The sequence below is a fragment of the Paraburkholderia phenoliruptrix genome (assembly GCF_902859825.1).
Classification (GTDB): Bacteria; Pseudomonadota; Gammaproteobacteria; order Burkholderiales; family Burkholderiaceae; genus Paraburkholderia; species Paraburkholderia phenoliruptrix.
In genome coordinates this window covers 1-56,172 of sequence record NZ_CADIKB010000009.1, presented here as the reverse complement: position 1 = coordinate 56,172, position 56,172 = coordinate 1, and the positions used below count along the sequence as shown (strand labels likewise).

Below are 56,172 nucleotides of genomic sequence, written 5' to 3'. Positions count from 1 at the left end.
GAAAAATGGCACGCGCAGCTCACGTCGCCGGAATGGAAGAAGGCCATCACGTTCTACGTCGATCTGCTGAAGAAAGACGGGCCGCCGGGAGCGAGCTCGAACGGTTTCAACGAAAACCTCACGCTGATGTCCTCGGGCAAGTGCGCGATGTGGATCGACGCGACCGTGGCAGCCGGCATGCTGTACAACAAGCAGCAGTCGCAGATCGCGGACAAGGTGGGTTTCGCGGCCGCGCCGGTGCAGGTCACGCCCAAGGGCTCGCATTGGCTGTGGGCGTGGGCGCTGGCGATTCCGAAGTCGTCGAAACAGACGGATGCGGCGAAGAAGTTCATTACGTGGGCCACGTCGAAGCAGTACATCGAACTGGTGGCGAAGGACGAAGGCTGGGCCTCGGTGCCGCCGGGCACGCGTCAGTCCACTTACGCGCGCGCCGAGTACAAGCAGGCCGCACCGTTCAGCGACTTCGTGCTGAAGGCGATCGAAACCGCCGACCCGGACCATCCGACCTTGAAGCCGGTGCCGTACACGGGCGTGCAGTTCGTCGGGATTCCTGAGTTTCAGTCGTTTGGTACGGTGGTCGGTCAGAGCATCTCCGGTGCGATTGCCGGTCAGATGAGCGTCGACCAGGCTCTCGCGGCAGGCCAGGCTACCGCGGACCGCGCGGTGAAGCAGGCCGGCTACCAGAAGTGATCCGGAAGTGATCCGGAAATAAGGCAGAACCTCGTCACTTGAAGCACGTGGCACGCGCCGGCTGACGCCCGTCAGCCGGCTCACGCAGCACAGCGGGCCGTTATCGCCGCGCCTATGCCGCAATGCCGTTTTGTCGCCGCATGCAAGCGGCACGGCAGTCCGCGCGGTTCGTGCGGCCCGCGCATTACCGAACAGGTGGTCAATCATGCGTCCTCTGCGCCTGCCTCTCATGCATGCCCATCCCCAGACTGAAAAAGAACGCGAAGTCCGCAAAGCCAATTCGGCGCGCTGGCTCGTGTCGCCGTCGGTCGCCGTCCTTTTGCTGTGGATGACAATCCCGCTCGCGATGACGATCTGGTTCTCGTTCTCGCGTTACAACCTGCTGAATCCGGACCTGAAGGGCTTCGCCGGTTTCGACAACTATCAGTTCCTGGCCGGCGACCCGTCGTTCGGTCCATCGATCGTTCATACGCTGCAGCTGATCGTCTCTGTGCTCGTCATTACGGTGGTAGGCGGCGTGCTGATGGCGATTCTGTTCGACCGCAAGTTCTACGGCCAGGGCGTCGCGCGGCTGCTTGCCATCGCGCCGTTCTTCGTGATGCCCACGGTGAGCGCGCTCATCTGGAAGAACATGATTCTGCATCCGGTCTACGGTCTGATCGCGCAAGGCATGCGCGCGCTGGGCATGCAGCCGATCGACTGGTTCGCCGAGTATCCGCTGACGGCGGTCATCATGATCGTCGCGTGGCAATGGCTGCCGTTCGCATTCCTGATTCTCTTCACGGCGATCCAGTCGCTCGACCAGGAGCAGAAGGAAGCCGCGCGCATTGACGGCGCGGGCCCGTTCGCGATGTTCTTCTACATCACGCTGCCGCACCTGAAACGCGCGATTGCCGTGGTGGTGATGATGGAAACAATCTTTCTGCTCTCCATCTTCGCCGAAATCTATACGACGACGGGCGGCGGCCCGGGCACCGCGACGACGAACCTGTCGTACCTCATCTATTCGCTCGGCCTGCAACAGTTCGACGTCGGTCTTGCGTCGGCGGGCGGCATTCTCGCTGTCGTGCTGGCCAATATCGTGTCGTTCTTCCTCGTGCGGATGCTCGCGAAGAACCTCAAAGGGGAGTACGAAAAATGAGCCACGTTGCTTCTACTGCCGCGTCGAGCGCGACGCTCGTTACAGTGCCGGCGAAATCGCCGTTCGACGCGGTTCGCCGCGCGGTTCCCGGCGTCATTGCGTGGCTCGTCGCGCTGCTGCTGTTTTTCCCGATCTTCTGGATGACGATCACCGCATTCAAGACCGAACAGCAGGCGTATTCGTCGTCGCTCTTCTTCACGCCGACGTTCGACAGCTTTCGCGAGGTATTTGCGCGCAGCAATTACTTCGCGTTCGCGTGGAATTCGATTCTGATCTCGGTGGGTGTCACGGTGCTGTGCCTGATTCTGGCCGTTCCAGCCGCCTACGCGATGGCGTTTTTTCCCACGCGCCGCACGCAGAAAGTGCTGCTCTGGATGCTGTCGACCAAGATGATGCCGTCCGTCGGCGTACTGGTGCCGATCTATCTGCTGTGGAAAAACAGCGGCCTGCTCGATACGGTGTCTGGTCTGGTGATCGTCTACACGCTGATCAATCTGCCGATCGCGGTATGGATGTCGTTCACCTATTTCGCTGAAATTCCGCGCGATATTCTGGAGGCGGGAAGAATCGACGGCGCGGCGACCTGGCAGGAAATCGTCTATCTGCTGATGCCGATGGCGCTGCCGGGGCTCGCTTCCACTGCGCTCCTGCTCGTCATTCTTTCGTGGAACGAAGCATTCTGGAGCATCAATCTGTCCAGTTCGAATGCGGCGCCGCTGACCGTGTTCATTGCTTCGTATTCGAGTCCTGAGGGCCTTTTCTGGGCCAAGCTGTCGGCCGCTTCGCTGCTTGCGGTGGCGCCTATCCTGATCGTCGGCTGGTTGTCGCAGAAGCAGCTCGTGCGCGGCCTCACGTTCGGGGCGGTCAAATGACGGCAGGCATGAGTGCAGGCAATCTCGCGCTGATCTGCGACTGCGACGGTGTGTTGATCGACAGCGAGGCGGTGGCGGCGCGCATGCTCGTGCAGGAATTGCAGGCGCGCTGGCCCGGCGCGGACGTCGAACCGGTGGTGTTGCCGCTTCTTGGCCTGCGTATAGAAAGCGTGCTGGAAGGCACGGCCATGCAGCTCGGCAAGAGCCTCGGGCTCGACGACATCCGTGCGATTCGCCGGTCGGTCGAAGCCGCCGCCGTGCAGGCATCGGCAGTGCAAGGCATCGAACATGCGCTGGCGCAGGTGCCGCTTCTGAAGGGTTGCGCGAGCAATAGTTTTCGGCCCTACGTAGAGACGGTTCTGGCGCGCACCGGACTCGTGAGGTTCTTCGGCGACCGGCTCTTTTGCGCCGACAGCGTGGCTAATCCCAAGCCCGCGCCCGACGTCTATCTGGCGGCCGCGCGGGGTTTGCGCCTCGCGCCGTCCGCGTGCCTCGTCGTCGAGGACAGCGTCACCGGCGTCACGGCGGCGAGCGCGGCGGGCATGACGGTGCTCGGTTTTATCGGCGGAGGTCATGCGAGCGACGCGCAGATCGACAAGCTGCATGCAGCCGGCGCGCGGCATGTCTTCGACGACATGCTTCAGTTGCCGGAGCTCGTCGCGCAGTGGACGCTGAGCGCGACCGCCGCGGCGCCCTGAGCACACAGCGATGCGCCGCGCCGGGCATCGGCAACACAATGGCAACAAACAGGCATCGGACAGGCAACAGCCAGGCAACAGACAAAGCAACACGCAGCATTACACGGAGACACATCATGGCAAGCGTCACTCTGCGCAACATCCGGAAGGCCTACGACGACACTGAGGTGATGCGCGACATCAACCTCGATATTGCCGACGGCGAATTCGTCGTGTTCGTGGGCCCGAGCGGCTGCGGCAAATCCACCCTGATGCGGATGATCGCCGGCCTCGAGGACATCAGCGGCGGCGATCTGACCATCGACGGCACGCGCATGAACGACGTGCCGCCCGCCAAGCGCGGCATTGCGATGGTGTTTCAGTCCTACGCGCTGTATCCGCACATGACGCTCTACGACAACATGGCTTTCGGCCTGAAACTCGCCGGCACGAAAAAGCCGGAGATCGACGCGGCGGTGCGCAACGCGGCAAAGATCCTGCATATCGATCATCTGCTCGATCGCAAGCCGAAGCAGCTTTCGGGCGGCCAGCGTCAGCGCGTCGCGATTGGTCGCGCGATCACGCGCAAGCCGAAGGTGTTTCTATTCGACGAACCGCTGTCGAACCTCGACGCCGCATTGCGCGTGAAAATGCGCCTCGAATTTGCGCGCCTGCACGACGAGCTGAAGACCACGATGATCTACGTGACGCACGATCAGGTCGAAGCGATGACGCTGGCGGACAAGATCGTCGTGCTGTCTGCGGGCAACCTCGAACAGGTGGGCAGTCCGACGATGCTGTATCACGCGCCGGCCAACCGGTTTGTGGCGGGCTTCATCGGTTCGCCGAAAATGAACTTCATGGAAGGCGTCGTGCAGTCGGTCACGCACGACGGCGTGACCGTGCGCTATGAAACCGGCGAGACGCAGCGTGTCGCGGTGGAGCCCGGCTCGGTCAAGCAGGGCGACAAGGTGACGGTGGGCATCCGGCCGGAGCATCTGCATGTGGGCATGACGGAGGACGGCGTGTCGGCGCGGACGATGGCCGTGGAATCGCTCGGCGACGCAGCCTACCTGTATGCCGAGTCGAGCGTTGCGCCCGATGGTTTGATCGCGCGCATTCCGCCGCTCGAACGTCACGCGAAAGGCGATACGCAGAAGCTCGGCGCGACGCCCGAGCATTGTCATCTGTTCGATAGCGACGGCAAGGCGTTCCAGCGCAAGATCGTCGAAGTGCTGGCGGCTTGAGCTTATGGCGCGAGGAAGGCGCGCTGCGCCTTCCTGCTTTTTCGGCCTGGATCGCAGGCGGCGAGCGCCATGCTTAAGCCTCTAACGCCGCGCGCGCGCACAGTTCGTCGGTCACGAGCCCCGACAGCCAGCCGCCCTTGAGCACGGCGATTAGCGCTTCGCGTTTGCGCTTGCCGCCTGCGAAACCAATGGTCGGCCGTCGCGGCGGCGAGTCGATCGAGATGCTGGTCACGCGCCGGCCCGTAGGCGATTCCACGCGCGCGCCGGCGGCATCGATTGGCAGTCCTAGCATTTCGGCCACTGCGCCGTTCTGCACCAGTTCCTTCACTTCCGCCGACGTGATGAAGCCATCCTCGTGCAGCGGACACTTCGGCCCGATATTGCCGATGCCGACAAACGCCACGTCCGCCTCTGCCGACAACGATTCGACAATGCGATACAGCCGGTGATTGCACCACTGCGCGCGTTCGGCCTCGCTGTCCGCGATCAGCGGTGCGGGGAGCAGAAAATGCTTGCCGCCGGTCTTCTCCGAAATGTGCAGCGCGACGTCATAGCGGTTCGATGAGCCGTCCTGAGCGATGGCGCCGACCATCGACACGAGCCGGTGCTGCGGACGGTCCAGCTGCGCGATTTGATCGACCGCGGCTTTGAGCGTCCGGCCGCTGCTGACGGCCACCACCATCGGCTTTTCTTCGGCGAGGTAGCGCTCCATGACCTGCGCGCCCGCCACCGCGAGCTTGCGGTCGACCTCCTCCGGCGTGTCGCTGTCGATCGGCACGACTTCGCACATCGAAAGGCCGTAGCGTTTGGACAACTGATCGGCGAGCGACAGACAGTCGGCGAGCTGATGATCGACGCGCACGCGAATCAGGTTCTTTTCCACCGCGAAAGCGACGAGCCGCTGCGCGACCGGCCGGGACACCTGCAGCTTCTCGGCGATCTCGTTCTGGGTGTTGCCCGCGACGTAGTAGAGCCACGCGGCGCGAGTAGCAAGGTCGAGTTTTTCTGTGGACTTGGGCACGGTGACGATCCGCTTGAAGGGCGCCGATGATAGCAGCCGGCGCAGCGGGGTCGACGCGCGACCCGGCCGGCTGCGGTTTGCGCGGTGCTCTCGCGCTCAGGCGAGCCGTTCGCGCGCGGGGTCGAAAAGCGGCCGCACGTGACGGTACAGCGCGCGGTAAGCCTCGAGCCGCGCGCGCAATTCGACGTGGCGGCGCGGATTCGGCGTGAACTCCTTCTCGATGGGCGGCTTGCTGAGTACGGTCGCCGGATCGCCGCCCGCCGCGAGCCAGCCGAGGCGCGCCGCGCCGAGTGCCGCGCCTGTTTCGCCGCCGCCGTGCTTGCGCGTCGCGGTGTCGAGCGCGTCGGCGAGCAGTTGCGCCCAGTAATCGCTGCGTGCGCCGCCGCCGAGCAGCGACAGTGCCTTCGCTTCGGTGCCGGCTGCGCGCAGTGCGTCGAGCCCGTCCGTGAGCGCGAGCGTGACGCCTTCCAGCACCGCATAGCCGAGCAGCGCGCGATCCGTCGCGTGATTCATGCCGAAGAACACGCCCTGTGCATACGGGTCGTTGTGCGGCGTGCGTTCACCGGACAGGTACGGCAAGAAGAGCGGCGCGGTGTTGAGCGCGTCCGCGGGCAGTGCTTCGATTTCGGCGAGCAGCGTGGGCTCGTCGGTGGACGTGAGCTTGCAGACCCAGCGCAAACAGCTCGCCGCCGAAAGCACCACGCTCATTTGATGCCAGCGGTCCGGAATCGCGTGACAGAACGCATGCACGGCGGAAGCCGGGTTCGGCCGGAAGCTGTCGCCGACCACGCACAGCACGCCGGACGTGCCGAGCGACACGAAGCCGTCGCCCGGCTGCGTCGCGCCGATGCCGATTGCGCTCGTCGCGTTGTCGCCCCCGCCGGCCGCGACGATCACGCCGTCGCTCAAACCCAGCTCACGCGCGACCTCCGGCAGCAACGTGCCGGAGGGCGCGCTGCCTTCGGCGAGGCTCGGCATCTGCGCGCGCGTCATGTTGCAGGCGGCGAGCAGCGAATCCGACCAGTCGCGTTTGGCGACGTCGAGCCATAGCGTGCCGGCCGCATCCGATGGATCGGACACCTTGCCGCCCGTCAGTTGCAGACGCAAGTAGTCTTTCGGCAGCAATACGCACGCCGTCCGCGCGAAGATGTCGGGTTCGTGACGCGCGACCCACAGCAGCTTAGGCGCGGTGAAACCCGGCATTGCCAGATTGCCGGCCACGCTGTGCAGGTCCGGTGCGCGCTCGGTGAGTTCGGCGCATTCCTTGTCGCTGCGCATGTCGTTCCACAGGATCGCGGGCCGCAGCACGCGGTCCTCGGCATCCAGCAGCACGGCGCCGTGCATCTGGCCGGACAGGCCGATGCCGCGAATCTGCGCAAACTCGTCGGGATGCTTCGCGCGCAATGCGGCGAGCGCGCTGCGCGTGCCGGTCCACCAATCTTCGGGATTCTGCTCGGCCCAGCGCTGATGCGGGCGCGAAACGGTGAACGGAGAGCCAGCGGTGCCGATCACGCGTCCGGTGGAGGCGAGCAGCAGGACTTTCACTTCGGACGTGCCGAGGTCGATGCCGAGATACATGGGCGCGAAACCTTCGTCGTTGGAGATGCGCTACTTTAGCCGCACACGGCGCGCGGTGCCATGCGCATTAAGCCTGGCACCGCGCGCCGTGTGCGCCGTGAACTGGCCATGAAGATGCCGTGCTGCGTTACACCTGCCCGCGTTTCGCAAGCCACACGTCGACGCGCGCCAACGCGCCGGCCAACGCGGACTCGAGCTCCTGCGTGCCTGCCATGCTGCCCCACAGCAGCCGGTCCGCCGCAAACGCCTGCAACGGATCGGGCGCCGCGAAGAAACCTCGCGCGACGCGCTCGTCCATCACGCCGTCCTGGTAGGTGTAGGGCAGCGTGCCCGCCTGCCAGCGTTCGAGGAAACGGAAGAACAGCGCGGGCAGCATCGCGGTCGCCGCCGGGGTGACGCCGCGCTCGAAGCATTCGGCGAGCGTCGGCGCAATGAAGCCGGGCAGTTTCGAAAAGCCGTCAGCCGCAACCCGCTGGTTCGTGTCCTGGATATAAGGATTGCCGAAGCGTTCCAGCACGACGTCGCGATAGCGTTCGAGGTCGAGCGGGCTCGGCGTGAGACACGGAATCACGTCTTCGGTCACGTAGTCGAAAGCGAACTGGCGGATGTCCGCGTCGTGCGTGCCTTCGTGAATGTAATTCAGACCGACGAGCGTGCCGGCCCACGCAATACAGCTGTGCGTCGCGTTCAGAATGCGGATCTTCGCTTCTTCGTAGGGCAGAACCGAATCGACCAGTTCCGCGCCGACCTTCTCCCACGCCGGCCGGCCCGCGATGAAGCGCTCCTCGATCACCCACTGGATAAACGCTTCGCCCATCACGGGGCAGGCGTCGTCGACCCCCGTCGCGGCCTTCACGCGCTCGCGCACGTCCGGCGTCGGGCGCGGCGTGATGCGGTCGACCATCGAACTCGGACACGCCGTGTTGTCGTCGAACCATCGTGCGAGTTCGCCCGCGCCGCGCAGTTCGAGAAACGCGCTCATGCCCGCATGAAAACGCTCGCCGTTGCGCCGGAGGTTGTCGCAGGTCTGCAGCGTGACGGGACCGGCGCCGGCTTTCATGCGCGCGTCGAGAATCGCCGCCAGCGCGCCGTAGATCGTGGTGTGTCCGCCCTGGAGGTCGGTCGAAAGATCGGGATTAGCGGTGTCCAGTCGATCGTGTTCGTCAAGGTAGTAGCCGCCTTCCGTCACCGTGAACGAAATGATCTTGCAAGCCGGATCGGCGCCGGCTTCGATCAGCGCATCGAGGCTTTCGGTCCAAGGTAGGACGCGTTCAATTGAGCGGATCGTCTCGTATGCGCGCTCGCCCTGTGGCGTAACCGTCTCGAGCGTATAGACGCCGTTTTGCGCAGCCAGTGCTTCGAGCACCGCGTTCATGTCGCTGCGAATATTGCCGACGGTGAGCGACCAGCGCGGCTCGTCCGGCCGCCTCGCTTCATTCAGCTTGTGGAGATACCACGCCTGATGCGCGCGATGAAACGATCCCGCGCCGATATGCAGAATCACCTGTGCGGCCGCGCCGCTGCCTTGCTCGCTGCTCATTGTGCGTCTCCATCTGTCTCAGCTGCTGCGCGGCTTGTCGCGCGCATTTATGGGTCGATAGAGCATTTGCTCTGTATGTGAGCGAATGATCGTACCCGCTGAAACGAAAGTCAAGGCGAGGACGCGCTGTTTTCGTGGCGCGGCGCGGCGGGCAGGGTCCGCCGCGCTTGGTTGAGCGCGTGAAGGGACGCGGTGGAGCGCGCTTTATCGGGCCTTTTGCATTGCATCATTCTTGACCTCCCACGCGCCAGGACTTACCCGAATGCAAAAAAGTATCGGTCCGCGGTCTCATTTTTAGTGGTGGCCGGCGCGTTTGAAGGCTACTTTTCGCTCTACAAGACGAAGACGAGCGGCCGCTCTCCCGCGCCGCATCATGGAGGCAGACAGTGCAACCCGATCTCGAGATTGTGGAAGTACGCCGCGACGAGTCGTTCAAGGTGTGGTCGCACGGCTATCCGTACCGCACGGTACGCTGGCATTTTCATCCGGAATACGAAATCCATCTGATCGTGGCGACGACGGGCAAGATGTTCGTCGGCGATCACATCAGCAGCTTCGCGCCGGGCAATCTCGTGTTGATGGGCCCAAACCTGCCGCATAACTGGGTGAGCGACGTGCCCGAAGGCGAGAGCATTGCGCAGCGCAATCTCGTCGTGCAGTTCGGCCAGGAATTCGTGTCGAGCTGTCTCGAGAGCTTTCCGGAATGGCGTCAGGTCGAGGCGCTGCTCGCCGATTCGCGCCGCGGCGTGTCGTTCGGCGCGCGCACGAGCGCTGCCATCCAGCCGCTCTTCCTCGAATTGCTCGCGGCGCGCGGGCTGCGTCGTCTGGTGCTGTTCATGTCGATGCTTGAAATCCTGATGAACGCCGACGACCGCGAGACGCTCGCGAGCCCCGCTTATCAGGCGGACCCGACGGGCTTCGCGTCGACGCGCATCAATCATGTGCTTTCGTATATCGGCAAAAACCTCGCGAACGAGCTGCGCGAATCGGATCTCGCGCAACTGGCTGGCCAGAGCGTGAGCGCGTTTTCGCGCTATTTCCGCCGCCATACGGGCTTGCCGTTTGTGCAGTACGTGAACCGCATGCGCATCAATCTCGCGTGTCAGTTGCTGACCGATAGTGAACTGAGCGTGACGGATATCTGTTTCAAGGCAGGCTTTAACAACCTGTCGAACTTCAACCGGCAGTTTCTCGCGGCGAAGGGCATGGCGCCTTCGAAGTTTCGCCGCTATCAGCAACTGAACGACGCGAGCCGCGATGCGTCGGAAGAAGCCGCCGCGCGCGGCAAGGGTATCGACGACGCGCCCCCGATCGTGGTCGCGCCCGGTTTGCCGCGTGCTGCTGCGGCGGCCGCCTATCCGCCAACGTAGCGCCCGCTTGATCCACCGCCGCGCCGTTTCCGGCAAGGCGCCTTGCATGACCCGCGTACCAACACGTATCGCGCTGTCCGACGACAGCGTGACGGACGTGCTCACTTCAAAAACGGAGACAACCATGACGCAAACCACCCTGAAACAGGCCTCGTCGACTCCATTCGCGCGCAGCCGCCTTCTCTTTGCGAGCCTCGCATTGAGTCTTTCATGCATCGCCGCACCCGCCGCACAGGCGGCGCCGCTGAAGATCGGCATGACCTTCCAGGAACTGAACAACCCGTATTTCGTGACCATGCAGAAGGCGTTGAACGAGGCCGCTGCATCGACGGGTGCAACGGTTGTCGTGACCGACGCCCATCACGACGTGAGCAAGCAGGTGAGCGACGTGGAGGACATGCTGCAGAAGAAGATCGACATTCTGCTCGTGAATCCGACCGACTCGACGGGCATTCAATCCGCGGTGACGTCGGCGAAAAAAGCGGGCGTCGTCGTGGTCGCGGTGGATGCGAACGCGAACGGTCCGGTCGACTCGTTCGTCGGCTCGAAGAACTTCGACGCGGGACAGATGGCCTGCGAGTACCTCGCGAAGTCGATTGGCGGCAGCGGCGAAGTGGCGATTCTCGACGGCATTCCGGTCGTGCCGATTCTGGAGCGCGTGCGCGGCTGCAAGGCGGCGCTCGCCAAGGCGCCGGGCGTGAAGCTCGTGGATACGCAAAACGGCAAGCAGGAGCGTGCGACCGCGCTCTCCGTCACCGAGAACATGATCCAGGCGCATCCGAACCTGAAGGGCATCTTCAGCGTGAACGACGGCGGGTCGATGGGCGCGCTGTCCGCGATCGAGTCTTCGGGCAAGGACATCAAGCTGACGAGCGTCGACGGCGCGCCGGAAGCGATTGCCGCGATCCAGAAGCCGAATTCGAAGTTCGTCGAAACGTCCGCGCAGTTTCCCGCCGACCAGGTGCGCATTGCGCTCGGCATCGCGTACGCGAAGAAATGGGGCGCCAATGTGCCGAAAGCCATTCCCGTCGATGTGAAGATGATCGACCGCAGCAACGCGAAGGGTTTCAGCTGGTAAGCCGAATGCCCGCCGTCGCCGCCGCGCGCGGAAGACATGGCTGCCCGACAGGGCGGCGGGCAGCAATGGAGCACCGATGGACACGATACTCAAGCTCGAGAACATCAGCAAAAGTTTTCCCGGCGTGAAGGCGCTGCAGGGCATTCACCTGGAGATTGCACGCGGCGAGATTCACGCGCTGCTTGGCGAAAACGGCGCGGGCAAGTCGACGCTGATGAAGATCCTGTGCGGCATCTATCAGCCCGACGAAGGCACGATCACGATAGAAGGCGAGCCGCGTCACTTCGCGAACTACCACGACGCGGTGGCGGCGGGCGTCGGCATTGTGTTTCAGGAGTTCAGTCTGATCCCGTATCTGAATGCGGTGGAGAACATCTTTCTCGGCCGCGAGATGAGGACCGGTCTGGGCCTCCTCGAACGCGGCAAGATGCGGCGCGCGGCGGCGGACATTTTCGCGCGGCTCGGCGTGTCGATCGATCTGTCCGTGCCGATTCGCGAACTGTCGGTTGCCCAGCAGCAGTTTGTGGAAATCGGTAAGGCGCTCTCGCTCGAAGCGCGCATTCTGATTCTCGATGAACCCACCGCGACGCTCACGCCCGCCGAAGCCGAGCACCTGTTTGCGATCATGCGCGACCTGAAAAAGCAGGGCGTCGCGATGATTTTCATCTCGCATCATCTGGAAGAAATCTTCGAGGTGTGCGACCGCATTACGGTGCTGCGCGATGGTCAGTATGTCGGCATGACGGAGGTCGCGCAGTCCGATGTGAACCGTCTTGTCGAGATGATGGTGGGGCGCCGCATCGAAAGCAGCTTTCCCCCGAAGCCGCCGCTCTCCGCCGACGCGAAAATCGTGCTCGACGTGCGGAAGCTGCAGTTGCTGAAAGACGGCCCCGTGCTGCAATTCACGCTGCGCGAAGGCGAGATTCTGGGCTTCGCGGGACTCGTCGGCTCGGGCCGCACCGAGACCGCGCTCGCCGTGATCGGCGCGGACCCGGCTCATGCGAAGGAGATTCGCATCAACGGCGAGGCCGCGAAATTGTCCGATCCCGCCGATGCATTGCGCGCGGGCGTGGGCATTCTTCCCGAAAGCCGCAAGACGGAAGGGCTCATTACGGACTTCTCGATCAAGCAGAACATTTCGATCAATAACCTCGGCAAGTATCGGTCGCTGCGCTTCTTCATCGATCAGCGCAGCGAAGCGCGCGCCACCGCCGACATCATGAAGCGCGTGGGCGTGAAGGCGCCGACCATGCACACAGAAGTGGCCACGCTGTCGGGCGGCAACCAGCAGAAGGTGGTGATCGCGCGCTGGCTGAACCATCACACCAACATTCTGATCTTCGACGAACCGACGCGCGGCATCGACGTCGGCGCGAAGGCGGAAATCTATCTGCTGATGCGCGAACTCACCGCACGCGGCTATTCGATCATCATGATTTCGTCGGAACTGCCGGAGATTGTCGGCATGTGCGATCGCGTCGCCGTATTCCGGCAAGGCCGTATCGAGGCGCTGCTCGAAGGCGATGAGATCGACTCGAACGCCGTCATGACTTATGCAACCGCCGGCACTCGTGGAGCCCTGCATGAACACGCCTAATTCCTCTTCGTCGCCGAAAACCTCGAGCGTGAGCAGCAATACGCCGGGCGCGCCGGTTCGCTTCACGTGGGCCGCGTTGAAGCGCTCGACATTGTTCTACCCGTTCATCGGCCTGGTCGTGGTGTGCATCGTGATGGTGTTCGCGAGCGACAGCTTTCTCTCAGCGGCGAACATCGAAAACGTGCTGCGTCAGGTATCGATCAACGCGATCATCGCGGTCGGCATGACCTGCGTGATTCTGACGGGCGGCATCGACCTCTCGGTCGGCTCGGTGATGGCGCTGTCGGGCACGCTCGCCGCCGGGCTGATGGTGGCCGGCATGAATGCGCTCGCTGCGTTGGCAATCGGCGTTGCAGTGGGCCTCGGTTTCGGCGCGGCCAATGGGTTCTTCGTCGCGTTCGCCGGCATGCCGCCGATCATCGTCACGCTCGCGACGATGGGCATCGCGCGCGGCCTCGCGCTTATCTATACCGGCGGCTATCCGATTGACGGCTTGCCCGACTGGGTCAGCTTTTTCGGCAGCGGCAAGATTCTCGGCATTCAGGCGCCCGTGGTGATCATGGCCGTGATCTATGTGATCGCATGGGTGCTGCTCGAACGCATGCCGTTTGGCCGCTACGTGTATGCGATCGGCGGCAACGAACAGGCGACGCGGCTATCGGGCGTGCGCGTCGCGCGCGTGAAGCTGATCGTCTACACGATAGCGGGGCTCACGTCTTCGTTTGCCGCGATCGTATTGACCGCGCGTTTGATGAGCGGCCAGCCGAACGCGGGCGTGGGCTTCGAACTCGACGCCATCGCCGCCGTGGTGATGGGCGGCACGTCGATCTCCGGCGGGCGCGGTTCGATTATCGGCACCTTGATCGGCGCGCTGCTGCTCGGCGTGCTGAACAACGGATTGAACATGGTCGGCGTGAATCCGTATGTGCAGAACGTGATCAAGGGCGGAATCATTCTGCTTGCGATCTATATCAGCCGCGACCGCAGAAAGTGACGCTCTCTTTTTCATCGATTTCCACCTGGCAGGATATGCAATGACGAATCCATTCACACCATCCGACAAGCAGAACATGACGGCGATTGTCTGCCACGCGCCGAAAGATTACCGCGTCGAACAGGTCACGCGGCCGCGCCCGCGAGCGCACGAACTGGTAATCCGCATTGCGGCTTGCGGAATCTGCGCGAGCGATTGCAAATGCCATTCGGGCGCAAAAATGTTTTGGGGCGGCCCGAGTCCGTGGGTCAAAGCGCCGGTGATTCCGGGGCACGAGTTCTTCGGCTACGTAGCGGAGCTGGGTGAAGGCGCAGCCGAGCATTTCGGCGTGAAGATGGGCGACCGCGTGATTGCGGAGCAGATCGTGCCGTGCGGCAAATGCCGCTATTGCAAGTCGGGCCAATACTGGATGTGCGAGGTGCACAACATCTTTGGCTTTCAACGGGAAGTCGCGGACGGCGGCATGGCCGAGTACATGCGCATTCCGCCGACCGCGATCGTCCACAAGATCCCGGATGGCATCTCTCTTGAAGACGCCGCTATCATTGAACCGCTCGCGTGCGCAATTCACACCGTGAATCGCGGCGATCTGCAGCTGGACGACGTCGTCGTGATTGCCGGCGCGGGTCCACTCGGCTTGATGATGACGCAGGTCGCGCACCTGAAAACGCCGAAGAAGCTGGTCGTGATCGATCTGGTGGAAGAGCGCCTTGGGCTCGCCCGCGAGTACGGCGCCGACGTGACGATCAACCCGAAGAAGGACGACGCGCTTGCGATCGTCCATTCGCTGACTGACGGCTACGGCTGCGATGTCTATATTGAAACGACCGGCGCGCCGATCGGCGTCAACCAGGGGATGGACCTGATTCGCAAGCTCGGGCGTTTCGTGGAATTTTCGGTGTTCGGCGCGGATACCACGCTCGACTGGTCCGTGATCGGCGACCGCAAGGAGCTCGATGTGCGCGGCGCGCATCTCGGGCCTTATTGCTATCCGATCGCCATCGATCTGCTCGCGCGCGGACTCGTGACATCGAAAGGCATTGTCACACACGGGTTTTCGCTGGAAGAATGGGACGAAGCGATCAAGGTCGCCAATTCGCTCGATTCGATCAAGGTGCTGATGAAGCCGCGCGCGTGAGTTTGCGTCTGATCTTGCGCTTCTACCGGATCGGCGTGACATAACAACGGAGACTGTATGGAATACGTCATCGGCGTGGATATCGGGACGCAGAGCACGAAGGCGCTGCTGGTCGACCGGCATGGCGCTATCGTGGCGCAGCATGCGTCGAGTTATCAGCCGGATACGCCGAGGCCGCTGTGGGCCGAGCAATGGCCGGCGGTATGGTTCAAAGCCGTCACCGAAAGCATTGCTGCTTGCGTGCGACAGGCGAAGGAGGCGGGCGTGGCGGCGGATTCCATCCAGGCCGTGTGCGTGAGCAGCCTGTACGGTGGTTCCGGCATTCCCGTCGATAGCGAGATGCGGCCGCTGTATCCGTGTCTGATATGGATGGACCGGCGCGCGACCGATCAGGTCGAGTGGGTGCGGGGCAACGTCGATCTCGATCGGCTTTACTCGATCACCGGCAACGGCGTGGACAGCTATTACGGCTACACGAAGATGCTGTGGCTGCGCGATCACGAGCCGGAGGTGTGGGCGCAAACGCGCTACTTCCTGCCGCCGAACGCATACGTGATCTATATGTTGACGGGCGAAATCGCCGTGGATCACAGCTCCGCGGGCAACATTGGCGGCATCTACGATATCGCGAAGCGCGACTGGTCCGACGAGGCGCTCGATATGCTCGGCATTCCTGCGACGATGATGCCCGAGCGTCTCGTGGAATCGTCGGAAGTGGTGGGCGGTCTGCTTTCGCAATGGACCGAGCAGCTCGGTCTCGCAGCAGGCACGGCGATTGTGGCAGGCGGCGTGGATGCCGCGGTCGCGACGTTCGCCGCCGGCGTGAGCCGCGCCGGCCAGCATGTGGCGATGATCGGCACGAGCATGTGTTGGGGCTACATCAATCAGACCGTGGATGCACGTCACGGGTTGATTAGCATGCCTCACGTTTTCAACGGCCAGCGCGACATCTATGTGTTCGGCGGGGCGATTACCGCGGGGGCTTCGGTAACCTGGTATCGCGATCAGTTCTGCCAGGCGGAGATTGAAGCCGCACGCGCCACGCCGCATGGCGATCCGCATCGCCTGCTTGAAGAAAGCGCGGCCAAAGTGCCGGCCGGGTCGGATGGCGTGATGTTTCTGCCGTATCTGATGGGCGAACGCAGCCCCGTGTGGGACGCGAAGGCGAGCGGCGCGTTCGTCGGGCTGAGTCTTTTTCATACCCGGGCGCATCTGTATCGCGCGGTGCTGGAGGGCGTGTCCTTCGCGTTGAAGCACAACATCGAGGCGGGGCGGCAGGGTGCTCAGTCGCTGGAGGACAAGCTGATTGTCGTGGGTGGCGCCGCGCATTCGGACCTGTGGATGCAGATCATTGCCGACGTCGCCGGCTATCCGGTCTATACGATCGAGCAGGAAGTGGAAGCGGCGATGGGCGCCGCGTTGCTCGCCGCGCTCGGCGTGGGACTGGTTTCGCGCGAGGCGGCGCAAGGCGGATGGATCACGCTGATCGAACGAGCGCAGCCCGACGCCGCGCGCATGGCGCGCTACGACGAGCGGTTCGGCATCTATAAGGACCTGTATCCGGCACTGAAGCCGGTCATGCATCGCTTGCAAACATCATGAATGCTACTTTTGATTTCTCGGGCCGCTCGATTCTCGTGACGGGCGCTTCGAGCGGAATAGGGCGGGCAACCGTGGAGATGCTGTGCGCTTGCGGTGCGGACGTCGTGGCCGCGGCGCGCAATGCGAACGACCTTGCGCGCCTTGCTGAAGAGACCGGCTGTGAGCCGTTGAAGCTCGACGTCAGCGACGAGGCCGCGATTGACGAGGCGCTTCTCTCGCTCGGTGCTTTCGACGGTCTGGTCAATTGCGCCGGCATTGCGTTGCTTGAGCGAGCGGTGGACACCACGGCCGCGAGTTTCGACCGCGTGATGGCGGTGAACGCGCGGGGCGCGGTGCTGGTCGCGAAGCATGTCGCGCGAGGAATGATCGAGGCGAAACGCGCCGGCAGTATCGTGAATGTTTCCAGCCAGGCGGCGCTTGTTGCGCTTGACGATCACTTGAGCTATTCGGCTTCGAAAGCCGCGCTCGATGCAGTGACGCGGGCGTTGTGCATCGAGCTCGGCCCGTTCGGAATCCGGGCGAACAGCGTGAATCCGACTGTAACGTTGACGCCCATGGCGGTTCAGGCGTGGAGCGACCCCGCGAAGCGGGAGCCTGCTTTGAAGGCCATTCCGCTGGGACGCTTTGCAGAGCCTGCGGAAGTGGCTTCGGTTGTGATGTTTTTGTTGAGCGATGCGGCTTCTATGGTGAGTGGGGTTTGTTTGGCGGTGGATGGGGGGTATGTGGTTAGGTGAGCGAAGCAAGAACGAACGTGGCAGCGAAGCGTTCGGGACCGACTTCGGCGTGCACTCGCCGGCCCGCTTGTCGACTGCTCGTGGACTTACAACATCGTCCTAACCTGCCAAAGCTCAGGAAACAAAACCACATCGAGCATCTTGCGCAAATAAGGCGCGCCGCTCGTCCCGCCGGTCCCCTGCTTGAACCCGATAATCCGCTCAACCGTCGTCACGTGTCTGAAGCGCCACTGCCGGAAAGCGTCCTCGAGATCGACCAGCTCTTCGGCCATCTCATACAACTCCCAATGCTGCGAGGGATTGCGATAGACCTCCAGCCAGGCGGCTTCGACGGAAGCATCATGAACCGTGGGCTGCGTCCAGTCGCGCGCGAGCCGCGCAGGTGAAATCGCAAAGCCGCGGCGCGCCAGCAGCTTGACCACTTCGTCGTAGAAAGACGGTGCTTCGAGAGAAGCCTTCACGTCGGCGAGCACATCGGAGCGATGGGCATGCGGCTTGAGCATCTGCTCATTCTTGTTGCCGAGCAGAAACTCGATCTGCCGGTATTGATAAGACTGGAATCCCGACGAGCTGCCGAGATAGGGGCGCATTGACGTGTATTCGGACGGCGTCATCGTCGCGAGGACGTTCCAGGCCTGCACGAGCTGCTCCATGATCCGCGAGACGCGCGCGAGCATTTTGAACGCCGGCGGCAGCTCGTCGCGATGCACCGCGGCGAGCGCGGCGCGCAATTCGTACAGCGCGAGCTTCATCCACAATTCGCTCGTTTGATGCTGAATGATGAACAGCATCTCGTTGTGATCGGGCGACAACGGATGCTGCGCGTTCAGCACTGTGCCGAGCGACAGATAATCGCCGTAGCTCATCGACTCGGAAAAATCGAGCTGCGCGTCGTGCCAGCCGTCGGCGGCGGTCGCCTTTGCGGCGGGCGCATTGGCGGACGCAGCGCGTCCATGACCGAACGGGCAACCCTGCGCGGGCACTTCTTCGGGCAAGTCCGGCGTTTGCATGTGATCGTTCATTCGTGCGCTCCTCAGGTCACGGCGCCGCGTGCGGCAAATTCGGGCGCGCGCCAGGTCTCGCGCGCGAGCACGTCGCGCAAGGTTTCGACGGCGTCCCAGACATCGACGAAGCGCGTATAGAGCGGCGTAAAGCCGAAGCGCAGCACATGCGGCTCGCGATAATCGCCGATCACGCCGCGCGCAATCAACGCCTGCATCACCTCATAGCCATGCGGATGTTCAAAGCTCGCATGCGAGCCGCGCTGCGAATGCGCGCGCGGCGTGACGAGCTTCAGCGGAAACTCGCTGCAACGCTTTTCCACCAGCTCGATAAAGAGATCGGTCAGCGCGAGCGACTTGCGGCGGATCGCCTGCATGTCGGTCTGCAGGAACACGTCGAGCCCGCATTCGACGAGCGCCATCGACACCATCGGCTGCGTGCCGCACAGATAGCGGCCTACGCCCGGGTCCGGACGATACGTCGGGTCCATCTCGAACGGCGCGGCATGTCCCCACCAGCCGGAAAGCGGCTGCGCAAAATCGTTCTGATGCCGCTTCGGCACCCACACGAACGCGGGCGAGCCGGGGCCGCCGTTCAGATATTTGTAGGTGCAACCGACGGCATAGTCCGCGCCGACGCCATTCAGGTCGACCGGCACCGCGCCGGCGGAATGCGCGAGGTCCCATAGCGCGAGCGCGCCGTTGTCGTGAATCAGCTTGGTCAGCGCGGCCATGTCGTGCATGTAGCCGGTGCGGTAGTTCACGTGCGTGATCATCGCGATGGCGGTGTCGTCGCCGATCGCCTCGGGAAGTTCTGACGGATCGTCGACGAGACGCAGTTCATAGCCGCGGTCCAGTTGCTCGATCAGCCCCTGCGCGATGTACAGATCCGACGGAAAATTCGAACGCTCGGAGACGATCACGCGGCGCCTCGGGTCGCGCGCATGGGCGAGCCGCAGCGCGGCGGACAGCACTTTGAACAGGTTGATCGAAATGGTATCGGTGACGACCACTTCGTTGTCCGCCGCGCCGATCAGCGGCGCGAGCTTGTTGCCGAGACGGCGGGGCAGCGCAAACCAGCCCGCGGCATTCCAGCTGCGGATCAGTCCTTCGCCCCACTCGGCGGCGATCACGGTCTGCGCGCGCTGCGCGGCGGCGGCCGGCGGCACGCCGAGCGAATTGCCGTCCAGATAGATGGTGGTCGGCGACAGCGCGAACTGGTCGCGCAATGTCGCGAGCGGGTCGGCGCCGTCCAGCGCCAGGGCTTCTTCGCGGTGATTCATGGTGGGTCTCGTTCGTTCGCGGATTACGGATTACGGATTGCCGATGGGGGCGGATGGAAAATCAGTGCGTGTCGGGCAGCGCGCGCAGGACCGCGCGCACCGGGCTCGCGTCGAGCGTGGTCAGCTTGAGCGGCAGCGCGATCAGTTCGTAGTCGCCGGGCGCGACCTCGTCGAGGACGATGCCTTCGAGAATTGCCATGCCGTGCGCGCGAATGCGATGGTGCGCGTCCATCGTCTTCGACTCCTGAGGATCGAGCGACGGCGTGTCGATGCCGATCAGCTTCACCCCGCGCGCCGCGAGCAGGTCGATGGTTTCCGGCGCGACCGCGCAAAAGCCGCTGTCCCACGTCGCGTTCGGTGCGTTTTTGTAAGTGCGTAGTAAGAGTCGCGGCGGCACATCGGCCAGCGCGTCCTGCAGGTGTTGTGGCGTCACAACAGGTGACGCGCCGATGCAATGAACGACGCGGCATCGTCCGAGATACGCGTCGAGCGGCACGTGGCCGATCGCGGCACCTGCGGCGTCGTAGTGCAACGGCGCGTCGGTATGCGCGCCGGTGTGCGGCGAGAGCGTGAGCCGCGCGACGTTGACGGGCGAGCCGGCCTCGATTCGCCAGACGCGCTCGATGCCCACCGGCGTGTCGCCCGGCCAGACGGGCGTCGCCGTATCGACGGCGGGCGTGATGTCCCAGAGTGTTTGCATGTCCGCACTGAAGTGGATGTCTATACGGAATGATAGGTGGCCGGCCGCGAAATGTGATTGCGAAAAAATCTCCTTCTTGCCCCGCTCTTGGAACATAATTTGAGTCAAATGGGAAAGGGAGACCGAATATGAACGCAATCTCGCTCGACGCCACCGATTGCCGTATCTTGACGGTGCTTCAGCAGGAAGGACGAATCAGCAATCTCGATCTCGCGGAACGCATTTCGCTGTCGCCGTCGGCGTGTCTGCGGCGCTTGCGTCTATTGGAGGAGCAGGGCGTGATCGAGCACTATCGCGCCTGTCTGAACCGCGAGGTGCTGGGCTTCGAACTGGAGGCGTTCGTGCAGGTCTCCATGCGCAACGAACAGCAGAACTGGCACGAGCGCTTTGCCGAGGCGCTGCGCGACTGGCCGGAAGTGGTGGGCGCTTTTGTGGTGACGGGCGAGACGCATTATCTGCTGCGCATTCTCGCGCACAACCTCAAGCATTATTCGGATTTTGTGCTGCAGCGTCTTTACAAGGCGCCGGGCGTTCTGGATATCCGCTCGAATATCGTGCTGCAGACCTTGAAGGAAGATTCCGGCGTGCCCGTTTCGCTGGTCACGCGCACGGGCACGCACGGCGCGCCGCACAACGATCGCTGAGGCGCCGCGGCGCTGGCCGGGCGGCCCTCCTGGCGCAGAGCGCCTTCCTGCGCTTTCCCGGCGGGCCGTGGCTGCGGCCGCCGAGACAGCGGCTCAGACCGGGCGGCGCGTGCCGCCTACAGCGGCTTTAATCCGTGAAACTGGCCGTTCTGGAAAACCAGCGGCGCAATCTGAGCGGCATTCTCGTGCACGCCGCAACGCTCCACCTCGCCGACAAAAATCACGTGATCGCCTTCTTCATAACGGCTACGGTTATGACATTCGAACCACGCGAGCGCGCCGTCGAGCACCGGCATGCCGCTGTCGCCCGCCGCGTGCGACACGCCTTCGAAGCGGTCGCCTTTCAACGTGGCAAAGCGCTTGCATAAATCGAGCTGCGACGCGGCCAGCACATTCACGACATAGTGGCTGTTCGCGCGAAACACCGACATGGACGCCGAGCGCGTCGCGAGACTCCACAGCACGAGCGGCGGGTCGAGCGAAACCGAGTTGAACGAGCTGGCGGTGATGCCGATCAATTGTCCCGACGGCGCTCGCGTTGTAATCACGGTGACGCCGGTGGCGAATTGGCTGAGCGCCTGCCGGAAGGCGGGCTGGTCGAAGTTGGGCGGACTGGCTTGCTTCATTACGCGCAAGCCGCCGGTGCGTGGTGGCCGAAAGCCGCGCTGGAGCGCTCGCGCGCACGGCGGAAAACAGATGATTCGAAAGTCATAGTGAAAATCGTCGATTTGTCCCAATTTTAACTGCAATTGCGGCGCACGGGCCGCGACGCAACCGGCGCATCGCAAAACCGGCTAAGCTGGAACGCTACGCCGATGGCACGGGCGTTGCGGCAAAGCGGAAGCGGCATCGGCCGATCACGAGTTTGAAGGAGCGAGCAGCATGAGTCAGACAGGCGAAATCGCCACTTTGGGTGGTGGGTGTTTCTGGTGCCTCGAAGCGGTCTATCTGGGCGTCGACGGTGTGAACTCGGTGGAATCGGGCTATGCGGGCGGTCACACGCAGCATCCGAGCTATGAACAGGTGTGCGACGGCGACACGGGCCATGCCGAAGTGGTCAAGGTCGACTTCGATCCGTCAAAAATCAGCTACCGCGAGATTCTGGAGATTTTTTTCGCCATCCACGATCCGACGCAGCTGAACCGGCAAGGTAACGACGTCGGCACGCAATATCGCTCGGTCATCTTCACGCACTCCGACGCGCAGCGGGAGGCGGCCTTGCAGGCGATCCGCGAAATCGGCGCGGAAGGCATCTACGACGGGCAGATTGTCACGCAGGTCTTGCCGCTCGACGGCAATTACTGGCCGGCCGAAGCCTATCATCAGAACTATTTCGCGCAGCACCCGAATCAGGGCTATTGCTCGTTCGTGGTCGCACCGAAGGTCGCGAAGTTCCGTCAGAAGTTCGCGCAGCGGATCAAGGCGGGCTGAGCGGCCTACGGCACTTTCATGCAGGCGCGTGCGCCTGCTCGTGCGCGAGCCGCGCGTACGCTTCTACGATCTCGCGCGCCAGTTCGATACAGCTGAGCGGCGCCGAGCCTTCCGCCTTGTTGTTGACCGCGATCACCACCGGCTGGCCGGCAAGCGCATAGCGCGCGGCCAGTTCGGCGAGCGACGCGCGGGTGGCCGGATCGCGGTCGACGAGCTTGTCGAACGGCTCATACTTCGCCTTGGCCTGCTCGTATTTGAAACCGCCGTGCAGACTCCAGCGCACGATGAGCGGACCCGCCGGCTCGCCGTCCAGCAGCGCGAGGGCGGCCGCCTGCCGCAGCGGATCCGGCATCCGCGCATGAATGCCCACGCAATAGCGCACGCCAGCCGCTTTCAGCGTACGAATGAAGCGCGGCGTCAGCAAACTCGCGTCACGGATTTCAACGGCGTAGCAGGTTCCGTCAGGCAGCTTCGGTAGCGCCGTCAGAAAATCGCCCAGCCGTTCGATGAACGCCGCGGGCCGCGCCAGCATCTGGTCGGCCAGCGGCGAAAGCTGGAACACCAGCGCGCCGGCCTTCGCACCGAGACCTTCGAGACACGGCGTGACGAACTCGTCGATCGCCATTTGCGCGTTCAGAAAGCACGGATTCAGCGATACCGGCTCGCCGCGTTCGGCACGCACGGTGGCGTCGGTGATGGTCATCGGCGCCTTGACGATGAAGCGAAAATGCTCCGGCACCTGCTGCGCGTAGCGCAGGTATTCGGTGACAGTCAGCGCCTGATAGAACGACCGGTCGATGCTCACCGTTTTGAGCAGCGGATGCGCGCCGTAGGCCGTGAGGCCGTCGCGCGAGAGCTTGCTGTTGCTGTAGTCGTCGCCGTAGACGATGCCGTTCCAGCCGGGAAACGACCAGGTGGAGGTCCCGAGGTGCACTTGCGACGGCAGTTGCGTGGCGAGCGTGAGCACGTCCGGCGAGGGTGGTGCGGGAAGAACGTCGCGCGTGCGGCGTTTTTGGGGCGCTTCCACGGCGACGGCGGCGGGCGCGCCGCTTTGCGCAGCGGACTGCGGCGGTTCGTCTTCCTGCCAGAGGGACGTGGCCCCAGCCGCTTTCGAGCGGGCAGCGCGCCGGCTTCCAGCTTGGGGCGGCTCCGCCGAAGACGGCGCGGTGCTTTTTTCTCGCGGCGGTGCATCGGCCCGGGGGGCGGTCCGGGTGTCGGCCCGGGTGTCGCTCCCAATGCCAGCCCGGGAAGGCTTCGCACGGGCCTCGGCTTGCGGCAGAGCGGCCGGCGGCGCTTGCACCGGCGTCCCGAAGAGATCGAACTGTATCGCTTCGCTCGAAGCTGCCGCTTGCACTTCTCGTGCCTCTTGCGCCTCTGCTCGACATGGCGCATCGGCCTTGCCGGGCGTCTCGGTAACTTCGCTTGTCCTGCTCTGGCCCATCGAGATTCGACCTGCTGTTCAGTGGTGCGCACCGCGGCGGCACGCTCGTGCACGACGCCGCGTCGCTTGCCTCACAGCGGCTTTTCGTACATGTAGCGGCGCGACCACGGCAAGGTTTTCGCGCTGCGGCCGGCCTTGCGGCAGACGACCTGATAGATGGAGACGTCGTCGTTTTCGAATGCGTACGCGCAGCCGGCGAGATACACGCGCCAGATGCGGAATTTTTCGTCGTCGACGAGCTTGCGGGCTTCTTCCGCGTGCGCCTCGAAATTTTCCGCCCAGATGTCGAGCGTGTGCGCATAGTGACGGCGCAGGCTTTCCACGTCAACCGCTTCGAGGCCGCCGCGCTGCATGGACTCGAGCGCGAGGCTGATATGCGGCAGTTCGCCGTCCGGGAACACATAACGGTCGATAAACTCGCCGCCGCCGAGCGCCGTCTCGCCGCTGTCGGCGTCACTCGACGTAATGCCGTGATTCATGGCGATGCCGTCGTCGGCGAGCAGATCGTGCATTTTCCTGAAGTAGCCGGGCAGATTCTTGCGGCCGACGTGCTCGAACATGCCCACGCTCGTGATGCGGTCGAACTGACCCTCGACGTCGCGATAATCCTGCAGACGAATCTCGATCTGATTCTCGAGACCGGCGGCTTTCACGCGCGCGGTGGCGAGATCGAACTGGTTTTGCGACAGCGTCACGCCCACGCATTGCGCGCCGAATTTCTGCGCCGCGCGCAGCACGAGCGCGCCCCACCCGCAGCCGATGTCGAGCAGGCGCTGCCCCGGCTGCAACTGGATCTTGGTGAGGATGTGGTCGATTTTCTTGAGCTGCGCGGTGGCGAGGTCTTCGTCGCCGTTCTCGAAGTAAGCGCACGAGTACACCATGTTATCGTCGAGCCAAAGCTTGTAGAACTCGTTCGAGACGTCGTAGTGGTACTGGATCGCTTTTCTATCGGACGCCTTGGAGTGCTGGAAATAGCGCCGCACCCGCGCGAGCTTGCTCGCACTGTTGACCGTGTTGCGCGCGAGCTGATAACCGACGTTGATGATGTCCGAGAGCTTGCCCTCGATGTCGATCTTGCCCTTGACGTACGCCTCGCCCAGATTGTCGAGGCTCGGTTCGAGCAGATAAGGCAGCGCCGTTGCGCTCTTGACGTGCAGCGTGACCTGAGGCGCGGCGAAGCGCCCGAAATCGTGCTGCTGGCCGTCCCACAGCACGAGACGTGCCGGTAAGTCAGCCTTGGTTTTGACTTCTTCCACCCACTGCGCCAGCTTTTTCTCCCAGAACATGCGATTTCTCCGTGTCCGTTGAATTAAAGCAAAGCTTGTGCAGACCGCAGCCCGGTGCGGCGCAACTCGGATGCCGCCAGATGCAATCCATGCCGCGCGCTGCTGCGTCGCCAACGCGCCGGCGATGCTGCTGTTTCTGATTCAGGGCGACAGACGGCAGATCTGCCAGTCGCTGGTTTCGCTCGCGCGCGTGTAGAGCAGGCGGTCATGGAGACGCGACGGCCGCCCTTGCCAGAATTCGATTGCTTCGGGCACCAAACGATAGCCGCCCCAATGCGGCGGACGCGGCGGTTCTTCGCCGTATTGCAGGCGCATTTCGCGTTCGCGGGTTTCGAGCTGCGAACGGCTTTCAATCACCTGACTCTGGTTGGACGCCCACGCGCCGATGCGCGAGCCGAGCGGACGCGACGCAAAATAGGCGTCGCTTTCCTCCGCGCTCGCTTTGACGACGCGCCCTTCGATGCGCACCTGGCGCTCCAGCTCGATCCAGTAGAACAGCAGGCTTGCGTACGGATTCGCTGCCAGCTCGCGGCCCTTGCGGCTTTCGTAGTTGGTGAAGAACACAAAGCCGCGCTCGTCCACACCCTTGATCAACACAATGCGCGCCGACGGACGGCCGCGCGAGTCGACGGTGGCGAGCGTCATGGTGTTCGGCTCGGGCAGTTTCGCCTCGACAGCCTGTTGAAACCAGACATCGAATTGTCGGAACGGATTGCGGTCCACATCGCCGATGTCCAGAGAACCCAGCGAATAGTTTTTTCGAAGTTCGGCGAGTGAGGTCATGTTCTTATGCGCACGCTACAGTCAGGCCAGTATAGCTAAGGCGCCAATTTTTTGCGCGCAGGCAGATCAAGCGCCAAGGCTTCTGCGCGCGCTTCGCGGTCAATGTCCCGGCCGGTTTCAGGGGAATTGTCCCTGCCATGCGAATCGATACGTTCAGGCAAAATACGGACTGCGCGCGCTCGACGCGCGCTCTGTTTTCCGCCCGTTCAACGAGTTCCATCATGTCGACCACCGCGCAATCCGATCTTACTACCAGCCTCCACGGCGGCGAAACCGCCGACCACGCGCGGCGCTTCGGCGGCATTGCACGTCTGTACGGCGCGCCGGCGCTCGCCGCTTTCGAAGGCGCGCATGTAGCGGTGATCGGCATCGGCGGAGTCGGCTCGTGGGTCGCGGAGGCGCTGGCGCGCAGCGCCGTCGGCACGCTGACGCTGATCGATCTCGACAACGTGGCGGAGAGCAACACGAACCGGCAGATTCAAGCGCTCGACGGCAACTACGGAAAACCGAAGGTCGAAGCGATGGCCGAGCGCATCGCCGCCATCAATCCGGCTTGCGACGTGCGGCTCATCGAAGACTTCGTCGAGCCCGATAATTTCGCGGCGACGCTCGGCGGCGGCTTCGACTATGTGATCGATGCGATCGACAGCGTGCGCACCAAGACTGCGCTGATTGCGTGGTGCGTCGAGCGCAAGCAGCCGTTGATCACGATTGGCGGCGCGGGCGGCCAGCTCGATCCGACGCGCATTCGCATCGACGATCTGGCGTTGACGATTCAGGACCCGTTACTCTCCAAGGTGCGCGGTCAGTTGCGCAAGCAGCACGGTTTCCCGCGCGGGCCGAAAGCAAAGTTCAAGGTGAGCGCGGTGTATTCGGACGAGCCGCTCATTTATCCGGAAGCCGCTGTCTGCGATATGGATGAGGAAGCGGAGCACGTCACGACGTCGCCCGGACATACCGGGCCGGTGGGCCTGAACTGCGCGGGCTTCGGTTCGAGCGTGTGCGTGACGGCGAGCTTCGGATTCGCCGCGGCCGCGCATGTACTGCGGGCCTTGGCGAAAGAGGCGCGGTAGCGCGCGTCTGGCGTGCGCCTCGCATGCGCGACCCGCGCGAGAGAGGCTAGGCGGCTCAGTACAGCGCGGCGCTCAGCTTACGCCGCCATTGCGAAACCAGCTCCGGCTGATGCGCGGCGAGATCGAACACTGAAAGCATCGTCTTACGGCCGATATCGTCGCGGAACGTGCGGTCGCGCTGCACGATCGCAAGCAGGTGCTCCAGCGCGCCTGCGTATTTGCGGTGAGCGATCAGCGCGCTCGCCAGATCGAAGCGCGCTTCCAGGTCGTCCGGATGACTGGCCACGCGGGCTTCCAGTGCGTCGGTCGGCGGGAGGTCGGCGGCGGCGTCCACCGCGTCGAGGCGCGTCTTGATCGCGTTGAAGCGCGCGTCGATGCCTTGCGTCGTCTTCGGCGACAGCAGATCCACTTCGTTGCGGGCTTCGTCGATGCGGTTGTCGTCGAGGAGCATTTCGATGCGGTCGAGGCGCGCTTCGTCGAAACCCGGGTCGAATGCAAGCGCGGCTTGCAACGCCTCGTACGCGTCTTGGCGCCGGCCCTCGGCAAGCGCGGCCTGCGCCTCGACGCGCGCCGCGTCCGCGCCTTGCGGCACGAGCCGTTCGATGAATTCGCGCAGTTGCCCTTCAGGCAGCACGCCGACGAACTGGTCGACGGGCCGGCCGTCCGCGAACGCCATGACGTGCGGAATGCTGCGCACCTGGAAGTGCGCGGCGAGTTCCTGATTCTCGTCGACGTTCACCTTGACGAGCTTCCATTTGCCGCCGGCTTCTGCTTCGAGTTTTTCCAGCATTGGGCCGAGCGTCTTGCAGGGGCCGCACCAGGGCGCCCAGAAATCGACCAGCACAGGGGCCAGTGTCGACGCCGCGATGACGTCCTTTTCGAATGTGGCCAGAGTGGTGTCCATTGCATCCTCGTCGATAAAACGGTTGGTCTGTTACATGGGGCCGAACGGCGCGGATTCAATGCGCGTCGCGCCGCCTGCCGCCACCGCCGTCATTTCCGCCGTCATTTCTTTTGCGGCAGCGGAATCCATTCGGTTTCGCCCGGCACCTGGCCCATTTCCTGATTCGTCCACGCCAGTTTCGCGGCTTCGATTTTCTCGCGGGAACTCGCGACAAAATTCCATTCGATAAAGCGCTCGCCGTCCAGCTTCTCGCCGCCGAGCACCATCACGCGCGCGCCGTGCGTGCTCGCCAGCGTGACGGTTTCGTCGAGCGCGAGCACGGCCATCTGGCCGACTTCGAGCGGCGTGCCGTCGATTTCCAGATCGCCTTCCACGAGGTAGACGCCGCGTTCCTCGTGCTCCGGTTCCAGCGCAAACGCGCTGCCCGGCGCGAACTCGCCTGCCACATAGAGCGTGCCGGAAAACGTGCTGACGGGCGAGCTTTCGCCGAAGGCCGTGCCCGCGATGACGCGCAGTGTGACGCCGTTGCGCTCGACGACCGGCAGCGTGCTCGCGGCGTGATGCGCGAACGAGGGCTCCACGTCTTCGTCTTCGAGCGGCAGCGCGACCCACGTCTGAATGCCGTGGATGGTCTGGCCGTTCGCGCGGTCTTCGGCGGGTGTGCGCTCCGAGTGGACGATGCCGCGTCCGGCCGTCATCCAGTTGACGTCGCCGGGGACGATTTTCTGCTCGGAGCCGAGACTGTCCCGATGCATGATCGCGCCTTCGAACAGGAAGGTCACCGTGGCAAGGCCGATATGCGGATGCGGACGCACGTCGAGGCCGACGCCGGGCGCGAGCGTCGCGGGGCCCATGTGGTCGAAGAAAATGAAAGGTCCGATCAGACGGGCGGCCATTGCCGGCAGCACACGGCGCACAGTCAGACTGCCGACATCGCGCAGATGCGGTTTGAGAACTGCCTTGATGGAAGAGGACATGGGCGGGCTCGGCTGAGAAGGGAAGAGGCTTTAGGGAAAGATTCTACTGCGGCAGGCGAAACGACGAGTTTTCACCGGCACCGTCGTCCGGAAACCCGTAGGGCGGGTGATCCCGTGCCGCGCCGCCCTCCGCTAAACTGACGGGTTCAATACTCAATTGGAGACGGGGATGTCGCCCAAAGATCTGCTGCTCGCGCTGGTCGTCGTGATCGCGTGGGGCGTCAATTTCGTCGTGATCAAGGTGGGCTTGCATGGCGTGCCGCCCATGCTGCTCGGGGCGCTGCGCTTCTCGCTCGCGGCAGTGCCGGCCGTATTTTTCGTCAAGCGCCCGCAATTGCCGTGGCGCTGGCTGCTTGCCTACGGCCTCACCATTTCATTCGGGCAGTTCGCGTTTCTGTTTTCCGCGATGTATGTGGGCATGCCGGCCGGGCTAGCGTCGCTCGTTCTGCAGGCGCAGGCTTTTTTCACGCTGATCTTCGCCGCGTTGTTCCTGCACGAGCGCTTTCGCTTGCCGAATGTCGTCGGCTTGCTGATCGCGGCCGCCGGGCTCGCCGTCATCGGCATGCAGGGCGGCCATGCCATGACGCTCGCCGGCTTTCTGCTCACGCTGTGCGCCGCGTGCTCGTGGGCGCTCGGCAACATCGTCACGAAAAAGGTCGGCAAGGTGGATCTGGTGGGGCTCGTGGTGTGGGGCAGCCTGATCCCGCCGCTGCCGTTCTTCGCGCTGTCTTATGCGTTCGAAGGTCCGCAGCGGATTGCCGCCGCGCTATCCGGCATCAGCGCGATGTCGATTTTCGCGATCGTTTATCTCGCGTTTATCGCCACGCTGCTCGGCTATGGCTTGTGGAGCCGCCTGCTGGCGCGCCACCCGGCGAGCCAGGTCGCGCCGTTTTCGCTGCTGGTGCCGATTGTGGGCCTCGCGTCCGCGTCCGTCTTTCTCGACGAACATCTGTCCGGAGCGCAGGTTGCCGGTGCGCTGCTGGTCATGGCGGGGCTGGCCGTGAATGTGTTCGGCGGCTGGGTCGTGCAGCGCCTGTCGCCCGCGCGCTGAATCGCTGCATGAAACGACAAACGGCCGCATTGCTGCGGCCGTTTGTCGTTGCATTGTCCGGCGGCGCATGCGCTTTGCGCGCCCCCTAGGTCATACGGTTTTTCGCAAGCGGCGGATTTGCCGCGAAATAGCGCTTGATGCCGTTCATGATCGCGTCCGCCATTTTGTCGCGATACGCGTCGTCGTTCAGGCGCCGCTCCTCGTCCGGATTACTGATGAACGCCGTTTCCACGAGGATGGACGGAATATCCGGCGCCTTCAGCACGGCAAAACCGGCCTGTTCGACGGAACCCTTGTGCAGCTTGTTGATGCCGCCAATTTCCTTCAGCACGAAGTTGCCGTAGCGCATCGAATCGCGAATCTGTGCAGTGGTGGACATGTCGAACAGCGCGCGGTTCACGGTGGCGTCGGCGGATTTGATGTTGATGCCGCCAATCTGGTCCGACGAGTTTTCCTTATTCGCCATCCAGCGCGCGGCCGCGCTCGAGGCGCCATGCTCCGACAACGCGAACACCGACGAACCGCGCGCCTCGGGCGTGGTGAACGCGTCCGCGTGAATGGACACGAACAGGTCCGCGCCGACGCGCTGCGCCTTCTGCACCCGCACGTTCAGCGGCACGAAGAAGTCGGCGTCGCGCGTCATCATGGCGCGCATGTTGGGCTGAGCGTCGATCTTGGCCCGCAGCTTCTTCGCGATGTCGAGCGCGACATGCTTTTCGTAAGTGCCCGAGCCGCCGATCGCGCCCGGGTCCTCGCCGCCATGTCCCGGGTCGATCGCGACGGTCAACAGGCGCACCGTGTTGCTCTTGCCGGACTTCGGCGTGGTGAACGCGTAGGTATCCTCGCCGCTGTCCTCGTTGCCGGGACTGCCGGAGCTGTTCGCGCTGCTGCCGCTGCCCTTGTTGCGGGCGAGCGCACTGGGCGGCGTGGCCGGCGCGCCGGGCGCCGACGGCTTGGCGATGATCGGCGGCAAGGAGGGCGACCCGGACGGCACTCCCCCGTGCGCCGGCGGATGCGGCACGGCCTGTGCGGAGCCGTTGCCGCCGTTCTGCGCATAGCGCTCGAAGAACACTTCGCTGTTGTCGGCGAGCGGCGGCGTCGTGCCCGGGCCGCTCAACGTGGCGGGCGGCGCACTGTTTTCTTCGTTCAGCGTTTGCTGCTTGCGCTCGCTTTGCGCGAGCAGTTCCATCAACGGATCGGGCGCGACGGCCGGATACAGGTCGAACACGAGCCGGTACTTGTACGCGCCGACGGGCGGCAACGTGAAGACCTGCGGCTTCACCGAGCCCTTCAGGTCGAACACCATGCGCACGACGTGCGGCTGGAACTGCCCGACCCGCACCGATTGAATCTGCGGATCGTTCGGGGTGATCTTCGAGACGAGGTCTTTCAGCGCCTGGTCCAGATCGAGACCGCTCAGGTCGACCACGAGCCGGTCCGGGCTCTGCAGCAACTGCTGCGCGTTCTGCAGAGGCTGATCGGATTCGATCGTCACGCGCGTGTAGTCGCGCGCGGGCCACACGCGCACGCCGAGCACCGAGCTGGCCCGCGCGAGACGCGGCGCGACGAGGCCCAGCACGAGGGTGGACGCGCCCGCGCGGAGAATCTGCCGGCGCCGCCAGTTATGCGTGGCGGTGGCCGCCGATTCGATCGAGCGGAACGGTTTGATCAACATCTTTCGAGACATGCCTTTCCTGTTTCGCTGTATGCCCGTGCGACGAGTACGCGGCCGTCGCCTTCGCTCGCCAGGTCGAGCGAGAAGACGAGATCCGGCACGCCGAGTAGCACGCCCGCGCGCTGCGGCCATTCGACGAGGCACACTGCGCCGCTGTCGAAATACTCGCGAAAGCCTGCGTCGGCCCATTCGGCCGGATCGGTGAATCTGTACAGATCGAAGTGGTAAAGCGCGAGTTCCCCGGCCGGCCGTTCCAGCACATAGGGCTCGACGAGCGTGTACGTCGGACTGCGCACGCGGCCGGTGTGACCGAGGCCGCGCAAGGTGGCGCGCACGAGTGTGGTTTTGCCGGCGCCGAGGTCGCCGACCAGTTGGACTTGTAGACCGTGGAATGCCTCAGCGTTGAGCTCCCCGCGCTCGCCTTCCTGAGCAAAGGCCACGCTTTCGATAGCCCGTGCGAAGCGCTCGCCGAATGCGAGTGTGGCGGCTTCGTCCGCGAACGCGAAAAAGCGTTCGAGCAGAACTTCGGCGGGCGGCGCGATCGCGCGATCGGGATGGTCAGGCATTCTCGTAAAATGGCGTGATGAACCGAAGTCCGGAATCCCCCGTGTGCCCTGTGTCCGACGCGTCTGCCTCTGGCGGCGAGGCGCGTGCCGAGCGTCAATTCGATGAGGCGGCGTTGCGCGCGCTCGCGCAGAACATCAAAACGTGGGGCCGCGAACTGGGGTTCGGGGCGATCGGCATTAGCGATACCGATCTCTCCGCTGCCGAAGCGCCGCTTGCAGCCTGGCTGGAAGCGGGTTGCCACGGCGAAATGGATTATATGGCCAAACACGGCATGAAACGCGCGCGGCCTGCTGAGCTTGTGGCCGGCACGCTACGTGTGATCACTGCCCGCATCGCCTATTTGCCCCAGCAGTCGATGAGCGGAAAGCCGGCCGAAAGCGAGCTGCACGAAGCCCCGCACAACCGCGACTGGCGGGCCGCCGAGCAGGCACGGCTCGCCGATCCGTCGGCGGCTGTCGTATCGGTTTATGCGCGCGGCCGCGACTATCACAAGGTGATGCGTAACCGTCTGCAACATCTGTCAGAGAAAATTCAGGCGGAGATCGGGGCGTTCGGTTATCGGGTGTTTACCGACTCCGCGCCGGTGCTCGAAGTGGAGCTTGCGCAGAAGGCCGGCATCGGCTGGCGCGGCAAGCATACGCTGCTGATGCAGCGCGATGCCGGCTCGCTGTTCTTTCTCGGCGAAATCTATGTGGATGTGCCTCTGCCGACGGACGCCGAGACGTCGCCGGAAGTCGCGCCCGAAACGCCGGGCTCGCATTGCGGTAGTTGCTCGCGCTGCATCGGCGCATGTCCGACAGGCGCGATCGTCGGTCCTTACAAAGTGGATGCGCGTCTGTGTATCTCGTATCTGACGATCGAACTCAAGGGCAGCATTCCCGTCGAGATGCGTCCGCTAATCGGCAACCGCGTGTATGGCTGCGACGATTGCCAGCTCGTCTGTCCATGGAACAAGTTCGCGCAGGCGGCGCCGGTCGCCGATTTCGACGTGCGGCATGGCCTTGACCGCGCGTCGCTGGTGGAACTCTTCAACTGGAGCGCGGACGAGTTCGACACGCGCATGCAGGGCAGCGCGATCCGGCGCATCGGCTACGAAAGCTGGTTGCGCAACCTCGCCGTGGGCATGGGCAATGCGCTGCGCGCCTCGCGCGACGCATTGAGCGACGAGGCGCGCGAGGCGATCGTCGAGGCGCTCACGCGCCGGGCCGACGACCCTTCGCCGCTCGTGCGCGAGCATGTGCAGTGGGCGCTGGAAGCGGCGTAAACTATCCGTCGGCCATTCATGGGTGCGGCGGCAGTAAGCAGAAAGGAGGCGGCATGTTCAACGCAGTGATCGATGCGCCGTTCGGCAAGGTCGGCATTCGTCTCGAAGGAGAGGCCGTGCGCGAGATCGTCTATCTGCCGGAGTCGACGCCAAACGTTGCGCCGGACACGCCGTTGGCACGGCGCGTGGCCGAGCAGATCGAGCGGTATTTCACAGAGCCTTCGGCGAAATTCGCATTGCCGCTTGCGCCCGTGGGCACAGCGTTCCGGCGGCGCGTGTGGCAGGCGCTCGCGGAGATTCCACCTGGCGCGGTCGTCACTTATGGCCAACTGGCGAAGCAGCTTGGCAGCGTGCCGCGCGCGGTCGGCCAGGCGTGCGGGGACAACTGCTTTCCGATCGTGATTCCGTGCCACCGTGTGGTGAGTTCGAGCGGCATCGGCGGATTCGCACATCATGCCGAAGAAGGCTTTTTTCGCAACGTCAAGCGCTGGCTGCTTGCGCACGAAGGCGTTCCCTACGCATGAGCGATACCCTGGTTGACGACGCAAGCGCGCAGTTATCGCACTCGCCCTTATTCACGGCGAGCTCCGCTTCAATCGACGCATTCTGCGACGCGCTGTGGCTCGAACATGGCCTGTCGCGCAACACGCTCGACGCGTATCGGCGCGACCTGCGCCTCTTCAGCGAATGGCTCGCGCAAACGCGCAGCGCGTCGCTCGACACGGCCAGCGAGGCCGATCTGAACGCCTACAGCGCGGCGCGTCAGAAAGATAAATCGACGTCGGCCAACCGGCGGCTCTCCGTGTTTCGCCGCTATTACGGCTGGGCCGTGCGCGAGCATCGCGCGAAAGTGGACCCGACGCTGCGCATCCGTTCGGCGAAGCAGCCGCCGCGCTTTCCGTCCACGCTCAGCGAGGCGCAGGTCGAGGCGCTGCTCGGCGCGCCCGACATCGAGACGCCCCTGGGTCTGCGCGATCGCACCATGCTCGAACTGATGTACGCGAGCGGTTTGCGCGTCACTGAACTCGTCACGCTGAAGACCGTGGAAGTGGGCCTGAACGAAGGCGTGGTCCGCGTGATGGGCAAGGGCTCGAAAGAGCGGCTCATCCCGTTCGGCGAAGAGGCGCACGGCTGGATCGAGCGTTACCTGCGCGACGCGCGGCCCGCGCTGCTCGGCGCGCGCGCAGCCGATGCGCTGTTCGTGACGAACCGCGCCGAGGGCATGACGCGCCAGCAGTTCTGGAACATCATCAAGCGACACGCGGCGGCCGCGGGCGTGCATGCGCCGCTGTCGCCGCATACATTGCGGCATGCGTTCGCGACGCATCTGCTCAATCATGGCGCCGATCTGCGCGTGGTCCAGCTGCTGCTCGGACATACCGACATTTCGACCACGCAAATCTACACACACGTGGCGCGCGAACGGCTGAAGTCGCTGCATGCCATGCATCATCCGCGGGGCTGATGCCCTACGCGTTCAAACCAGTTCGCGCAGCCGGTGCTTCAGGATCTTGCCCGTCGATGCCGCCGGCAGCGCCGCGAGCACCTTGACTTCCGCGGGACGCTTGTAAGGCGCGAGACGCTCGGCGCACCACGCAACCAGTTCGTTGGGTGTGACGGTCGCGTTCGCCGCCAGTTCGACGAATGCAATCACTTCCTCATTGCCCTCGACCGCACGACCGATCACCGCCGACTGCACGACTTGCGGATGCGCGTTCAGCACATGCTCGACTTCGGCGGGATAGACATTGAAGCCCGAGCGGATGATCAAATCCTTGCTGCGCCCGACGATATGCAGCGCGCCGTCGCCGTCCTGCCGCGCGAGGTCGCCGGTTTTGAGCCAGCCGTCCTGCGTCACGGCGGCGCGCGTCTGCTCCGGATTGCGGTAGTAGCCGAGCATCACGTTCGGGCCGCGCACCCATAGCTCGCCGATCTCGCCGGGCGCGGCATCCACGCCGTCCAGACCGACGAAACGCACTTCCACGCCCGGAATCACCTCGCCGACGGAGCAGTCGCTGCGCGGCGCGTCGAGCATGGTCTGCGAGACGGTGGGACTGCTTTCGGTCATGCCGTAGCCGTTGTGCAGCGGCAGACCGTAGACGCTCTCTACGTGCGCCTTGAGCGCGGCATCGAGCGGCGAGCCGCCCGAGTAGACAAAGCGCAGATGCGGCGCGCGCCACGCGTGCCCGTGCGTTTTCAGATGCTCCAGCAATTTCGCGTGCATGGCCGGCACGCCCTGGAAGATCGACACACGTTCGTCGGCGAGGGCGCGGCGCACCGCTTCCGGCGCAAAGCGCGGCGCGAGGCGCAAGGTCGCGCCGGCGTGCAGACTGCCGAGGCACACCGACGCGAAGCCGTACACATGCGAAATGGGCAGCACCGCATACACGACGTCGTCGGGACGCACCTGGCGCAGACGGCTCGACACCGCGGCGATAAAGAGCAGATTGCGATGCGACAGCATGACGCCCTTCGGCGTGCCCGTGGTGCCGGTGGTGTAGATCAGCGCCGCGCATTGGCGGTGGTTCGCGGCTTCGACCGGTTCCGCTTGCGCCGCAGCGTCCACCGTGCGGGACCATGCACCGATGTCCGGCGCGAGGGTCGGCGCAGGCGTTGCCCCGTGACGCTGCGCGTGCTGGCCGGCATCGACGGAGCTTTCCGTCACGTACGCCGTCACGCGCGGCTGCGCGTGCGCGCGAATCGCGTCCAGTTCCGCCGCCGACAGCCGCGCATTCGACACGAGCGCCCACGCGTCGAGCCGCGCGGTGGCGAACAGCAACACGATCTGAGCGATGCTGTTCTCCGCCACGATCATCACGCGATCGCCGCCGCGCACGCCCCATTGGCGCAACAGAGCGGCGGCGGCCTCGACGGCTTCCAGCAGCTGCGCATTGCTCACGCGGCGCGCGTCCTCGATGAGCGCGACATGCTGCGGATCGCGCGCGGCGGCCAGCGCGGGAAGATCGGAAATGCGCGCGGGCAACGCGGCCAGCAGCGCGGGAACGTCGAGGGCGGGACGAGAGGGCGAAGGGTTGCTCAAGGGCGTCTCCTGAATGCGGTTGCGTGCCCGGTGTGCATCGCGCCGGAACATTTTCGAACGATCGTGCCACAATGCCCGGGCCCGCACAATTGGCCATTCGGCAAATAGCCGTTGTGCAAAGTCGCCATTACAATGCGCCGATGAGCAAATCCAGACACGTTTCCGAGACGCCCGCCACGCAGTTGCTGCGCCGCCACGGCGTCGCCTTCGGCGAGCATCCCTACGACTATGTCGAACACGGCGGCACGGGCGAATCCGCGCGCCAGCTCGGCGTGGACGAGCATCATGTCGTGAAGACGCTTGTCATGGAGGACGAGCACGCCAAGCCGCTGATCGTGCTCATGCACGGCGACCGCACGGTCAGCACCAAGAACCTCGCGCGGCAGATCGGCGCAAAGCGCGTCGAGCCGTGCAAACCCGAAGTGGCGAACCGGCATTCCGGCTATCTGATCGGCGGCACGTCGCCGTTCGGCACTCGCAAGCAGATGCCGGTGTACGTGGAGTCGAGCATTCTTGATATGGACCGGATCTGGCTGAACGGCGGCCGGCGCGGCTTTCTGGTCAGTATCGAGCCGCATGCGCTTGTTGATTTGCTGGGCGCGAAGCCGGTGCAGTGCGCGAGCGTGGATTGACGTTTGCCTGAATGTTTCCGCGGCGCGCGCGTTGGGTAGAATGTGCGCCGCTTTGGCCCACCGCCTCGCGTTGCCGGCCGGTTTCCGTTCCCTCGTTGCGGTTGAGGTATCCAGCTCCAGACCGCCGATTCTTATAAGAGTCACAGATGCAAAACCTGATCGTTGCTGTCGTTGCCTACCTGATCGGTTCGGTGTCGTTCGCCGTGATCGTGAGCGCCGCCATGGGGCTCGACGACCCGCGCTCCTACGGCTCGGGCAACCCGGGCGCGACCAACGTGCTGCGCAGCGGCAGCAAGACGGCCGCAATTCTCACGCTGATCGGCGACGCCTTCAAGGGCTGGCTGCCGGTATGGTTCGTCGTGCATTTCGGCGCGCGCTATGGGCTCGACGATACCTCGGTGGCAATCGCCTCAGTCGCCGTGTTTCTGGGTCACCTGTACCCGGTGTTCTTCCGTTTCAAGGGCGGCAAGGGCGTGGCGACGGCCGCCGGCGTGCTGCTCGCGATCAACCCGATTCTCGGCGTGGCCACGCTGCTCACCTGGCTGATCGTGGCGTTCTTCACGCGCTATTCGTCGCTGGCGGCGCTGGCTGCGGCGGTGTTCGCGCCGATCTTCGACGGCTTTCTGTTCGGGCCGCACATCATCGCGCTCGCCATTGTCGTGATGAGCTCGCTGCTCGTGTGGCGACATCGCGGCAACATCGGCAAGCTGATGCGCGGCGAGGAAAGCAGGATCGGCGACAAGAAGAAGGCGGCGGCGGCCGCGGCCGGCGCGGGCAAGGAACGTTGAACGGTTGCTCTGTTGCTCGCTACTGGCGGGGGCGCGGTCGGTGCTACGCCCTCTGCGCTGTTGCCGGCGGCGCCTAATGCTACTGAAGTCAGGCAAGCTCTGTCATATCGACGGTTGCGCTTGCGGGTTCCTGCCTTCCACTCGCCGTTGCAGCGCCGGGTGCGGCTTGGGCGCGGCGCTGAGTCGATAAGCGCCTGTAGGCGTCGATCAGCCTCGACAAATGGACCTTAATCGCGGAAATTGTTGAAGTCGAGCGGCGTGTCGGTCACGTCCTTGCGCAGCAAGGCGATCACGCTTTGCAGATCGTCGCGCTTTGCGCCGGTGACGCGCACGGCGTCGCCCTGAATGCTCGCCTGGACCTTGATCTTGCTGTCCTTCACAAGGCGCACGATTTTCTTCGACAGATCGCCCGACACGCCTTTCTTGATCTTGATGACCTGCTTGACCTTGTCGCCGCCGATCTTCTCGATCTTGCCGTAGTCGAGAAAGCGCACGTCCACATTGCGCTTGGCCATTTTCGAGAGCAGCACGTCTTTCACCTGGCCGAGCTTGAAGTCGTCGTCGGCATAGGCGGTGATCTCGTTTTCCTTGTGTTCGACGCGCGCGTCGGACCCTTTGAAGTCGAAGCGGGTTGAGATTTCCTTGTTGGACTGCTCGATCGCGTTCTTGACTTCGATCATGTTCGCTTCGCAGACGACGTCAAACGATGGCATTGCATTCTCCCAATAGTGCGGCGGTGCGCGACGCGGCCGGCGGCTCGTCGCGAGGCACTCGCTATAATCACGGACCGACGTCATTTTACCGACGCCACCCTCATTTGCCCAACGCCGCCGCGCGGGCTCCGCAGCCCGCAGCAGTTCCGTCCGTCGTCAACGCTCTATTCCGATGTCCCAATCCGATTCCCCCGAGTTTATTGCCGGCTATCCGCTGAAGGCGCATAACACCTTTGGTTTCGATGTCCGTGCGCAATGGGCGTGCCGCATCGAACATGAAGCGCAGTTGCTCCCGGCGGTGAACGATCCGCGCGCGGCCGGTTTGCCGCGGCTCGTGCTGGGCGGCGGCAGCAACGTCGTGCTGACGCGCGACTTCGCGGGACTCGTGCTCATCGTTGCGCTGCGCGGTCGCCGCGTCGTCGGTGAGGACGCCGAGGCAATCTATGTCGAGGCGGCTGCCGGCGAGCCGTGGCACGAGTTCGTGGCATGGACGCTGTCGCAAGGCTTGCCGGGTCTCGAAAACCTCGCGTTGATTCCGGGCACGGTCGGCGCGGCGCCCATTCAGAACATCGGCGCGTACGGGCTGGAAATGTGCGAGCGCTTCGCATGGCTGCGCGCCGTCGAGCTGGCGTCAGGCAACACCGTCGAGCTGGACGCGCGGGCCTGCGCGTTCGGCTATCGCGACAGTTTTTTCAAGCGGGAAGGGCGCGACCGTTTCGTCATCACATCGGTCACCTTCCGTTTGCCGAAGGTGTGGCAGCCGCGAGCGAGCTATGCGGATCTCGCGCGCCAACTGGCGGCGAACGGCTATGAGGCGGGCGGCGAGGAACCCGACGCGCGGGCCATTTTCGACGCGGTGGTCGCCGTGCGGCGCGCCAAGCTGCCCGATCCGCTCGAACTGGGCAACGCGGGCAGCTTCTTCAAGAATCCGGTGATCGGCGCCGACCAGTTCGACGCGCTGAAGCGCCGCGAGCCGGACATTGTCTCCTACGCGCAACCGGACGGACGTGTGAAGCTCGCAGCCGGCTGGCTGATCGACCGATGCGGCTGGAAGGGCCGTTCAATCGGCGCGGCGACCGTCCACGAGCGTCAGGCGCTCGTGCTCGTCAATCGCGGCGGCGCGAGCGGGGCAGACATACTGACGCTTGCGCGTGCGATCCAGCATGACGTCATGGAGAAATTCGGCGTCGAGCTGGAAGCCGAGCCGGTTTGCTTGTGAGCGCGCGAGCTTGTGTGCTCGTGTGCTCGTGATCGCGTGAGGCGAGCCGCACGAATGGGCCGAGGTTTGAGTCGCACATAAAAAAGGCGCCGGAGTGTCCTCTCGGCGCCTTTCTTTTTGGCCTGTTTATTGCGCTGGCGTTCGATGCATGCGCGACAAACGCACCCGCGCCGGGGCGTCCTGGCCAAGCCTTGCCGGTGCTAGCGCCTAGCCGCGCTGACGACGCGCGTTCTCCGCGATCCGCATACGCAGCGCATTCAGCTTGATGAAGCCGCCGGCGTCGGCCTGGTTATAGGCGCCGCCGTCGTCGTCGAACGTGGCGATCGTCTTGTCGAACAGCGTTTCCTTCGAATCGCGAGCGACGACCGAGACGCTGCCCTTGTACAGCTTCACGCGCACCCAGCCGTTGACCTTTTCCTGCGTGTGGTCGATCAGCACTTGCAGCGCGCGCCGCTCCGGGCTCCACCAGTAGCCGTTATAAATCAGCGACGCGTAGCGGGCCATCAGGTCGTCCTTCAGGTGCGCGACTTCGCGGTCGAGCGTAATCGACTCGATGCCGCGGTGCGCCTTGAGCATGATCGTGCCGCCCGGCGTTTCATAGCAGCCGCGCGACTTCATGCCGACGTAGCGGTTTTCCACCAGGTCCAGACGGCCAATGCCGTGCTTGCCGCCCAGGCGGTTCAGTTCAGTCAGCATTTCCGCCGCCGACAGACGTTTGCCGTTCAGCGCGACCGGATCGCCGTGTTCGTATTCGATGTCGACGTATTCGGGCTGATCGGGTGCCGCTTCCGGCGACACCGTCCAGCGCCACATGTCGGCCTCGGCTTCCGCTTTCGGGTCTTCCAGGTGACGGCCTTCGAACGAGATGTGCAGCAGATTCGCGTCCATCGAGTACGGCGCGCCGCCCTGCTTGTGCTTCATTTCGATCGGAATGCCGGCTTTTTCGGCGTAAGCGAGCAGCTTTTCGCGCGACAGCAGGTCCCATTCGCGCCACGGCGCGATCACCTTGATGCCCGGCTCCAGCGCGTAGTAACCGAGTTCGAAGCGAACCTGGTCGTTGCCCTTGCCGGTTGCGCCGTGCGACACGGCCTGCGCGCCGGTGGCGCGGGCAATCTCGATCTGGCGCTTGGCGATCAACGGACGCGCGATCGACGTGCCCAGCAGGTACTCGCCTTCGTAAATGGTGTTGGCGCGGAACATCGGGAACACGAAATCGCGCACGAATTCTTCGCGCAAGTCTTCGATAAAGATGTTTTCCTGCTTGATGCCCAGTTGCAGGGCCTTCTTGCGCGCCGGTTCCAGCTCTTCGCCCTGGCCGATGTCGGCCGTGAACGTGACGACTTCGGCGTCGTAATTGTCCTGCAACCACTTCAGGATGACGGAGGTGTCGAGGCCGCCCGAATAGGCGAGCACGACTTTCTTGATATCGCTCATGGTGAACTCGTAGCTGGAGAAAGCGGGAACACAAGGCGCGCCGGCGGTTCCGGAGCGCGGAAAACAACTATTTTGACACTAAATCGGTGAGAGTCCGCGTTTTTGGCGTCTGGCGGCGCAGTTTGCCGGCTTGCTGCGAGGAGCGCTGCGGCTTCACCCGCGGCTGCGACCGCCAGGCGGCGCGCGTCACCTCGCGGTCGAGGCCCCGCCGCGCCCGTCGCCCCGTCGCGCCCGACGCCGCCGCCGCGGCAAGGCGCTCGAACTCAGTGATTGAGCTTGCCGAGCAGCAGATATTCCATCAACGCCTTTTGCACATGCAGACGGTTTTCCGCTTCGTCCCACACGACGCTTTGCGGACCGTCGATCACCTCCGCGCTCACCTCTTCGCCGCGATGGGCCGGCAGGCAGTGCATGAACAGCGCGTCTGGATGAGCGCGCGACATCATTTCCGCGTCGACGCACCAGTCGGCGAAGGCCTTCTTGCGCGCTTCGTTTTCCGCTTCGAAGCCCATGCTGGTCCACACGTCGGTGGTGACAAGATCGGCGCCTGCGCATGCTTCGTTCGGGTCGTCGAATTCCTCGAAAAACGGCGCGCTTTCCGCCGCGACGAGCGCGCGGTCGAGCTTGTAGCCGGGCGGCGTCGAGAGGCGCAGCCTGAAGCCGAGAATCTGCGCCGCTTCGATCCACGTGTAGAGCATGTTGTTGGCGTCGCCAACCCACGCGACCGTCTTGCCGCGAATCGGACCGCGATGCTCGAAGTACGTGAAGATGTCGGCCAGCACCTGGCACGGGTGATATTCGTTCGTCAGCCCGTTGATCACCGGCACGCGCGAATTTTCCGCGAAGCGCTGGATGATGTCCTGACCGAACGTGCGGATCATGATGATGTCGACCATGCGCGAGATAACCTGCGCCGCGTCTTCAATAGGTTCGCCGCGGCCTAGCTGGGTGTCGCGCGTGCTCATGAAGACGGCATGGCCGCCCAACTGGAAAATGCCGGCTTCGAACGACAGGCGCGTGCGCGTCGAATTCTTTTCGAAGATCATGGCGAGCGTGCGGTCGTGCAGCGGATGGTAAGTCTCGTAGTTCTTGAACTTGCGCTTGAGAATTCGCGCGCGCTCCAGCACGTACTCGTAGTCGTCTAGCGAGAAATCCTTGAACTGCAGATAGTGGCGAATTTTCTTGGCGGTCATGAAACAAATACGGCGGTCTCACCCGGCAGGAGTGCCGGACGGCGCCGCCGTCGTTTTGTGGTAACTCCATGCAGCATAAAGGATTTCGCCTCGTTTGACGAGTCGGCCAAAAGGCCGGGTAAGGGCCGGGAAAGCGGTTTGAAAGTCTTGCTGCGCTGTCGGAATAAGCTTGTGTGCAGTGCGGAAAAACACCCGCTGCGCTATAATCTGCGGGTTCTTCCAAGGCCCACCAGGCCGGTGCCTGGCTCGTCGGGGCACGGCATCGCTAGCGCCGTTCGCAAGGCCGGCTCGTGGTCCGCACGGGTCGCCGCTGCACGCGCGGCGCCGTGCGCGGCACGCGTCAAAGCGGCCACACCGCGGTCAGCGTAAAGCCGCCCGTCCTGCACGGTTGCGGTCTGCGCGGCGCGGGCGCTCACGATCGGCGCATGGAGGCCGGGCACACGGCGGGCACAAAGCGGGGCACAGCGCTTTACAGTCCGTCTATTGTTTGCTGTCGCCGTCTTCCGCTGGGCAGTCACACAGGTATTTCTACATGGCCGAAGCAGCTCCAACCGAATACTTCATTCAGGGCATCACGTCGACGGGAAAAAGATTCCGGCCGAGCGACTGGTCGGAGCGTCTCGCGGGTGTGATGTCGGCATTTGGACCGGGCGCGAAGAAAGGCCCGAACGCTTACATGCAGTACTCGCTGTATGTCCGGCCCACCATGATTGGTGACCTGAAATGCGTGATTCTCGATTCCCGTTTGCGTGACATCGAACCCATGGCGTTCGATTTCGTCATGAACTTCGCGAAAGACAACGACCTCGTGGTGACCGAGGCCTGCGAGCTCGAACTCGAGCATGCGCCCCCGCCGCAAGCGAAGCGGCACATCATCTGAGGCAAGGCGAGCAGGCTCGCCGCAAAGCAAACCCGCAATCGGCGGGTTTTTTTATGCGCGACGGTGGCGGTTCCGGCAGCGGCGAGCGACGACGCGCAAACGCAGCGCAAACAAAAAAGCCCGCCAAAGCGGGCTTTCATGCGCAGCGGAAACAGGAGGTAGCCCGCCGGAGCGGGCTGACCGGAATTACTGTGCTGCGGACGCCTGCAGACCCTTGATGGCTGCGGCGAGGCGGCTCTTATGGCGAGCTGCCTTGTTTTTGTGAATGATTTTCTTGTCGGCAATGATGTCGATGGTCTTCGACGATGCCTGGAAGATTTCAGCGGCCTTAGCCTTGTCGCCGGCGTCGATCGCCTTGCGCACTGCCTTGATAGCCGTGCGGAACTTCGAGCGCAGTGCCGAGTTGTGCGAGTTTGCCTTGGCGGCCTGGCGGGCGCGCTTGCGTGCTTGTGCGGAGTTAGCCATGACGGTTCCTTATCCTGTTCCTGTTTCCAGTACCTGACCTTCAAGTGGTGAGGCGCTGCTTTTAGATCCGAACTCTTGGAAGCGATTGCCCAAGAGCGCAAAAGTGTCGAAAAACGATCGAACTAAACACGATCGAACTACTACGCGAAGCCGGGCCCGCGTTTGCGGCGCCATGTTCCGGCATGTAAGGAGGCATGGGCGGGCAGCTGCAGGTAACTACTGCAGGTAACTTCGTGCCGACCTGGACCTCTTCCGGAAGCCGTCCGCGAACGTTCGACAACTGAGCGAGCTTCGAAACCGGCGATTATAGCAACAAAATCAGGGACGTGGCAACGGAAATGCACTAGAGCGCCAGCGCCTCTGAGCTGCGGGCGCTGCACGGTTCGGCCGTCGGAACCTTGGTCAGGGACGCGGCCGGCCGCGCGCCGCGTCCCCCGCGGACAACAAAATCCAGCGGATTTCGCCGCCGCCGCCGAACGTCTGCGAGCCAAATCGGTCCGAATCGCTTCCTGGCTCGTCGTCCGCCTTTGCAGCACCCGTATAATAAGCGCCCCATGAATCTATTCCGAGCCCTGCTGACGGTCAGCGGCTTCACGCTGTTGTCGCGCGTGACCGGACTGGCCCGCGAAACGCTGATCGCTCGCGCGTTCGGCGCCAGTCAATACACTGACGCGTTCTACGTCGCCTTCCGCATTCCCAATCTGCTGCGCCGCATTTCCGCCGAAGGCGCGTTTTCGCAGGCCTTCGTGCCGATCCTCGCCGAGTTCAAGAACCAGCAGGGACATGACGCGACCAAGGCGCTCGTCGACGCCACGTCGACGGTGCTCGCCTGGGCGCTCGCGGTGCTGTCGCTCCTTGGCGTGCTGGGCGCCTCGGGCGTGGTGTTCGTGGTCGCCTCCGGCCTTGCTCACGAAGGCCAGGCGTACGCGCTCGCGGTCGCCATGACGCGCATCATGTTCCCGTACATCATCTTCATATCGCTGACGTCGCTCGCGTCCGGCGTGCTGAATACGTACAAGAACTTCTCGCTGCCCGCGTTCGCGCCGGTGCTGCTGAACGTGTCGTTTATCGTCGCCGCGGTGTTCGTCGCGCCCCGCGTGCACACGCCGGTCTATGCGCTCGCGTGGGCGGTGATCGCCGGCGGCGTGCTGCAATTCGTCGTGCAATTGCCCGGCCTGAAGAAAATCGACATGGTGCCGCGCATCGGGCTCAATCCGCTGCGCGCGCTTGCGCATCGCGGCGTGAAGCGTGTGCTCTGGAAAATGGTGCCGGCGATGTTCGCGGTGTCCGTCGCGCAGATCAGTCTCATCATCAATACGAACATCGCGTCGCGCATTGGTCCGGGTGCCGTGTCCTGGATCAATTACGCCGACCGGCTGATGGAGTTCCCGACCGCGCTCCTCGGCGTCGCGCTTGGCACCATCCTGTTGCCGAGCCTTTCGAAAGCGCACGTCGACGCCGACCCGCACGAATATTCCTCGCTGCTCGACTGGGGCTTGCGCGTCACGTTTCTGCTGGCCGCACCGAGTGCCGTCGCGCTGTTTTTCTTCGCCGAGCCGCTGACGGCCACGCTGTTTCACTACGGCAAGTTCGACGGCAATGCGGTCGTGATGGTGGGGCGCGCGCTGGCGGCTTATGGCGTCGGGCTGATCGGCCTCATCCTGATCAAGATTCTCGCGCCCGGCTTCTACGCGAAGCAGGACATCAAGACGCCGGTGAAAATCGGTATCGTCGTGCTGCTTCTCACGCAGTTGAGCAACTACGTATTCGTGCCGATTTTCGCGCACGCGGGGCTCACGCTGAGCGTCGGGCTTGGTGCTTGCGGTAACGCGCTGCTGTTGTTCCTCGGCCTGCGCAAGCGCGGCATCTATATGCCGTCGAGCGGCTGGCTCAAGTTCTTCGTGCAGTTGTTCGGCGCGTGTCTCGTCCTCGCGGGTGCCATGCATTGGCTGTCGCGCAGCTTCGACTGGATCGGCATGCATGACCGGCCACTCGACCGTATCGCGCTGCTTGCGGCCTGCCTCGTGCTGTTTGCTGCGCTATATTTCGGTATGCTTTGGCTGATGGGCTTCAAATACGCGTATTTCAAAAGGCGAGTGAAGTGATCACGATGACGCGAGTTCTCGACTATTTCAGCACGCTCGTCGCCGAAGACGACAGTTTGCCGCTGACAGAGGCGGCGCTCTCGCTCGCGCAGGACGCTTACCCCGACCTCGATCTGCAAGGCACGCTGGCCGAGATCGACGAGCTGGTGGTGCGCCTGCAGCGCCGCATGCCGGACGACGCCGACATTCGCCAGAAAGTCGGCATTCTGAACCGGTTTTTCTTCCGCGAACTCGGTTTCGCGAGCAATCTGAACGACTATTACGATCCGGACAACAGCCACCTGAACGCGGTGCTCAAGCGTCGCCGCGGCATTCCGATTTCGCTCGCGGTGCTGTATCTGGAGATGGCCGAGCAGGTCGGCATTCCGGCGCGCGGCGTATCGTTTCCCGGCCATTTCCTGCTGCGCGTCACCACACCCGACGGCGACGTCATGCTCGACCCCACCAGCGGACATTCGCTGTCCGAGTCGGAAATGGTCGACATGCTGGAGCCCTATGTGGCCTCGGCCGGCGAATCGGTCAGCCGGGCGCTGCGCATGCTGCTGCAGCCGGCTACGCGGCGCGAGATCATCGCGCGCATGTTGCGCAATCTGAAGTCCACTTACTTGCAGACGGAACGCTGGCAGCGTCTGCTTGCCGTGCAGCAGCGTCTCGTGATTCTGCTGCCCGAGAGTATCGAAGAAGTCCGCGACCGCGGCTTCGCGTACGCGCGCCTCGATTATCTGCGCCCGGCGCTCGAAGACCTCGAGCGTTATCTCGGCGAATGTCCGGATGCGGAAGACGCAACGGTCGTCGAGTCGCAATTGCAGGAATTGCGTCAGCGCACGCAGCATAACGAAGGCGATTAGCAACCGGCACTTGCTGCTTTCGGGCGCGTTAATACCGAACGCCTGCACATGCTTCATGTGCAGGCGTTTTTCCTTGGCCCGGATTGCAGGGGAGTGCAATGCGCTGCGCCGCTTCGCTCCGCGCGGAAAAAGCGGCGTGCGGCGCAAATGGGCTTACTTCGGCTGCATCCGGATCGCGCCGTCGAGACGGATCACCTCGCCGTTCAGCATCGGATTGTCGAAAATCTGCTTCGCGAGCATCGCGTATTCCGCCGGTTTGCCGAGGCGCGGCGGGAACGGCACCATGGCGCCGAGGGCGTCCTGGACCTCTTGCGGCATGCCGAGCAGCATCGGCGTTTCGAAGATGCCGGGGGCAATCGTCATCACGCGGATGGCGTTGCGCGACAGGTCGCGTGCGATGGGCAGCGTCATGCCGACCACGCCGCCTTTCGACGCCGCGTAGGCCGCCTGGCCAATCTGGCCGTCATAGGCAGCAACCGAAGCCGTGTTGATGATCACGCCGCGCTCGCCGTTTGCATTGGGCTCGTTCTTCGACATCGCGGCGGCCGCAAGCCGAATCATGTTGAACGTGCCGATCAGATTGATCGAGATGGTGCGCGTGAACGAGTCGAGCGGATGCGGACCGTCCTTGCCGACGGTCTTGGCAGCGGGCGCGACGCCCGCGCAATTGACGAGGCCGCGCAGCGTGCCGAGCTTCGTCGCCGCTTCCACGGCTCGCGTCGCGTCGTCTTCGCGGCTCACGTCGCATTTGACGAAGACGCCGCCGAGTTCTCCCGCCAGCGCCTCGCCCGCGTCCTGGTTCAGATCGGCAAGCACGACCTTGCCGCCGTTCTCCGCGAGAAGACGCGCCGTGGCGGCTCCGAGGCCCGAGGCGCCGCCGGTGATCAGGAATGCGTTGTCACGAATCTCCATCTCTGCTCCTTTGCTTGATACGGTAAATAACGTCCACATCGAATCGCTTGTCGATCATGGATGATCCCACATCGTCATCGCCGACGAGCAAATTAAAACGATCGTGCAGAAGGGCATGAAGAACGCAATCGAGCGCAATAAAAAACCCGCCGGAAGAGGGCGGGTTTCGTTTGCCGGTGAAGGCCGAAGCGTTGGATTACTTCAGCGCCTCGAACACGCGGTCGCGGATTTCTTCGACCGTGCCGAGGCCGGAGATGCGGCGGTACTGCGGTGCCTTCAACGACGTAGTGGCGTCGCCGTTCTTCGCCCAGCCGTTGTAGTAGTCGATCAACGGCTTGGTTTGCGCTTCGTACACCTGCAAGCGCTTCTTGACCGTTTCTTCCTTGTCGTCTTCGCGCTGGATCAGCGGTTCGCCCGTCACGTCGTCGAGACCTTCGACCTTCGGCGGATTGAACTTCACGTGATACGTGCGGCCCGACGCGGCGTGCGAGCGGCGGCCGCTCATCCGCATGATGATCTCGTCGAACGGCACGTCGATTTCCAGCACGTAGTCGATCGCGACACCCGCCTGCTTCATCGCTTCGGCTTGCGGGATGGTGCGCGGAAAGCCGTCGAACAGATAGCCGTTGGCGCAGTCCGGCTGTTGCAGACGCTCTTTCACGAGGTTGATGATCAGCTCGTCCGTGACGAGTTCGCCCGCGTCCATGAAGCGCTTCGCCTCGAGACCGAGCGGCGTGCCGGCCTTGACGGCCGCGCGCAGCATGTCGCCGGTGGAAATCTGCGGAATGCCGAACTTTTCCTTGATGAAGTTTGCCTGAGTGCCCTTGCCCGCGCCGGGTGCACCCAAAAGGATCAAACGCATGTGTATCTCCAGATCTATGTGAATTCTTGGTGGCGCTGCAGCCATCCTACGAGGGGCGAGGGACCCGCGTCGGCTGCCGCTTCGCATTTCGCGCTGCACGTCGAGGACGGCGCTGCAGAAATACGTGCGGAGCGACCGGGCAAACCCTGGCTCTCGCTAACAACAGGAGGCGCGCACAAGCGTCCGATTATGCCACGGGTTTTTGCGCTCAAGACCCGAATAAAGCCCGCACACGCGCGAGATCCGCAGGCGTGTCGACGCCCGGAAGCGGCATCTCGGGCGTGACCAGAACCGCGATGCGCTCGCCATGCCACATCGCGCGCAATTGCTCGAGCGCTTCGACCTGTTCGATCGGCGAGATCGCGAGATCGGGATAGCTGCGCAGGAATTTGGCGCGATACGCATACAGTCCGATGTGCCGATGAACCACTGCGGGCGCGGGCGGCACGGGCATCGACGCGACGTCGGGCCAGTGCGGCTGGTAGGCGTCGCGCGCCCAGGGAATCGGCGCGCGCGAAAAGTAAAGCGCGACGCCGCGCGCGTCGAGCACGACCTTGACGACGTTCGGATTGAAGATTTCCGCGGCATCGGCAATGGGATGTGCCGCGGTCGCGATCGCGCAATCGCTGCGCGCCGCGAGGTGCGACGCGACGCCGCACACGAGAGACGGATCGATCAGCGGTTCGTCGCCTTGCACGTTGACCACGATCGTCTCGTCGCTCCAGCCGAAATGCGACGCGACTTCGGCGAGACGGTCGGTGCCCGACGGATGATCGGCGCGCGTCAGCACCGCGTCGAAACCATGTTCACGGGCGGCGTCGAGCACCGACTGCGCGTCCGACGCGATCAACACTTGCTGTGCGCCCGACTCGCGTGCGCGCTCGGCGACCCGTACCACCATCGGCTTGCCGCCGATATCGGCGAGCGGTTTGTTGGGCAGGCGGGTCGACGCGAGGCGCGCCGGCACGACGGCGATGAACGGAGGCGTGGCAGTGTCGATGTGGTTCATCGGAGAGGGCAAGGTTGGAATGCAGGAGGTGAGTCGGCGACGACGGCCGCGACGTCGGATCAGCAACGACGCCGCCGCCAGGAGCCGGCGGGCGACAGGCAGTCAAGGTTCAAACTACCACGCAGGCGCCCTCGGAACACTGCTGGCACGTGCCGCCTGCGCGGGGCGCAAGCCTGACGCCGTCGTGCCGTCCGTGGGTTCGCCGCCCGCTAGCCGGTCGCGCGTCAGGCCACGGAGCCCGGATTCAGATCGACGGGCGTGCCTTCGACCGTCTGCCTCGCCTCGTCGACCAGCATGACGGGGATGCCGTCGCGGATTGGATACGCCAGCTTGTCGGCGTTGCAGATCAGCTCCTGCGCGGAACGGTCGTAGCTGAGCGGGCCCTTGCAGATCGGGCAGACGAGGATTTCAAGCAGGCGAGCGTCCACGGACTTTCTCCACAACTAATGCAATGAGGCGATGATCGAGCGCGGCTTCGACGGGAACGACCCAGATGCGCGCGTCGCGCCAGGACCCTAATTTTACCGCATCCTTTTCTGTTATCAGGATGGCATCCGCGTGGGCGTCGGCAAAAGGATTGCGCTCGAACGCGTAGTGGTCGGGCAGCGCGCGGGTCTGCGGCGAGAGGCCGGCGGCGCGCAGCGTGGCGAAAAAACGCTCGGGCGCGCCGATGCCGGCGGCCGCGAGCACGCGCTCGCCGCTGAACTGCGCGAGCGGACGGCGCAACGCGGGGTTCTCGAGGTGCCACGCATCGGCGGGCGCCAATTGAAGTGCGAACGTGTTCGGCCAGGCGGGCAGCGTTTTGGCGTAAGGGTCGTTGATCAACGTGGCGTCGCGCGGGCGCGAGAGCGGTTCGCGCAACGGACCCGCCGGCAACAGAAAACCGTTGCCCTCAAGACGGTGATCGAACACGACGAGTTCGGCGTCGCGCGCGAGGCGGTAGTGCTGCAGGCCGTCGTCGCTGACGATGACATCCACATCGCGATGCGCGTCGCACAGCGCCTCGGCCGCCGCCACGCGGTCGGGGCATACCCAGACCGGTGCGCCGGTGCGCCGCGAAATCAGCAACGGTTCGTCGCCGCCCACGCTGGCCGCCGATGCAGGCGTCACCGGCGTCGGCGTCTTCACGCGGGCGCCGTAGCCGCGCGACACCACGCCCGGATTGAAGCCGGCGCCGCGCAACGCTTCCACGAGCGCAATCACAGTCGGCGTCTTGCCCGTGCCGCCGACGGTCACATTGCCCACCACGACGACTGGCACGCCCACGCGCACGGACTTCAACCAGCCGAGCGAGAAGGCGGCGCGGCGTAACGCGGCGACAGCGCCGAACAGACACGCGAGCGGCGTCAGCGACCAGGCGAGCGGTCCGCGGTGCTGCCACTCACGCGCGACGCGCGTTTCGAGACGATCGAAGATTCCGCTCATCGGCAAGCCGGGCGGGCAGGCGGCGCACTGCTCGCGGGTCGGCGCGAGGGCGGCATAAAGGCGCCAGGGGCGATACGCGGGACAGGCATCAGCGCGATTCTCCGGACGGTCGAAAATTGCGGCACAGAAGGAAAAGCGGCGGCAAGGCGGGCGGCATGCGTTGACGTCGTCCGTCGCAGGCCCGAGGCGGCCCCCCACGGCGCGGCTTTCCGTTACTGCCGAACCCGCCACTCTAGCGCGCACGCGTCCCCGGCTGCAAGTCGCGAGGGCTGCTTCTTATGCCGTCGCCGCGCCGCGCGGGCCTCGTTGTGCCTGTGGATAACTTTGTGGAGAACCGGCCTTCCGCTCACCCGCGAGGGCCGTTGCGGGCGCCTTGCATCGGCGAAACACCGGCAGGGCAATCGTTAAATTTCATAGAAATCAAGAGGATGCCCCTCTTTTCAGTAGTTTCGCCCGGCGCGTGGCGGAATCTGCCTTGGGAGTCCCGACATGTGGACACTTTTAACAATTTGCTCCGCGCGCTGGACGGGAATGGCCGGTCGGTCTATCGTCTGTCCGGCCAGTCACCACGATCCCTCGCATGAATTCCGACAGTCCCTTTACCTCGTCGACGATGCCCGGCGGCGAAGTCGTCGTTCCGGTTTCCGCTCTGAACCGCGCAATCGGCAGCATGCTCGAGCGCTCGTTTCCGCTCGTGTGGGTCGCGGGCGAAGTCTCGAACTTCACGCGCGCCGCCAGCGGCCACTGGTACTTCTCGATCAAGGACGCGCAGGCGCAGATGCGTTGCGTGATGTTCCGCGGCCGCGCGCAGTACGCCGAATTCACGCCGAAGGAAGGCGACCGTATCGAAGTGCGGGCGCTCGTCACGATGTACGAGCCGCGCGGCGAGTTGCAACTGAACGTCGAAGCGGTCAGGCGGACCGGTCAGGGCCGTCTTTACGAAGCGTTCCTGCGACTCAAGGCCCAGCTCGAAGCCGAGGGCCTTTTCGCCGCGGAACGCAAGCGTGCGCCGCCCTCGCACCCGCGCGCCATCGGCATCGTGACGTCATTGCAGGCAGCCGCGCTGCGGGACGTGCTCACCACGCTGTCGCGCCGTGCGCCGCATATTCCGGTGATCATCTATCCCGCCCCGGTGCAAGGGGCGGGCGTGAGCGCGAAGCTGGCGGCGATGGTCGACGCAGCCAGCGCGCGGCGCGAGGTGGACGTGCTGATCGTATGCCGCGGCGGCGGCTCGATTGAAGACCTGTGGGCCTTCAACGAAGAAGTGCTCGCGCGCGCCATTGCCGCGAGCGCGATTCCGGTCGTGAGCGGCGTCGGTCACGAAACCGATTTCACGATTGCCGATTTCGCCGCCGATGTCCGCGCGCCCACGCCCACGGGCGCCGCCGAACTGGTGAGCCCGCAGCGCGTGCTGCTGTTGCGCGAGCTCGATCATCGGCATGCGGCGCTGGCGCGCGGCTTCGGCCGGATGATGGAGCGGCGCGCCCAGCAGCTGGACTGGCTCGCGCGCCGGCTGGTGTCGCCCGCCGAGCGTCTCGCGCGGCAGCGCACGCATTTGCAGCAGCTGAGCGCGCGACTCGCGTCGGCGGGCGCAAGGCCCGTGCGCGATGCCCGAGCGCGTTTTTCGCTGCTGCAGATGCGCTGGCAGCGCTGGCGTCCCGATCTCGCCGCGCATCAGGCGCGGCTCGGCAGTCTCGCGCAACGGCTCGACGCCGCGTTGTTGCGCCAGCACGAACGTCAGGCCGTGCGGATTGCGACGCTGTCGGCGCGGCTCGAAGTGTTGAGTCCGCAGCGCACGCTCGAGCGCGGTTACGCGGCCGTGCTCGATGCACAGACCGGTCGCGCGGTGCGCGCGCCTTCGTCGCTCAAACCGGGGCGCCGCTTGACGATGCATCTCGCCGAGGGCACCGCCGACGTCGCATTGGCCGACGTGCAGCCGCGTCTTGCCGATGGTTTTTGACGTCGGGCTGACCGCAAAGGACTTTATTGCGTGTGTGTAGTTTTGACTGTCCGAGGCGGCGCCTCCTCAGCAAAACTCGGCAAAATGCAGCAAAACGCACGCAGCGATGACGCCGTTTTTGCGGACCATTCGCCGATGTCGGACATAAAGTCCGTTGGTTTGCGGGGTTATTCCAAGTCGCCTACAATCGAATGCTCTGAAGCGTTATCCGCAGACTCCCCACAACAGATACAGACTGAAGGAAAGCACCATGGAACATACGCTCCCGCCGTTGCCGTTCGCGAAAAACGCACTCGCTCCGCACATGTCGGAAGAGACGCTCGAATTTCACTACGGCAAGCATCACCAGACCTATGTGACCAACCTGAACAATCTGATCAAGGGCACGGAGTTCGAGAACCTGTCGCTCGAAGAAATCGTGAAGAAGTCGTCGGGCGGCGTGTTCAATAACGCAGCCCAGGTGTGGAACCACACGTTCTTCTGGAACAGCCTGTCGCCGCAAGGTGGCGGCGCACCGACCGGCGCGCTGGCGGACGCGATCAACGCGAAGTGGGGCTCGTTCGACAAATTCAAGGAAGAGTTCGCGAAGACCGCGATCGGCACGTTCGGCTCGGGCTGGGCATGGCTCGTGAAGAAGGCCGACGGTTCGCTGGATCTCGTGTCCACGAGCAACGCTGCCACGCCGCTGACCACGGACGCAAAAGCGCTGCTGACCATCGACGTGTGGGAACACGCGTACTACATCGACTATCGCAACGCACGTCCGAAGTTCGTCGAGGCGTATTGGAACATCGTCAACTGGGAATTTGCGTCGAAGAACTTTGCGTAATTTCTGACTGTAGCAGGCATCAACCAGGCATCAGGAAAAGCCCTCCGCGCGAGGGCTTTTTACTTTCTGCGCGCCGCCGTAGCTCGAGGTTTCGGGCTCGTGCAATCTTTGTCACCGTTCGTAACCGTGCGATGAGGCGAGGCGCGCGGCTCAGGCTCCCAGCGCGGCTTTGCGGTCCGCGCAAAACATACGGTAACCATCCGGTAAACATTGCGTGCGTGCATTGGCATAACGTGTGATTTCCAATCTCATGCTAATCGCACCATCATGATTCCGAGTCTCACACCCATACGCGTCGCGTTGCCTCTGTGCGCCGTCGCCCTTGCGTTGCTGGGCGGTTGCGCCGTGGTGCCGCCGAGTGGTCCTTCGGTGGTGGCTCTGCCGCGCAGCGGCGAGCCGCTCGGTCAATTCCAGCAAGACGACTACGCTTGCCGCGACTATGCGTTCCGCTCGTCAGATCCGGCCGGTGCTTCCCAGAGCGCAACCACGAACAGCGTCAACAGTGCTGCGGTGGGCACGTTGGGCGGGGCGGCTGTCGGCGCGCTCATTGGCGCGGCAGCCGGTAATGCAGGGGCGGGCGCGGCTATCGGCGCTGGCAGCGGTTTGCTGGTGGGCGGTGCCGCGGGCGCGAACGGCGCGCAGTATTCGGCAAATAGCCTGCAAGCACGATACGACGCGGCCTACTCGCAATGCATGACCTCGAAGGGCAATACGATCTCGCAGCCGCAAATGCCGGTGTATGTGCCGCAGCCGGTCTATGCGCCGGCACCCGTCTACGTTGCGCCGCCGCCGCGCTATTACGGACCGCCGCCGGTTATTTACGCGCCTTACCCGTACTACTGAGGCCCGCATGCCGCGGCCGAGAGGCGTGACGCAGGTGTGACCTATTCGGCGTCATTGCCTCCCGCTGTCTTGCGCGGCCCGCGGTTGCGCGACGAGGTGGTCTTTCGCGCCGCTTTTTTGCGGGCCTTGGGTGTTTCGTCTGCGATGGTCGAAGACGGTGCGGTCTCAGCGGTATCCGCGGTGTCTGCTTTGTCGCCCGACGCTGCGGCTGCCGGCTTGCGGGTTTTCTTCGCCGCCGCCTTACGTGGCTCGCGTGGCTCGCGTTGCTTGCCACGCTTGGACTGCGTCGCGTCGGCGGGCGGCAATTCGGCGCTTTCGGCGGTGGCGTCCTGGTCTAAAGCATGGCCCGGTTCTGCCGTCGGCGGTCGCTGCAATTCCGACGAGGCGTCGTTTCCCCGCGCCGGCGCATGCGTCGTTACTGTTGGCGGATTTCCCGGTTCGGCTTGACCGTGCCGGTGTTCTCCTTCTCCTTCTTCCTCGCTGTGTCCGGCGTTTGTGGATTTCGATGCTGTTTGTTGTGCTGCTTGCGGTCCCGTTTCGTGCGCGCTTTCCTGCGTGGTATCACGCGCGCTTTGGCGCGCCCGTTCATGTGCGACTTCGCGCGCGGCTGGCTGGCTCGCGGCTCGCTTTCGCTCACCGCGACCCCGACGACGAGAGTCCTGCTTTTTTCCCTGATCCGCTTGCGCCGCTCCAACGGTCTGGTGAACGTCGGGCTGTTCCGCTTCCTCCGTCATGTCGACAGGCGCGCCCGCAGGTGCCCCTGTCTGCTCGGCCACGGGCTCGCCCGCGCTTTCTCCGAGAACGCCTGAAACCGTACTCCTATACACATAGGCGCCCGATTTTTCGTCGCGGCCAAATTCAAGCAGGCCGCGCGCATGCGCTTCTTCGAGCAGGTTCCCAAACGCGCGAAAACCGTAATATGTTTCATTGAAATCGGGCTTGCGCCGCTTGATCGCGTTCTTGAGCACCGACGCCCAGATTTTCCCGCTGTCGCCTCGCTCCGAAGCAAGCGCGTCGAACGTCTGCACGGCGATCTCGACAGCCTTCGTGCGGCGCTTTTCGAGGTCTTCCTTGTTGCGGCTTTTCTCTTCGTCCTGCGACGGTTTGGCTGTCGGCTGAGCGCTTTTCTGTTGCCGCGACGACTCCCGTTTGGCGACAGCGCGTTGACTCTCGCGCACCAGGTCGTCGTAGAAAAAGAACTCGTCGCAGTTCGCGATCAACAGGTCTGACGTAGATTGCTGGACGCCGACGCCGATTACCTGTTTCGCGTTCTCACGCAATTTCGACACAAGGGGCGAAAAGTCCGAATCGCCGCTGATAATGACAAACGTATTGACGTGAGACTTCGTATAGCAAAGGTCGAGCGCGTCGACGACAAGCCGGATGTCCGCGGAATTCTTGCCCGATTGACGCACGTGCGGAATCTCGATCAACTCGAAATTGGCCTCGTGCATTGCACCTTTGAAACTCTTATAGCGGTCCCAGTCGCAATACGCCTTCTTGACGACAATGCTGCCCTTGAGCAACAGACGCTCGAGCACCAGCTGGCAATGTCCCACAGACAGTTGAAGGTTGGGACGGCGGGTGCGGCATAGATTATGCGACCTTGCGATCATGGTCAATGTTGGATTTCGAGGGCGAACGCTTCAGGGCGGC

At 63.9% G+C, this 56,172-nt stretch carries 53 protein-coding genes (1 of these 53 only partly in view); 28 read left to right on the top strand and 25 right to left on the bottom strand.

Annotation, left to right across the window (positions count from 1 at the left end):
- The 5 genes from HV711_RS12320 to HV711_RS12300 all read left to right on the top strand — a co-directional run.
- Positions 1-690, top strand: the 3' portion of a protein-coding gene (locus tag HV711_RS12320; RefSeq protein WP_013589487.1) for an ABC transporter substrate-binding protein. Its footprint begins 633 nt before the window's first position; the window shows 690 of its 1,323 coding nt (coding positions 634-1,323); the start codon falls outside the window, past its left edge; the stop codon is at positions 688-690.
- Between the two features lie 205 nt (positions 691-895).
- The gene (locus HV711_RS12315) at positions 896-1,831 is read left to right on the top strand and encodes a carbohydrate ABC transporter permease (protein ID WP_015003643.1); all 936 of its coding nucleotides are present in this window, start codon (positions 896-898) and stop codon (positions 1,829-1,831) included.
- A complete protein-coding gene (locus HV711_RS12310; RefSeq protein ID WP_035482363.1) occupies positions 1,828-2,703 on the top strand; it encodes a carbohydrate ABC transporter permease in 876 nt (291 codons plus the stop codon). The genes HV711_RS12315 and HV711_RS12310 overlap by 4 nt, the downstream gene beginning before the upstream one ends.
- Positions 2,700-3,401, top strand: a complete 702-nt coding sequence (locus HV711_RS12305; RefSeq protein WP_013589484.1) for an HAD family hydrolase — start codon at positions 2,700-2,702, stop codon at positions 3,399-3,401. The genes HV711_RS12310 and HV711_RS12305 overlap by 4 nt, the downstream gene beginning before the upstream one ends.
- Before the next feature lie 116 nt (positions 3,402-3,517).
- Positions 3,518-4,627, top strand: coding sequence for an ABC transporter ATP-binding protein (locus HV711_RS12300; RefSeq protein WP_013589483.1), 1,110 nt, complete (start codon positions 3,518-3,520; stop codon positions 4,625-4,627).
- Positions 4,628-4,700: 73 nt separating this feature from the next.
- On the opposite strand, the gene HV711_RS12295 is transcribed toward HV711_RS12300, so the two are convergent.
- From HV711_RS12295 to dalD, 3 genes are all read right to left on the bottom strand, one after another.
- Complete coding sequence (locus HV711_RS12295; protein ID WP_013589482.1) at positions 4,701-5,648, bottom strand: sugar-binding transcriptional regulator; 948 nt, start codon at positions 5,646-5,648, stop codon at positions 4,701-4,703.
- A gap of 96 nt (positions 5,649-5,744) precedes the next feature.
- Positions 5,745-7,226, bottom strand: a complete 1,482-nt coding sequence (xylB, locus tag HV711_RS12290) for a xylulokinase (RefSeq protein WP_028360966.1) — start codon at positions 7,224-7,226, stop codon at positions 5,745-5,747.
- 127 nt (positions 7,227-7,353) lie between these two features.
- Positions 7,354-8,766, bottom strand: a complete 1,413-nt coding sequence (gene dalD / locus HV711_RS12285) for a D-arabinitol 4-dehydrogenase (RefSeq protein WP_175145100.1) — start codon at positions 8,764-8,766, stop codon at positions 7,354-7,356.
- A 386-nt stretch (positions 8,767-9,152) separates the two neighbouring features.
- Here dalD and HV711_RS12280 point away from each other — a divergent pair, with 386 nt between their 5' ends.
- From HV711_RS12280 to HV711_RS12250, 7 genes are all read left to right on the top strand, one after another.
- Positions 9,153-10,136, top strand: coding sequence for an AraC family transcriptional regulator (locus HV711_RS12280; RefSeq protein ID WP_035480964.1), 984 nt, complete (start codon positions 9,153-9,155; stop codon positions 10,134-10,136).
- A gap of 124 nt (positions 10,137-10,260) precedes the next feature.
- Complete coding sequence (locus tag HV711_RS12275; RefSeq protein ID WP_035480979.1) at positions 10,261-11,214, top strand: ABC transporter substrate-binding protein; 954 nt, start codon at positions 10,261-10,263, stop codon at positions 11,212-11,214.
- A 76-nt stretch (positions 11,215-11,290) separates the two neighbouring features.
- Positions 11,291-12,811: a sugar ABC transporter ATP-binding protein gene (locus tag HV711_RS12270; protein WP_035480962.1), complete on the top strand. Its 1,521-nt coding sequence runs from the start codon at positions 11,291-11,293 to the stop codon at positions 12,809-12,811.
- Positions 12,798-13,805, top strand: a complete 1,008-nt coding sequence (locus tag HV711_RS12265) for an ABC transporter permease (protein WP_015003635.1) — start codon at positions 12,798-12,800, stop codon at positions 13,803-13,805. Before HV711_RS12270 ends, HV711_RS12265 begins: the two co-directional genes overlap by 14 nt.
- A 40-nt stretch (positions 13,806-13,845) precedes the next feature.
- Positions 13,846-14,943 (top strand): alcohol dehydrogenase catalytic domain-containing protein, encoded by a 1,098-nt coding sequence (locus tag HV711_RS12260; RefSeq protein ID WP_035480959.1) that lies wholly within the window; start codon positions 13,846-13,848, stop codon positions 14,941-14,943.
- Positions 14,944-15,000: 57 nt separating this feature from the next.
- A complete protein-coding gene (locus HV711_RS12255) occupies positions 15,001-16,545 on the top strand; it encodes an FGGY-family carbohydrate kinase (protein ID WP_028360960.1) in 1,545 nt (514 codons plus the stop codon).
- Positions 16,542-17,279, top strand: coding sequence for an SDR family oxidoreductase (locus HV711_RS12250; protein ID WP_035480956.1), 738 nt, complete (start codon positions 16,542-16,544; stop codon positions 17,277-17,279). The genes HV711_RS12255 and HV711_RS12250 overlap by 4 nt, the downstream gene beginning before the upstream one ends.
- Before the next feature lie 86 nt (positions 17,280-17,365).
- Here HV711_RS12250 and kynA read toward each other — a convergent pair whose 3' ends face one another.
- The 3 genes from kynA to kynB all read right to left on the bottom strand — a co-directional run bounded on the left by kynA (position 17,366) and on the right by kynB (position 20,263).
- A complete protein-coding gene (kynA, locus tag HV711_RS12245; protein ID WP_035480952.1) occupies positions 17,366-18,301 on the bottom strand; it encodes a tryptophan 2,3-dioxygenase in 936 nt (311 codons plus the stop codon).
- 11 nt (positions 18,302-18,312) lie between these two features.
- Positions 18,313-19,563 (bottom strand): kynureninase, encoded by a 1,251-nt coding sequence (gene kynU, locus HV711_RS12240; RefSeq protein WP_035480949.1) that lies wholly within the window; start codon positions 19,561-19,563, stop codon positions 18,313-18,315.
- Between the two features lie 61 nt (positions 19,564-19,624).
- Positions 19,625-20,263: an arylformamidase gene (kynB, locus tag HV711_RS12235; protein WP_028360957.1), complete on the bottom strand. Its 639-nt coding sequence runs from the start codon at positions 20,261-20,263 to the stop codon at positions 19,625-19,627.
- Positions 20,264-20,391: 128 nt separating this feature from the next.
- On the opposite strand from kynB, the gene HV711_RS12230 reads away from it, so the two are divergent.
- The gene (locus tag HV711_RS12230; protein WP_035480946.1) at positions 20,392-20,907 is read left to right on the top strand and encodes an Lrp/AsnC family transcriptional regulator; all 516 of its coding nucleotides are present in this window, start codon (positions 20,392-20,394) and stop codon (positions 20,905-20,907) included.
- A 116-nt stretch (positions 20,908-21,023) separates the two neighbouring features.
- On the opposite strand, the gene HV711_RS12225 is transcribed toward HV711_RS12230, so the two are convergent.
- Positions 21,024-21,533, bottom strand: a complete 510-nt coding sequence (locus tag HV711_RS12225) for a flavin reductase family protein (RefSeq protein ID WP_013589469.1) — start codon at positions 21,531-21,533, stop codon at positions 21,024-21,026.
- Positions 21,534-21,789: 256 nt separating this feature from the next.
- On the opposite strand from HV711_RS12225, the gene msrA reads away from it, so the two are divergent.
- On the top strand, positions 21,790-22,338 hold the full coding sequence (gene msrA, locus HV711_RS12220; RefSeq protein WP_035480945.1) for a peptide-methionine (S)-S-oxide reductase MsrA: 549 nt from the start codon (positions 21,790-21,792) through the stop codon (positions 22,336-22,338).
- 16 nt (positions 22,339-22,354) lie between these two features.
- Here msrA and HV711_RS12215 read toward each other — a convergent pair whose 3' ends face one another.
- The 3 genes from HV711_RS12215 to pdxH all read right to left on the bottom strand — a co-directional run bounded on the left by HV711_RS12215 (position 22,355) and on the right by pdxH (position 25,848).
- Positions 22,355-23,779: a DUF72 domain-containing protein gene (locus tag HV711_RS12215; RefSeq protein WP_035480942.1), complete on the bottom strand. Its 1,425-nt coding sequence runs from the start codon at positions 23,777-23,779 to the stop codon at positions 22,355-22,357.
- Positions 23,780-23,850: 71 nt separating this feature from the next.
- Complete coding sequence (locus HV711_RS12210; RefSeq protein WP_035480940.1) at positions 23,851-25,065, bottom strand: class I SAM-dependent methyltransferase; 1,215 nt, start codon at positions 25,063-25,065, stop codon at positions 23,851-23,853.
- Between the two features lie 141 nt (positions 25,066-25,206).
- Positions 25,207-25,848, bottom strand: coding sequence for a pyridoxamine 5'-phosphate oxidase (pdxH, locus tag HV711_RS12205; RefSeq protein ID WP_013589465.1), 642 nt, complete (start codon positions 25,846-25,848; stop codon positions 25,207-25,209).
- 221 nt (positions 25,849-26,069) lie between these two features.
- Here pdxH and tcdA point away from each other — a divergent pair, with 221 nt between their 5' ends.
- The gene (gene tcdA, locus HV711_RS12200; RefSeq protein ID WP_035480937.1) at positions 26,070-26,921 is read left to right on the top strand and encodes a tRNA cyclic N6-threonylcarbamoyladenosine(37) synthase TcdA; all 852 of its coding nucleotides are present in this window, start codon (positions 26,070-26,072) and stop codon (positions 26,919-26,921) included.
- Positions 26,922-26,976: 55 nt separating this feature from the next.
- Here the strand turns inward: tcdA and trxA are convergent, their stop codons facing one another.
- Positions 26,977-27,825 carry a thioredoxin gene (gene trxA, locus HV711_RS12195; RefSeq protein ID WP_028360954.1) on the bottom strand — a complete coding sequence of 283 codons (849 nt, stop codon included), beginning with the start codon at positions 27,823-27,825 and terminating at the stop codon, positions 26,977-26,979.
- Between the two features lie 101 nt (positions 27,826-27,926).
- Positions 27,927-28,802 (bottom strand): pirin family protein, encoded by an 876-nt coding sequence (locus HV711_RS12190; protein ID WP_015003623.1) that lies wholly within the window; start codon positions 28,800-28,802, stop codon positions 27,927-27,929.
- A gap of 169 nt (positions 28,803-28,971) precedes the next feature.
- Here HV711_RS12190 and HV711_RS12185 point away from each other — a divergent pair, with 169 nt between their 5' ends.
- Positions 28,972-29,853, top strand: coding sequence for an O-acetylserine/cysteine exporter (locus HV711_RS12185; protein WP_013589459.1), 882 nt, complete (start codon positions 28,972-28,974; stop codon positions 29,851-29,853).
- An 85-nt stretch (positions 29,854-29,938) separates the two neighbouring features.
- On the opposite strand, the gene HV711_RS12180 is transcribed toward HV711_RS12185, so the two are convergent.
- Positions 29,939-31,540, bottom strand: coding sequence for an N-acetylmuramoyl-L-alanine amidase (locus HV711_RS12180; protein WP_035480935.1), 1,602 nt, complete (start codon positions 31,538-31,540; stop codon positions 29,939-29,941).
- Positions 31,522-32,094, bottom strand: a complete 573-nt coding sequence (tsaE, locus tag HV711_RS12175) for a tRNA (adenosine(37)-N6)-threonylcarbamoyltransferase complex ATPase subunit type 1 TsaE (RefSeq protein WP_035480933.1) — start codon at positions 32,092-32,094, stop codon at positions 31,522-31,524. Before tsaE ends, HV711_RS12180 begins: the two co-directional genes overlap by 19 nt.
- A 17-nt stretch (positions 32,095-32,111) precedes the next feature.
- On the opposite strand from tsaE, the gene queG reads away from it, so the two are divergent.
- The 3 genes from queG to xerD are packed head-to-tail and all read left to right on the top strand — an operon-like array spanning position 32,112 to position 34,824.
- Positions 32,112-33,359, top strand: coding sequence for a tRNA epoxyqueuosine(34) reductase QueG (gene queG, locus HV711_RS12170; protein ID WP_035480931.1), 1,248 nt, complete (start codon positions 32,112-32,114; stop codon positions 33,357-33,359).
- A gap of 53 nt (positions 33,360-33,412) precedes the next feature.
- Positions 33,413-33,883 carry a methylated-DNA--[protein]-cysteine S-methyltransferase gene (locus HV711_RS12165; protein WP_035480929.1) on the top strand — a complete coding sequence of 157 codons (471 nt, stop codon included), beginning with the start codon at positions 33,413-33,415 and terminating at the stop codon, positions 33,881-33,883.
- Positions 33,880-34,824 carry a site-specific tyrosine recombinase XerD gene (xerD, locus tag HV711_RS12160; RefSeq protein ID WP_013589454.1) on the top strand — a complete coding sequence of 315 codons (945 nt, stop codon included), beginning with the start codon at positions 33,880-33,882 and terminating at the stop codon, positions 34,822-34,824. The genes HV711_RS12165 and xerD overlap by 4 nt, the downstream gene beginning before the upstream one ends.
- A gap of 12 nt (positions 34,825-34,836) precedes the next feature.
- Here the strand turns inward: xerD and HV711_RS12155 are convergent, their stop codons facing one another.
- Positions 34,837-36,399: a class I adenylate-forming enzyme family protein gene (locus HV711_RS12155; protein WP_035480975.1), complete on the bottom strand. Its 1,563-nt coding sequence runs from the start codon at positions 36,397-36,399 to the stop codon at positions 34,837-34,839.
- A 140-nt stretch (positions 36,400-36,539) separates the two neighbouring features.
- Here HV711_RS12155 and ybaK point away from each other — a divergent pair, with 140 nt between their 5' ends.
- Positions 36,540-37,031 carry a Cys-tRNA(Pro) deacylase gene (gene ybaK / locus HV711_RS12150; RefSeq protein WP_013589452.1) on the top strand — a complete coding sequence of 164 codons (492 nt, stop codon included), beginning with the start codon at positions 36,540-36,542 and terminating at the stop codon, positions 37,029-37,031.
- Positions 37,032-37,177: 146 nt separating this feature from the next.
- The gene (gene plsY / locus HV711_RS12145; RefSeq protein WP_028360948.1) at positions 37,178-37,819 is read left to right on the top strand and encodes a glycerol-3-phosphate 1-O-acyltransferase PlsY; all 642 of its coding nucleotides are present in this window, start codon (positions 37,178-37,180) and stop codon (positions 37,817-37,819) included.
- Positions 37,820-38,046: 227 nt separating this feature from the next.
- Here the strand turns inward: plsY and HV711_RS12140 are convergent, their stop codons facing one another.
- Positions 38,047-38,532 (bottom strand): YajQ family cyclic di-GMP-binding protein, encoded by a 486-nt coding sequence (locus HV711_RS12140; protein WP_013589450.1) that lies wholly within the window; start codon positions 38,530-38,532, stop codon positions 38,047-38,049.
- A 172-nt stretch (positions 38,533-38,704) separates the two neighbouring features.
- On the opposite strand from HV711_RS12140, the gene murB reads away from it, so the two are divergent.
- A complete protein-coding gene (gene murB, locus HV711_RS12135) occupies positions 38,705-39,751 on the top strand; it encodes a UDP-N-acetylmuramate dehydrogenase (protein ID WP_035480926.1) in 1,047 nt (348 codons plus the stop codon).
- 207 nt (positions 39,752-39,958) lie between these two features.
- On the opposite strand, the gene HV711_RS12130 is transcribed toward murB, so the two are convergent.
- Positions 39,959-41,185 (bottom strand): argininosuccinate synthase, encoded by a 1,227-nt coding sequence (locus HV711_RS12130; protein ID WP_015003613.1) that lies wholly within the window; start codon positions 41,183-41,185, stop codon positions 39,959-39,961.
- A gap of 263 nt (positions 41,186-41,448) precedes the next feature.
- The gene (argF, locus tag HV711_RS12125) at positions 41,449-42,378 is read right to left on the bottom strand and encodes an ornithine carbamoyltransferase (protein WP_013589447.1); all 930 of its coding nucleotides are present in this window, start codon (positions 42,376-42,378) and stop codon (positions 41,449-41,451) included.
- A 532-nt stretch (positions 42,379-42,910) separates the two neighbouring features.
- On the opposite strand from argF, the gene HV711_RS12120 reads away from it, so the two are divergent.
- Complete coding sequence (locus HV711_RS12120; protein WP_013589446.1) at positions 42,911-43,258, top strand: DUF3579 domain-containing protein; 348 nt, start codon at positions 42,911-42,913, stop codon at positions 43,256-43,258.
- A gap of 186 nt (positions 43,259-43,444) precedes the next feature.
- Here the strand turns inward: HV711_RS12120 and rpsT are convergent, their stop codons facing one another.
- Positions 43,445-43,723: a 30S ribosomal protein S20 gene (rpsT, locus tag HV711_RS12115; RefSeq protein WP_013340322.1), complete on the bottom strand. Its 279-nt coding sequence runs from the start codon at positions 43,721-43,723 to the stop codon at positions 43,445-43,447.
- Positions 43,724-44,277: 554 nt separating this feature from the next.
- On the opposite strand from rpsT, the gene murJ reads away from it, so the two are divergent.
- Together murJ and HV711_RS12105 are read left to right on the top strand one after the other, a co-directional pair.
- Positions 44,278-45,828 (top strand): murein biosynthesis integral membrane protein MurJ, encoded by a 1,551-nt coding sequence (gene murJ / locus HV711_RS12110; protein ID WP_035480923.1) that lies wholly within the window; start codon positions 44,278-44,280, stop codon positions 45,826-45,828.
- 5 nt (positions 45,829-45,833) lie between these two features.
- Positions 45,834-46,676, top strand: a complete 843-nt coding sequence (locus tag HV711_RS12105) for a SirB1 family protein (protein ID WP_013589444.1) — start codon at positions 45,834-45,836, stop codon at positions 46,674-46,676.
- Between the two features lie 153 nt (positions 46,677-46,829).
- Here the strand turns inward: HV711_RS12105 and HV711_RS12100 are convergent, their stop codons facing one another.
- The 5 genes from HV711_RS12100 to lpxK all read right to left on the bottom strand — a co-directional run bounded on the left by HV711_RS12100 (position 46,830) and on the right by lpxK (position 50,884).
- Entirely contained in the window at positions 46,830-47,588 is a 759-nt protein-coding gene (locus HV711_RS12100; protein WP_015003610.1) for a 3-hydroxyacyl-CoA dehydrogenase, read from the bottom strand.
- Between the two features lie 196 nt (positions 47,589-47,784).
- Positions 47,785-48,450, bottom strand: coding sequence for an adenylate kinase (gene adk, locus HV711_RS12095; RefSeq protein ID WP_013589442.1), 666 nt, complete (start codon positions 48,448-48,450; stop codon positions 47,785-47,787).
- A 208-nt stretch (positions 48,451-48,658) separates the two neighbouring features.
- Positions 48,659-49,459 (bottom strand): 3-deoxy-manno-octulosonate cytidylyltransferase, encoded by an 801-nt coding sequence (kdsB, locus tag HV711_RS12090; protein ID WP_035480920.1) that lies wholly within the window; start codon positions 49,457-49,459, stop codon positions 48,659-48,661.
- Positions 49,460-49,683: 224 nt separating this feature from the next.
- Positions 49,684-49,887, bottom strand: a complete 204-nt coding sequence (locus HV711_RS12085) for a Trm112 family protein (protein WP_006050060.1) — start codon at positions 49,885-49,887, stop codon at positions 49,684-49,686.
- The gene (gene lpxK, locus HV711_RS12080; RefSeq protein ID WP_035480972.1) at positions 49,868-50,884 is read right to left on the bottom strand and encodes a tetraacyldisaccharide 4'-kinase; all 1,017 of its coding nucleotides are present in this window, start codon (positions 50,882-50,884) and stop codon (positions 49,868-49,870) included. Before lpxK ends, HV711_RS12085 begins: the two co-directional genes overlap by 20 nt.
- 580 nt (positions 50,885-51,464) lie before the next feature.
- On the opposite strand from lpxK, the gene xseA reads away from it, so the two are divergent.
- The 3 genes from xseA to HV711_RS12065 all read left to right on the top strand — a co-directional run bounded on the left by xseA (position 51,465) and on the right by HV711_RS12065 (position 54,516).
- Entirely contained in the window at positions 51,465-52,844 is a 1,380-nt protein-coding gene (gene xseA / locus HV711_RS12075; RefSeq protein ID WP_035480917.1) for an exodeoxyribonuclease VII large subunit, read from the top strand.
- Positions 52,845-53,094: 250 nt separating this feature from the next.
- A complete protein-coding gene (gene sodB / locus HV711_RS12070; RefSeq protein ID WP_015003605.1) occupies positions 53,095-53,673 on the top strand; it encodes a superoxide dismutase [Fe] in 579 nt (192 codons plus the stop codon).
- Positions 53,674-53,940: 267 nt separating this feature from the next.
- Positions 53,941-54,516, top strand: a complete 576-nt coding sequence (locus HV711_RS12065; RefSeq protein WP_013589437.1) for a glycine zipper family protein — start codon at positions 53,941-53,943, stop codon at positions 54,514-54,516.
- A gap of 41 nt (positions 54,517-54,557) precedes the next feature.
- Here HV711_RS12065 and HV711_RS12060 read toward each other — a convergent pair whose 3' ends face one another.
- The gene (locus HV711_RS12060) at positions 54,558-56,132 is read right to left on the bottom strand and encodes an NYN domain-containing protein (protein WP_244142662.1); all 1,575 of its coding nucleotides are present in this window, start codon (positions 56,130-56,132) and stop codon (positions 54,558-54,560) included.
- Positions 56,133-56,172: the final 40 nt, after the last annotated feature.

Bases quoted from the DNA above. Each gene is read 5' to 3' on its own strand.
- HV711_RS12315 (WP_015003643.1), top strand. From the start codon at position 896: ATGCGTCCTCTGCGCCTGCCTCTCATGCATGCCCATCCCCAGACTGAA.
- HV711_RS12310 (WP_035482363.1), top strand. From the start codon at position 1,828: ATGAGCCACGTTGCTTCTACTGCCGCGTCGAGCGCGACGCTCGTTACA.
- HV711_RS12305 (WP_013589484.1), top strand. From the start codon at position 2,700: ATGACGGCAGGCATGAGTGCAGGCAATCTCGCGCTGATCTGCGACTGC.
- HV711_RS12300 (WP_013589483.1), top strand. From the start codon at position 3,518: ATGGCAAGCGTCACTCTGCGCAACATCCGGAAGGCCTACGACGACACT.
- xylB (WP_028360966.1), bottom strand. From the start codon at position 7,226: ATGTATCTCGGCATCGACCTCGGCACGTCCGAAGTGAAAGTCCTGCTG.
- dalD (WP_175145100.1), bottom strand. From the start codon at position 8,766: ATGAGCAGCGAGCAAGGCAGCGGCGCGGCCGCACAGGTGATTCTGCAT.
- HV711_RS12275 (WP_035480979.1), top strand. From the start codon at position 10,261: ATGACGCAAACCACCCTGAAACAGGCCTCGTCGACTCCATTCGCGCGC.
- HV711_RS12270 (WP_035480962.1), top strand. From the start codon at position 11,291: ATGGACACGATACTCAAGCTCGAGAACATCAGCAAAAGTTTTCCCGGC.
- HV711_RS12265 (WP_015003635.1), top strand. From the start codon at position 12,798: ATGAACACGCCTAATTCCTCTTCGTCGCCGAAAACCTCGAGCGTGAGC.
- HV711_RS12260 (WP_035480959.1), top strand. From the start codon at position 13,846: ATGACGAATCCATTCACACCATCCGACAAGCAGAACATGACGGCGATT.
- HV711_RS12255 (WP_028360960.1), top strand. From the start codon at position 15,001: ATGGAATACGTCATCGGCGTGGATATCGGGACGCAGAGCACGAAGGCG.
- HV711_RS12250 (WP_035480956.1), top strand. From the start codon at position 16,542: ATGAATGCTACTTTTGATTTCTCGGGCCGCTCGATTCTCGTGACGGGC.
- kynA (WP_035480952.1), bottom strand. From the start codon at position 18,301: ATGAACGATCACATGCAAACGCCGGACTTGCCCGAAGAAGTGCCCGCG.
- kynU (WP_035480949.1), bottom strand. From the start codon at position 19,563: ATGAATCACCGCGAAGAAGCCCTGGCGCTGGACGGCGCCGACCCGCTC.
- kynB (WP_028360957.1), bottom strand. From the start codon at position 20,263: ATGCAAACACTCTGGGACATCACGCCCGCCGTCGATACGGCGACGCCC.
- HV711_RS12230 (WP_035480946.1), top strand. From the start codon at position 20,392: ATGAACGCAATCTCGCTCGACGCCACCGATTGCCGTATCTTGACGGTG.
- HV711_RS12225 (WP_013589469.1), bottom strand. From the start codon at position 21,533: ATGAAGCAAGCCAGTCCGCCCAACTTCGACCAGCCCGCCTTCCGGCAG.
- msrA (WP_035480945.1), top strand. From the start codon at position 21,790: ATGAGTCAGACAGGCGAAATCGCCACTTTGGGTGGTGGGTGTTTCTGG.
- HV711_RS12215 (WP_035480942.1), bottom strand. From the start codon at position 23,779: ATGGGCCAGAGCAGGACAAGCGAAGTTACCGAGACGCCCGGCAAGGCC.
- HV711_RS12210 (WP_035480940.1), bottom strand. From the start codon at position 25,065: ATGTTCTGGGAGAAAAAGCTGGCGCAGTGGGTGGAAGAAGTCAAAACC.
- pdxH (WP_013589465.1), bottom strand. From the start codon at position 25,848: ATGACCTCACTCGCCGAACTTCGAAAAAACTATTCGCTGGGTTCTCTG.
- tcdA (WP_035480937.1), top strand. From the start codon at position 26,070: ATGTCGACCACCGCGCAATCCGATCTTACTACCAGCCTCCACGGCGGC.
- trxA (WP_028360954.1), bottom strand. From the start codon at position 27,825: ATGGACACCACTCTGGCCACATTCGAAAAGGACGTCATCGCGGCGTCG.
- HV711_RS12190 (WP_015003623.1), bottom strand. From the start codon at position 28,802: ATGTCCTCTTCCATCAAGGCAGTTCTCAAACCGCATCTGCGCGATGTC.
- HV711_RS12185 (WP_013589459.1), top strand. From the start codon at position 28,972: ATGTCGCCCAAAGATCTGCTGCTCGCGCTGGTCGTCGTGATCGCGTGG.
- HV711_RS12180 (WP_035480935.1), bottom strand. From the start codon at position 31,540: ATGTCTCGAAAGATGTTGATCAAACCGTTCCGCTCGATCGAATCGGCG.
- tsaE (WP_035480933.1), bottom strand. From the start codon at position 32,094: ATGCCTGACCATCCCGATCGCGCGATCGCGCCGCCCGCCGAAGTTCTG.
- queG (WP_035480931.1), top strand. From the start codon at position 32,112: ATGAACCGAAGTCCGGAATCCCCCGTGTGCCCTGTGTCCGACGCGTCT.
- HV711_RS12165 (WP_035480929.1), top strand. From the start codon at position 33,413: ATGTTCAACGCAGTGATCGATGCGCCGTTCGGCAAGGTCGGCATTCGT.
- xerD (WP_013589454.1), top strand. From the start codon at position 33,880: ATGAGCGATACCCTGGTTGACGACGCAAGCGCGCAGTTATCGCACTCG.
- ybaK (WP_013589452.1), top strand. From the start codon at position 36,540: ATGAGCAAATCCAGACACGTTTCCGAGACGCCCGCCACGCAGTTGCTG.
- plsY (WP_028360948.1), top strand. From the start codon at position 37,178: ATGCAAAACCTGATCGTTGCTGTCGTTGCCTACCTGATCGGTTCGGTG.
- HV711_RS12140 (WP_013589450.1), bottom strand. From the start codon at position 38,532: ATGCCATCGTTTGACGTCGTCTGCGAAGCGAACATGATCGAAGTCAAG.
- murB (WP_035480926.1), top strand. From the start codon at position 38,705: ATGTCCCAATCCGATTCCCCCGAGTTTATTGCCGGCTATCCGCTGAAG.
- HV711_RS12130 (WP_015003613.1), bottom strand. From the start codon at position 41,185: ATGAGCGATATCAAGAAAGTCGTGCTCGCCTATTCGGGCGGCCTCGAC.
- argF (WP_013589447.1), bottom strand. From the start codon at position 42,378: ATGACCGCCAAGAAAATTCGCCACTATCTGCAGTTCAAGGATTTCTCG.
- HV711_RS12120 (WP_013589446.1), top strand. From the start codon at position 42,911: ATGGCCGAAGCAGCTCCAACCGAATACTTCATTCAGGGCATCACGTCG.
- rpsT (WP_013340322.1), bottom strand. From the start codon at position 43,723: ATGGCTAACTCCGCACAAGCACGCAAGCGCGCCCGCCAGGCCGCCAAG.
- murJ (WP_035480923.1), top strand. From the start codon at position 44,278: ATGAATCTATTCCGAGCCCTGCTGACGGTCAGCGGCTTCACGCTGTTG.
- HV711_RS12105 (WP_013589444.1), top strand. From the start codon at position 45,834: ATGACGCGAGTTCTCGACTATTTCAGCACGCTCGTCGCCGAAGACGAC.
- HV711_RS12100 (WP_015003610.1), bottom strand. From the start codon at position 47,588: ATGGAGATTCGTGACAACGCATTCCTGATCACCGGCGGCGCCTCGGGC.
- adk (WP_013589442.1), bottom strand. From the start codon at position 48,450: ATGCGTTTGATCCTTTTGGGTGCACCCGGCGCGGGCAAGGGCACTCAG.
- kdsB (WP_035480920.1), bottom strand. From the start codon at position 49,459: ATGAACCACATCGACACTGCCACGCCTCCGTTCATCGCCGTCGTGCCG.
- lpxK (WP_035480972.1), bottom strand. From the start codon at position 50,884: ATGAGCGGAATCTTCGATCGTCTCGAAACGCGCGTCGCGCGTGAGTGG.
- xseA (WP_035480917.1), top strand. From the start codon at position 51,465: ATGAATTCCGACAGTCCCTTTACCTCGTCGACGATGCCCGGCGGCGAA.
- sodB (WP_015003605.1), top strand. From the start codon at position 53,095: ATGGAACATACGCTCCCGCCGTTGCCGTTCGCGAAAAACGCACTCGCT.
- HV711_RS12065 (WP_013589437.1), top strand. From the start codon at position 53,941: ATGATTCCGAGTCTCACACCCATACGCGTCGCGTTGCCTCTGTGCGCC.
- HV711_RS12060 (WP_244142662.1), bottom strand. From the start codon at position 56,132: ATGATCGCAAGGTCGCATAATCTATGCCGCACCCGCCGTCCCAACCTT.